General features: G+C 44.2%; 36 protein-coding genes and 1 other annotated feature. Of the genes, 9 read left to right on the forward strand and 27 right to left on the reverse strand.

The window, feature by feature from the left end; genetic code table 11:
- From Q8865_03175 to Q8865_03290, 24 genes are all read right to left on the reverse strand, one after another.
- Window positions 1-2,344: cadherin-like beta sandwich domain-containing protein (locus tag Q8865_03175; protein MDP4152432.1), on the reverse strand; the 2,344-nt coding region annotated here is incomplete at its 3' end.
- A gap of 159 nt (window positions 2,345-2,503) precedes the next feature.
- The gene (rpmE, locus tag Q8865_03180; GenBank protein MDP4152433.1) at window positions 2,504-2,707 is read right to left on the reverse strand and encodes a 50S ribosomal protein L31; all 204 of its coding nucleotides are present in this window, start codon (window positions 2,705-2,707) and stop codon (window positions 2,504-2,506) included.
- Between the two features lie 82 nt (window positions 2,708-2,789).
- Window positions 2,790-3,566, reverse strand: coding sequence for an ABC-2 family transporter protein (locus tag Q8865_03185; GenBank protein ID MDP4152434.1), 777 nt, complete (start codon window positions 3,564-3,566; stop codon window positions 2,790-2,792).
- A 3-nt stretch (window positions 3,567-3,569) separates the two neighbouring features.
- On the reverse strand, window positions 3,570-4,373 hold the full coding sequence (locus Q8865_03190) for an ABC transporter permease (protein ID MDP4152435.1): 804 nt from the start codon (window positions 4,371-4,373) through the stop codon (window positions 3,570-3,572).
- Entirely contained in the window at window positions 4,370-5,344 is a 975-nt protein-coding gene (locus tag Q8865_03195; protein MDP4152436.1) for an ABC transporter ATP-binding protein, read from the reverse strand. The genes Q8865_03190 and Q8865_03195 overlap by 4 nt, the downstream gene beginning before the upstream one ends.
- A 9-nt stretch (window positions 5,345-5,353) precedes the next feature.
- Window positions 5,354-8,950 (reverse strand): helicase-exonuclease AddAB subunit AddA, encoded by a 3,597-nt coding sequence (gene addA, locus Q8865_03200; GenBank protein MDP4152437.1) that lies wholly within the window; start codon window positions 8,948-8,950, stop codon window positions 5,354-5,356.
- Window positions 8,940-12,329: a PD-(D/E)XK nuclease family protein gene (locus Q8865_03205; protein ID MDP4152438.1), complete on the reverse strand. Its 3,390-nt coding sequence runs from the start codon at window positions 12,327-12,329 to the stop codon at window positions 8,940-8,942. Before Q8865_03205 ends, addA begins: the two co-directional genes overlap by 11 nt.
- 98 nt (window positions 12,330-12,427) lie before the next feature.
- Window positions 12,428-12,739, reverse strand: coding sequence for a hypothetical protein (locus Q8865_03210; protein MDP4152439.1), 312 nt, complete (start codon window positions 12,737-12,739; stop codon window positions 12,428-12,430).
- Window positions 12,740-12,744: 5 nt separating this feature from the next.
- Window positions 12,745-13,041, reverse strand: a complete 297-nt coding sequence (locus Q8865_03215) for a DUF2089 family protein (protein ID MDP4152440.1) — start codon at window positions 13,039-13,041, stop codon at window positions 12,745-12,747.
- A 146-nt stretch (window positions 13,042-13,187) separates the two neighbouring features.
- Window positions 13,188-13,550, reverse strand: a complete 363-nt coding sequence (locus tag Q8865_03220) for a sulfite exporter TauE/SafE family protein (GenBank protein MDP4152441.1) — start codon at window positions 13,548-13,550, stop codon at window positions 13,188-13,190.
- 38 nt (window positions 13,551-13,588) lie between these two features.
- Window positions 13,589-14,578, reverse strand: a complete 990-nt coding sequence (locus Q8865_03225) for a CehA/McbA family metallohydrolase (protein ID MDP4152442.1) — start codon at window positions 14,576-14,578, stop codon at window positions 13,589-13,591.
- 1 nt (window position 14,579) lies between these two features.
- Window positions 14,580-15,146 carry a glycerol-3-phosphate responsive antiterminator gene (locus Q8865_03230; protein ID MDP4152443.1) on the reverse strand — a complete coding sequence of 189 codons (567 nt, stop codon included), beginning with the start codon at window positions 15,144-15,146 and terminating at the stop codon, window positions 14,580-14,582.
- Window positions 15,147-15,150: 4 nt separating this feature from the next.
- Window positions 15,151-15,525, reverse strand: a complete 375-nt coding sequence (locus Q8865_03235) for a DUF1667 domain-containing protein (GenBank protein MDP4152444.1) — start codon at window positions 15,523-15,525, stop codon at window positions 15,151-15,153.
- Between the two features lie 2 nt (window positions 15,526-15,527).
- The gene (locus Q8865_03240; GenBank protein MDP4152445.1) at window positions 15,528-16,796 is read right to left on the reverse strand and encodes an FAD-dependent oxidoreductase; all 1,269 of its coding nucleotides are present in this window, start codon (window positions 16,794-16,796) and stop codon (window positions 15,528-15,530) included.
- Window positions 16,797-16,807: 11 nt separating this feature from the next.
- The gene (locus Q8865_03245; GenBank protein ID MDP4152446.1) at window positions 16,808-18,244 is read right to left on the reverse strand and encodes an NAD(P)/FAD-dependent oxidoreductase; all 1,437 of its coding nucleotides are present in this window, start codon (window positions 18,242-18,244) and stop codon (window positions 16,808-16,810) included.
- A gap of 300 nt (window positions 18,245-18,544) precedes the next feature.
- Window positions 18,545-19,435, reverse strand: coding sequence for a sugar phosphate isomerase/epimerase (locus Q8865_03250; GenBank protein ID MDP4152447.1), 891 nt, complete (start codon window positions 19,433-19,435; stop codon window positions 18,545-18,547).
- A gap of 74 nt (window positions 19,436-19,509) precedes the next feature.
- A complete protein-coding gene (locus Q8865_03255; protein MDP4152448.1) occupies window positions 19,510-20,904 on the reverse strand; it encodes an ABC transporter substrate-binding protein in 1,395 nt (464 codons plus the stop codon).
- 58 nt (window positions 20,905-20,962) lie between these two features.
- On the reverse strand, window positions 20,963-21,835 hold the full coding sequence (locus Q8865_03260; protein MDP4152449.1) for a carbohydrate ABC transporter permease: 873 nt from the start codon (window positions 21,833-21,835) through the stop codon (window positions 20,963-20,965).
- Entirely contained in the window at window positions 21,832-22,791 is a 960-nt protein-coding gene (locus tag Q8865_03265; protein ID MDP4152450.1) for a sugar ABC transporter permease, read from the reverse strand. The genes Q8865_03260 and Q8865_03265 overlap by 4 nt, the downstream gene beginning before the upstream one ends.
- Window positions 22,792-22,846: 55 nt before the next feature.
- Window positions 22,847-23,653 carry an HAD-IIA family hydrolase gene (locus tag Q8865_03270; GenBank protein ID MDP4152451.1) on the reverse strand — a complete coding sequence of 269 codons (807 nt, stop codon included), beginning with the start codon at window positions 23,651-23,653 and terminating at the stop codon, window positions 22,847-22,849.
- Between the two features lie 11 nt (window positions 23,654-23,664).
- The gene (locus tag Q8865_03275; GenBank protein MDP4152452.1) at window positions 23,665-24,939 is read right to left on the reverse strand and encodes a sn-glycerol-1-phosphate dehydrogenase; all 1,275 of its coding nucleotides are present in this window, start codon (window positions 24,937-24,939) and stop codon (window positions 23,665-23,667) included.
- A 473-nt stretch (window positions 24,940-25,412) separates the two neighbouring features.
- Window positions 25,413-27,080 (reverse strand): trypsin-like peptidase domain-containing protein, encoded by a 1,668-nt coding sequence (locus Q8865_03280; protein ID MDP4152453.1) that lies wholly within the window; start codon window positions 27,078-27,080, stop codon window positions 25,413-25,415.
- 1 nt (window position 27,081) lies between these two features.
- A complete protein-coding gene (locus Q8865_03285) occupies window positions 27,082-28,524 on the reverse strand; it encodes an ATP-binding protein (protein ID MDP4152454.1) in 1,443 nt (480 codons plus the stop codon).
- A 2-nt stretch (window positions 28,525-28,526) separates the two neighbouring features.
- Window positions 28,527-29,219 carry a response regulator transcription factor gene (locus tag Q8865_03290; protein MDP4152455.1) on the reverse strand — a complete coding sequence of 231 codons (693 nt, stop codon included), beginning with the start codon at window positions 29,217-29,219 and terminating at the stop codon, window positions 28,527-28,529.
- Between the two features lie 170 nt (window positions 29,220-29,389).
- Here Q8865_03290 and ychF point away from each other — a divergent pair, with 170 nt between their 5' ends.
- The 9 genes from ychF to Q8865_03335 all read left to right on the forward strand — a co-directional run bounded on the left by ychF (window position 29,390) and on the right by Q8865_03335 (window position 38,686).
- On the forward strand, window positions 29,390-30,484 hold the full coding sequence (gene ychF / locus Q8865_03295; protein ID MDP4152456.1) for a redox-regulated ATPase YchF: 1,095 nt from the start codon (window positions 29,390-29,392) through the stop codon (window positions 30,482-30,484).
- A gap of 10 nt (window positions 30,485-30,494) precedes the next feature.
- Window positions 30,495-31,220 (forward strand): heparan-alpha-glucosaminide N-acetyltransferase, encoded by a 726-nt coding sequence (locus Q8865_03300; protein ID MDP4152457.1) that lies wholly within the window; start codon window positions 30,495-30,497, stop codon window positions 31,218-31,220.
- A gap of 13 nt (window positions 31,221-31,233) precedes the next feature.
- Window positions 31,234-31,962, forward strand: coding sequence for a glycosyltransferase family 2 protein (locus tag Q8865_03305; protein MDP4152458.1), 729 nt, complete (start codon window positions 31,234-31,236; stop codon window positions 31,960-31,962).
- Complete coding sequence (locus Q8865_03310) at window positions 31,959-33,590, forward strand: glucosyltransferase domain-containing protein (GenBank protein ID MDP4152459.1); 1,632 nt, start codon at window positions 31,959-31,961, stop codon at window positions 33,588-33,590. The genes Q8865_03305 and Q8865_03310 overlap by 4 nt, the downstream gene beginning before the upstream one ends.
- 7 nt (window positions 33,591-33,597) lie before the next feature.
- Window positions 33,598-35,061, forward strand: a complete 1,464-nt coding sequence (locus Q8865_03315) for a nicotinate phosphoribosyltransferase (GenBank protein ID MDP4152460.1) — start codon at window positions 33,598-33,600, stop codon at window positions 35,059-35,061.
- Between the two features lie 40 nt (window positions 35,062-35,101).
- Window positions 35,102-35,836: a DUF554 domain-containing protein gene (locus tag Q8865_03320; protein MDP4152461.1), complete on the forward strand. Its 735-nt coding sequence runs from the start codon at window positions 35,102-35,104 to the stop codon at window positions 35,834-35,836.
- Window positions 35,833-36,330: an SLOG family protein gene (locus tag Q8865_03325; protein MDP4152462.1), complete on the forward strand. Its 498-nt coding sequence runs from the start codon at window positions 35,833-35,835 to the stop codon at window positions 36,328-36,330. Before Q8865_03320 ends, Q8865_03325 begins: the two co-directional genes overlap by 4 nt.
- A 55-nt stretch (window positions 36,331-36,385) precedes the next feature.
- Window positions 36,386-36,630, forward strand: a binding site (T-box leader).
- Window positions 36,631-36,695: 65 nt separating this feature from the next.
- Window positions 36,696-38,357: a 2-isopropylmalate synthase gene (gene leuA, locus Q8865_03330; protein ID MDP4152463.1), complete on the forward strand. Its 1,662-nt coding sequence runs from the start codon at window positions 36,696-36,698 to the stop codon at window positions 38,355-38,357.
- A 74-nt stretch (window positions 38,358-38,431) separates the two neighbouring features.
- Window positions 38,432-38,686, forward strand: coding sequence for a sporulation transcriptional regulator SpoIIID (locus tag Q8865_03335; GenBank protein ID MDP4152464.1), 255 nt, complete (start codon window positions 38,432-38,434; stop codon window positions 38,684-38,686).
- 116 nt (window positions 38,687-38,802) lie between these two features.
- Here Q8865_03335 and Q8865_03340 read toward each other — a convergent pair whose 3' ends face one another.
- The 3 genes from Q8865_03340 to Q8865_03350 form a co-directional block, all read right to left on the reverse strand.
- A complete protein-coding gene (locus tag Q8865_03340; GenBank protein MDP4152465.1) occupies window positions 38,803-39,846 on the reverse strand; it encodes a DUF4179 domain-containing protein in 1,044 nt (347 codons plus the stop codon).
- On the reverse strand, window positions 39,839-40,330 hold the full coding sequence (locus Q8865_03345) for a sigma-70 family RNA polymerase sigma factor (protein ID MDP4152466.1): 492 nt from the start codon (window positions 40,328-40,330) through the stop codon (window positions 39,839-39,841). The genes Q8865_03340 and Q8865_03345 overlap by 8 nt, the downstream gene beginning before the upstream one ends.
- Window positions 40,331-40,508: 178 nt before the next feature.
- Window positions 40,509-41,391: EAL domain-containing protein (locus Q8865_03350; protein MDP4152467.1), on the reverse strand; the 883-nt coding region annotated here is incomplete at its 5' end.

Below are 41,391 nucleotides of genomic sequence, written 5' to 3' on the forward strand. Positions count from 1 at the left end.
CCGGTGAAAGCGTTCCCGAACTCAGCACAAGCGCTGATAGCTCATTATTTGAAGATGCCGCCCTTGTCACTTTAACAGTATATGTTTTCGTCGAGTTGTTTTCAGCGGTTACTACGATTGTAACAGTATTGTCCCCGACTGAAAGCAAAATAGCTCCGGACTGATTGCCGCTTAAAACTGCCGTATTATTTACAGTGATACTTTTATATTTTGAGTCTGCCGCGACAGGGGTAACGTTTAAGCTTGTCTCACTGTTTGAGACTGAGGCAGTGTAAGATGTCGTATCAGATAAAAAGGCGGGCGATAGCATTCCTGCACTAAGCGTCAGACCTGACAAATTCGCATTGGAAGAAAGCTCAGGAACCTGTGAATCCTGACGCGTGACCGTAACAATATAAGTTTTAACGGTGTCATCTTCAGCTGTTACAACTATCGTTACAGTGTTAGAGCCGACATTTAGCGAAACAGGCAGCGATGTATTTCCGCTGAGCACTGAATAGCTATTTATTGTTATTCCTTTATATTTCGGGTCAGCCGCAATCGGAGTGAACGCAACAGATGAAACGCCGTTTTCAACTGTTACGCTGTATGCTGTGGCATCAGCTGAAAATCCGGGTGAAAGTATTCCTGCACTCAATGCCAAGCCAGACAGATTAGCGTTGCTGGACTTTACCGGAGGAGCAGCCTGTCTTGTTACTGTTATAGTATAAGTTTTCGCCGTTCCGTCCTCTGCTTTTACGAGCACCGCGAGAGTGTTTGCGCCCTCTGCCAAAGCGATAGCAGATGATGCTGTCCCGGATTTCAAACCAGAACCGTTTACCGTCATCCCAGAAATTTTAGTATCATTTGGCACAGCTGTAACAGTGACGGAGTCAACACTGTTTTCTACTGCTGCCGTATATGTATAAACCGTCTTTGAAAAATCAGGAGATAGAGTGCCCGCACTTAAAACAAGTGACTTCAGCGTGGCATCTGAAGATTCAACGCTTCCTCCACCGCCTCCGCCGCCTCCGAAGCCGCCACCTCCGCCTCCGCCGGAGCTGCCTGAATCTGAAGATGGCTCTTTTATTGTTTTGCCCTCGGACCCGCCTGTGTATGTATCGTCTCCTACCTTTACGCTCTTATTAGGATCAAGTGAAAGCGAATCAGGATATTTTTCAAACGATGTGTTTTCACCCTTTACGGTCGCACTGGTGATTTTTCCGTTTCCCGCGATCTTCACGCCGTCTGACATTACCGCCAGAGAATCAACCGTGCCGTTTATTGTAAGATTCGTTTCAGAGCCGTCTGTTACAAGACTTTCAACCGAACCTTTTACGGTCACCTTACTTCCGGGGTCAGTCAGTTCAACATTGCTGATGTTTCCGTCGATTATTACGTTGTTTCCTATTCTGACCGGAGTGTCGAATGTGCACTTAGAAAAATATACCCGAACATCGCTCGACTGTTTTGAGGCATATAATCCAGTTGCGGTCACATCGTTAAGATTGACCGTGCTAGTACCGCCTCCCTTGATGATAACATCACTCGATAATTTAGTGCCTTGCAGCGTAACCTCACCGTCACCGACGCCTTCTGTTATGTAAACGCTGCCGTCGACAAACATGCCCCCAAGTTCTACACTAGGCGTATTTATAACTACATTCCCCTTGATGTTGTTATTAAAAGTGCCTTTTTCGGTAACGATCATAGCAATGATATTATTTATGATAGTGATTGCCTCAGCTCTTGTAAGTCCGCTGTCACCGTGAAAATTTCCGTCATCCTTGCCGCCGATATAGCCGTTTACCGCAAGCGCCCTAACGCTGTCAGCCGACCAGCCCGGCATCAACCCGTCATCTGAAAAACTGGACTTATAGTCACCGCTTACTGACAGCATGAAAGCGCGAGCACATAACACAGCCGCCTCATATCGGGTAATACTTTTGTCAGGCTGCGCATACCCGTTATCACCATATAATATTCCCGCTTTGCTCAGTTTCAAGATAACATCATGATACCAGCTGCCACTGCTGACATCAGCATAATTCTCATTGCCGATTGTCTGATACTTCATGATTGCATCAAGTATCTTTGCAAACTGCGCGCGGGTCAGCAAATCATCAGGTTTGAACGTGCCATCCGGAAATCCGCCAAGCACGCCAAGGCTACTCCATTTTTCTATCTGTTTTTCAGCCCAATGCCCCTTGGTATCACTAAAGCACTTGTCAACGCTTCCGACTACTCCGCTCGTATCATAAAATGAATCGACCGGAAGATGCGCAAATGCGTCGATCGGCATTAAAGACAGCAATAAAAAAAACGTCAGTAAATACGCTGTCGCCCTTTTGATTATTATATTCATGATTACTCTCCTCAAAACTTTTGCATTTGGTTTAAATATACAATATTAATATACTTAATTCAACAGCTTTAAGGATAATCTATAAATCCATTATCCGATTTGTGAAATATAAACAAAAAAGCAACTGCCTTTTAAGCAGTTGCTTTCAACCTGATATGATTATTTATCAAGACCGAATCTCTTCTTGAATCTTTCAACACGACCGCCGGAATCAATAAGTTTCTGTTTACCGGTATAAAAAGGATGGCACTTTGAGCAAATATCAACCTTAAGATCCTGTTTTGTGGATGAAGTTTCGATCACCTCGCCGCACGCACATTTGATTGTTGTCGGCTTATAGTTCGGATGGATTCCTTCTTTCATTCACATTCACCTCTTTTCGAACATTTCACATAGCAAATGATATATTAACATAGTTTATCAAAAAAATCAACATTTTTTTATTTTATGAGCCTGATGATTTGTAATGCCGCACCCCTAAACGCCACAATGCATAGCAGGGAATGGCAAATGGCAGGGCACAGAAAGGAAGCAGGATGTATAAAATATTCGTGCTGCGCCCCGTAAGATATAAAAAAGGGTAATACTGCACCAGTGCAAGAGGCACAGCGTATGTCAGAAATTTAAGCACTCCGCGTCCATATACAGAAATCGGATATGCGCCGAATTCCCGTCCGCCGTCGGTGAAAATATTCATGAATTCCAGCCCCTCGATCGTGAAAAAACAAAGTCCTGCATATAAAAGGAAAAGTGAAGCAAACAGGACAGCGGCGCCTGCAATCATCAAAACGACAGTAAGTATCTTATCCCACGTCCAGTCGACTCCAGATGCGAAAACGGCATATACCAGTACTATTATTGCCTGAAAAAGCCTGCCGAGTCTTGAAAATTCTATTCGTGATGCCAGCACCTGCATTATTTCGTTTCGCGGCCGTAAAAGCACCCTGTCGAATTCGCCCTTTGAAACCATCGAGCCGAAGGTGTCAAATCCTCTTGCGAAACACTCCGAAATCGTAAAACCCATCAAAACCGTCGAATAGCAGAGCATCACCTCCGAAAAAGAGAAGCCGTTCACGCTATGGAACCTTGAGAACATGAAATATATCCCCAAAAAAGCCGAAAATGCGACAAGGAACTGCCCTAAAGCCATCATAAAAAACGATGCTTTATACTGCATCGCAGACCGAAGCTGTATTGCAAAATATTTAAAATAAAGTTTCATATCCTATCCCCCCTGCACTACGACACGAGTCAAAGCCTTTTTCATCAAAAGCCAGCCGCCGATTGTCATAGCCGCCGCCCAGAATATTTGAAGTGAAAGGCTTATCACAGCGTCACTGCCCGAAATGTTTCCGCAGTAGATCCTGAGCGGCACGTTCTGCATCGACGCAAAGGGCAAAGCCTCGAACACCTGGCGTATGCCGTCCGGCAAAAAAGGCAGCGGGACTATTCCGCCCGACAGCAGTTCGACGGCGGAGGTTGCAAGTATCCTTATGCCCTGTGGTGACATTGTGTAAAAGGTCGAAATATAAATAAGCATGCAGAATGCGACCGCCACAAGAAGCCCCAGTAACAAGGACGGTATAAATAAAATTGCAGCTGTTACGCCTGACGGAAGCGAGAGCCCGTAGGGCGCGGGCAGCAGAGATGAAACGACAAGGACTGGGACACAGCGCAGAAAAGCTCTAGACATGCGAGCGGCCATGTTTCTGGCAAACCACATGCCGTAAAGATCCGCCGGGCGGCAGAGCTCATAGGCGACGCCCCCGTCGGTTATCAGCGTAAAAATATCCGTCTCCATGAGCCATGTCATAAAGAGGGTCAAAAACGCCTGCTGAAGCCAGATATAGCTTGAAAGCTGTTTGAATCCCATCGGGAATGCGTCTGGGTTCGACTTGTAAAACGCATGAAAGAGCAGGATATTCATAAAGCCCCAGGCAAACTGGGTCGCGACCCCCGCCCATGCGGCGGCACGGTATTGAAGACCGCTTATGAACCTCATCTTAAAAAAGGAATAGTACTTTTTCATATATGATACTCCCGGTAGAGGTTAAGCACCATCTCCTCCGCCGTCGCACCCGAAACGGAAATGTCGCTGACCGATAAACCCTCCGAGAGTTTTGAGATCGCCTCAGACATAGTAAGAAATCCGCTGTCCACCTCGACGGTTATCCGTCCCCTCTCCTCGCCGATGAGGGTAAGACCATGCGAAAGGCTCGGCTCGCCGCCGGAATACTCAATCGTAAGACGGCTGTTGCCACAAAAGCGCTCTTTGAGGTTTGCAAGCGGCCCATCAAGTAGTATTCGCCCCTTGCCGATAAGCAGTATTCGCTCGGCAAGTGCCTCGATATCCTGCATGTCGTGCGTCGTAAGTATAACAGTCGTTCCTTTTTCCTTTCTGAGAGTTAAGACGAACTCTCTTACCGCAAGCTTTGAAACGGCGTCAAGCCCGATCGTCGGCTCGTCGAGAAAAAGAATACTAGGGCTGTGGAGCAGTGAAGCCGCGATCTCGCACCGCATACGCTGACCCAGTGAAAGCTGGCGCGCGGGCGTTTTCAGCAGGGTTTCGAGATGCAATAGGCTGCACAGCATATCAAGGTTCTTTTCGTATTCTTTTTCGGGCACCTTGTAGATATCTCTTAGAAGCTCGAAGGAATCGATGACGGGTACATCCCACCAAAGCTGTGAACGCTGACCAAAAACGACGCCGATGTTTTTGACATGCTCTATCCGTTCTTTCCACGGCACCCGCCCGTTTATCACGCATGTTCCGCTGTCGGGGTGGAGTATGCCGCTCATTATCTTGATCGTGCTGCTTTTTCCCGCGCCGTTAGGCCCTATGTAGCCGATGATCTCCCCGTCGTCTACCGTGAACGTGATGTCCCGCAGAGCCTCAACAGTCTCCGTCTGCCTGTGAAAAAGCGCTTTTGTAGCAGCTTTAAAGCCCGCTTCACGGCGGGACACCTTAAAGCTTTTGCTGATATTCTCAAGTTTGATCATTTTACCCTCTTAAAGTCTTATCTCCTTTCCGAGATAAAAGGAGTATATGTATTTTTCATCCGCGCCCCTGCCCGTCGTCTCCTTCAAGGCGTAATCATAAAGCTCAAGCTGGACGCGGTATTTATCTATAAATTCCGCCTCTGTTTTTGCAAAATCGGTCTTAAAGTCGACAAGTATCTGCTTTCCATTCTCTTCAAATACGCAGTCTATGACCCCCTGTAGGATGATAGATTCGTCGATCGGCTCGGCAATATCTTCCCCTGTTATCGGTTTAAGCTCCGACACCGGCATTAATATGCTGAACTTCTTTTCACGAAACAGCCTGCCGCTTTTCATAAGTCTTTTGCCAAAACCGCTTTCGGCAAAAGACATTATCACTCCGATATCCACGGCTTCCTTCTGCTCTTCCGTTATATACTGCCCCATGTAGAGCCGCGAGAGCTCTTCTTTGACGCTCTTCGCATCTGAAAATCTGGAATAATCGGCATACTGCATTACCGAATGAAGCGCCGTTCCACGTTCAGCCGCCGTAAGCTTTCTAGCCTCCGTTATAAAGCGGGGGCGCTCAAACGCGATCTCTCTCGGCATCGGCGTGACCGAGCTTTCGACATCTTCTTCCTCAGTCATTTCTATAAGTTTCTTTATTTTCGTAACAGTGAGCTTTGTGGTCGTATGTGCCTCAGCCTCGTAAGGGTATACAAAATCGAGCCTTTGTTTTATTTCGTCCTCAAGAGCATAAGCGTCATATTCCGCTTTTTCAAATGTCTTTGTCTTTACGTTTTCCGGCGTTTCCGGCTTAGTTATCCTTACCGTGAAAAGCGAATCGTCCGTAACAGGCTCATACAAGGCGCCGCCAGCGTCGCAAAGCACCTTGCCGCACGGGTGATGCATAAGAGCGCTTATTATCCAGTGACCGTGACTGCCGCACTTGCGAAGATGGAAGGGCAACACCGCCCCGTTTGCCTCTGGGGAATAGTTAAACAGGTTTGCCCTAGGCGGGGCAGTCATCGTGATTATTAGCCTCTCTTTCGCGCGGGTCATCGCAACATAGAGTGTGCGCAGCTCTTCCGACAGCATCTCCGCCTCGTTTTTGAGCTTTGCGGCACGGCGCGCGAAAGTGTCGAACTCGACCATCCTGTCAAGATCCCGCAGCTTAAAACTCAGCCCCAGCGTCTTGTCTATTATCATAAAATTATTGAGATCCATTTTGTTAAAGCCGTGGGATGTATCTGCAAGAAAGACTATCGGAAACTCAAGCCCCTTTGATTTATGGAAGGTCATTATCCTCACAACGTCGCTGTTTTCGGAGAAAGCCTTGACGGACGGGATATCAGCTTCAGCCTGCTTCACACGCTCGATATAGCTGTTGAAATTGAATATTCCTTTAAACTCCGTTTCCTCAAACCTCTGAGCGTAGTCGTAAAGCAGGCGCAGGTTTGCCCGTTTAAGCTCGCCGTCCGTAAGCGCCCCCACGGCGTTCAGAAAGCCCGTGTCCTCGTAAATATAGTAAATCAGCCTGTCGACGCCCATGCTGCCGGCATATATCCGGTACTGCTCAAGCTTGTCGATGAAACTCTGACAGTGGCCGTCTCCGTTTTCCGCCGCTTTCACCACAGTGTCGTAAAAGGGTGCATCCATGTCGCACAGCCGAATCCTTGCAAGCTCGTCTGGCGTGAAACAGAATATCGGCGAGCGCATGACCGAGATAAGGTGCGTATCCTGAAGCGGATTATCTATCACCTGCAAAAGGGACAGCATGACCGAAACCTCGCTTCTTCTGAAAAAGACGCTTGCCGTGTCGCTGTAGGTCGGTATGCCGTGCTCGCCCAGTACCCTTTCGAGAACAGCACACCGACTGCTCAAACTGCGCATAAGAATCACGATATCACGGTAGCCTGCGGGTCTTAGCTCTCCGGTATTTTTATCATACACCTTTGTTCCGCTTTGAATAAGGCGCTGAATCCTCGCCGTGATATGGGCGCACTCTTTTTCAAACCGCTCGTCCGAGCTTGAGTCGCCGCCCTCTTCTTCGCAGTCGAGTATATCCACTTCCACGGGCATGTCGTCTTTGCAGTCGTAATAAGCCGCGCCAAAGCGCAGGCTTTCGACAGCGTCATAATCGACCTCGCCGAGGGTGCGGCTCATCGTCGTTTTGAATATGAAGTTTGCCGCGTCTATTATGCACTTCCGGCTTCTGAAATTCGCCGCAAGGGACAGTTTTGCCCTGTCGTTATCCGTGCCGTCCATATCGGGATAGAGGTCTTTTTTCTGCATGAATATCTCCGGACACGCCTGTCTGAAACGGTATATGCTCTGTTTGACGTCTCCCACCATGAAAAGGTTGCCCTCGCCTCGGGATACGGCTCTAAAAATAACGTCCTGTATCTCGTTTGTATCCTGATACTCATCGACGAATATCTCCTCGAACTTTTTTGACATTTCTTTCGCGATATCCGTCTTTTCATAGCCGTTTTCGGTCTTTACCGCTAGAAGCCTTAAAGCGAAATGCTCCATATCGCTGAAATCGAGAAGCCCCTTTTCAAGCTTTGCCTTTGAAAACCTCGCCTTGAAATCGGACAGTATGCCGAATATGACTTTTGCGGCGGCATGCATGTCTGAAAAGTCATTTTTTATCTCTTCAGCTTTAAAGGAGAACAGCTCTGTTACTTCTTTTATGATTTTCTTATATATTTCTCTTCCGTTTTTCACGTATTCTTTTGCGTTTTCGTCTATGCCCTTCTTTCGCGGTAAGCTGTCAAACCCGAAAGCCGTGAATGCGGCGGCGGCTTTGTCATAGCTTAAGCCACTTTGCAGGGCATTATAGAGGTCGGAAAGCTTTTCGCTGTCGCAGCTAAGCAGGTCTTTATAGATTGCACCCGCGTCGGGAAGCGTCGCTGTCAAATGCCCACACAGGCTTAATGCGTATGAGAGCGCCTGTTTTGCATAATCCATAACCGCTTTTCCATGAGGAGTCGAAAGCGGCTCGCAAAGGGCATATCGTTCAAGATCAATGCAATAGCCTTCAAGCGCATCGAGCGGCTCTGGCAATGATTCTATCGCTTTTCTTACTTTCCAGAGCGTATCGACAAAACCGTTGTCATGTTTTGTTCCGCTGAACAGATCCACCGCTTTTGCGAAATCGCTGTCCTCGCCGTTTTTCTGATACCACTCCTCCAGCACATCCTCCATGATCTCGTTTGAAATAAGACCTATCTCGTTTTCATCGCCCACTCTGTATTTGGGCGGCAGGTTCAAACGCTGGAAATTTTTCTTGATTACATCTATGCAAAAGCCGTGCACTGTGTCGATATGCGCTCTGCCTATACGTATCAGCTGATTTTGAAGGTGCCTGTCCGACGGTCTTTGCGCAATTTTTTCATATATCGCGGTGCTTATCTTCTCACGCATTTCCGATGCCGCCGCATTCGTGAAGGTCACTATAAGGAAATCGTCTATATTTGCGGGATCTTTTTCATCGGTGACACGCCGTATGATTCTCTCTACAAGGACGGCGGTCTTTCCGCTTCCAGCCGCCGCAGAAACGAGCAGGGTCCTTCCCCTGTCGCTTATCGCTTTGCTTTGCTCGTCAGTCCATTTAACGCCCATCGCCGCACCCCTCAACAATCTGCCAGAATTCGTCTGCCGTCATCTGCGGAAGCGCCCGCTCTTTCGACTTGTCGAACTCGAACCTGCACACATCCGCCATCTCGCAGAAATCACAGCTGTTAAGCGCTCCGCATCGATATGGATCGACGGCAATCTTCCCCTTTCTGATCTCGGATATGAGTTCTTTAAGCTTACTTCCCGTAAAATCGCGCAGCGCCCCGAGCCGTTGGAGCGTCGCAATGTTTGCCTCTTTTTTTGATATCATATCAAATGCGCCCGTTCTGTCCATCGCGCTTAAAATTTCATCATCGTTTATTAGAATGCCTGTGCCCCTGTTTTGCTTTTTGCGCTCCTTGTCAAGCTTATCCTCGTCGATATCACGGCTGTCTGCCTTCACCGTCTCAAGCACAACGGGCGAATATACTATCCCGGCAGGCACTATCTCTTTGCCGTAACGCTCTTTCCCGTTCTGCCACAGTGCAAAAAGGTAAAGTATCATTTGAAGCCCTATGCCGCAGTACAGCTCGTTGTATTTGAGCGTTTTCCTGCCCGTTTTGTAATCCACGATCTTGACATACAGCTTCCCGTCTTTTTCATAGCCGTCGACACGGTCGATCTTGCCGCAGACCGCTATCCCCTCGTTTCTGTCGATTACAAGTGGTGAAACAGAGCCGTCCCTCCCGACCTTAAGCTCAAAATCGATAGGTTTAAAGTCACTGTTGTCAAGCTCGTATATAAGATTTGCGGCATAGCTGTACAGAATCTTTGAAAGGCGGCGGAATAGGTGGGTAAATCTTGCCGACCGCTCGTTGAAATCGGGCAGAGCCTCCTTTATATACTGTTCAATAAGAGCATCTATGCTCTCCCTAATCGGAAAGTCCTTCCCGGAGGATATATACTGCTTTACGAGGTTTTCTATCACGTAATGCATGAAGGTGCCTGTTTCAAGCGCGTCGAATTCGTTCTCCGAACGGGGTTTCAAATTCAGTCCGTACTGGCAGAAATAGCTGAATTTGCATTTTGCGAATTTTTCTAGGCTCGTCGGCGAATCGGTGCGCTTTTCATATAGTTTTTTTGCGGTGTCGCCGCTAATCGGCTTAAGAGCGCCCCTCATATTTTCGGCTGATGAAAGTATCTCTTCCCTGCGGTTTTGATAATATGGGTCGCCGTCAAAAAAGCTGTCAAGCAAAGTGCGCATGCCGTCCTCCGGCGGCAGCGTCAGGTAAAAGTCGAAAGCGGCTTTTTTGCCCTCTAGCCTATCAAACCGTGAAATCTCGCCGGTAAGCTCCGCCTCGTCGAGATAAGTTATCGTAAGATCGCTGAATATGTGTTTAAGGGTCGTAATGAAATATGATGGCTTTTTGCCCTTTCCGCGCGTGTCGCTTTTGGGAAAGGTTATCGTAAGAGCGCCGCTTGCGGCAGTGAAGGCTGTATAGGCGTAATACCTCTCTGCAAAAAGCTGTTTTTCTGTGGTGGGTGCAAGTGTTATGCCGAGCTTTTCAAGCTCTTCCTTCTCATCGTCCGTAAAAAGCCCGCCGTCAAAGCCGCCTTTAGGAAAGTCGCCCTCGCACATGCCAATAAGAAAAGCATGCTTCACGCCTCCCACCATGCTCCTGTCCGATGTTGCAAGCGTCACCTGGTCGAGGGAAGTCGGTATCACGCCGATCTCGGTATTTGAGAGCATCAGTTTCAGTATCTCGGCATACCGCTGGGGACGTATCGGCTCGGTCACCGCAAGCGCCATCTGGTCAAGCGCGGAGATAAAAGCCCGCCAAAGCTGTTCATATTCAGACACCATATCGTCACGGTGCTGACTGTGAAGCTTTTTAGCGATCTCTTTTATCTTCTGCGGCACATGCTGGCTTTCGCACAGATCGTATATCGCCGCGGAGATCGTTTTGGCGTCTGTTGAGGCTAATTCTTCCTTAAGCTTTTTAAGAGGCGCTACCGCCTTCCTTTTTAGTTCGTTTATCTTTTCAAGGCGGCTTTGAGCGTCGTCGTCAAGGGCTCTGTTGAACCCATCTGGGTGGAATGTCCAATCTCTCCCGTCAGTCCACCTGCTCCCCTTTATCTTCCAGGCATAGACATAGTTTTCAAGCTCGTCTACCTCCCGATTTGAAAGCTCAGTCAGCCCCGACTTGAGATACGTAAAAACATTATTGTATGTAAAACCGTTCAAAACGCAGGAAAGGGCGGCAAACACCATCATAAGCACCGGATTTGTAAGCATGTCCCTTTTTGTATCTATGAAAACGGGGATGTCATACTTTGAGAAAACGGATTCTATAATGCCGTTATAGCCTTCAAGGCTTCTTCCGATCACCGCGAAATCCCGAAAGCGCATGCCGTCAAGCCGCACCATTTTAAGTATCCTGCGTGCTATGAAATCCACTTCCGCATAGGGGTCTGCGGCGCAGAAAACGGAAACGTCGCAAGCCTTCTTTTTAGCTCCCGTTCCCGAATAATCGAAAAGATTTTGTTCTATCAGCCTTATATCCTCCGAGAAAGCGTCAGCCTTTGCAGAGAGGTATTCTGGCTTTTGAAGGGGCACCCCCGCATTTTTCGCAGATTTTAATACGCGGCGCACCATCCTGTTTATATCGCCGAAAAGCTCGCCATCACCGCACTTTTCGATATCGTCGCTGCAGACTGAAAAAACCGATTCTTTCGCCTGCGTTATAAGCTGTTCTGTCACCGCCATACGCTGAGGGGTAAGCGTCGTAAAACCGTCAAAATATATATGATATCCCGAAAAAAGCCGCTTTTCTGAAAGGATACTGGCAATCTCCATCAGATCGTCCTGTGAGTCTGCAAATCGGCTTTCGAGCTTTGCGCAGTAAGTCTCGTAAATCATCGCGAGATCTGCTGTTTTATTTTTAAGCGTCTCATTCCCGATTGAATCGGTAAGCCCATAAAGCGAGCGCGCGTCTACATTGTATGACTTGAATTCCCCCGCAAGCTGCAAAAGCTTGTCCACAAGCTCTGGATATGCGGCGGTATTGCGGTAGGTTTGAAGGTTTTTGCTCACTTCATCAAGCGCCTGCGCCATAAAGATATACCGTCCCTCAGGCGTTATGTAACGCTTGGCAAGCCCCCCCGTAATCGAAAAAAGATACTGAGGCAGCCGTTTGAAATTCAGTACAGTTACTTTATCGGCAAGCCTGTTTCCAAGCTTTTCGAGCACTTCACGCTCTTTTGAGGCTGTGAACTGTTCAGGCACAAGAAGCAGCAGCCTGTCCTCTCCCGCCGCCGCAAGCTTATAAATTTCATTTAATATGTATTCACCTGTTCCGCTTCCGGCTCTCCCCGCAACAATCCTTACCATTTCCTTCACCGCCTTATAATCATTAATTGTATTATAAACAGCGTAGATATTCAAGAAGCGAAACACCAATAAAAATAAGCGTTCAGGTTTAATCCATGAACGCTCGATATATGCCCTTGCTTCTCTATTTTCAGAAATGGCATCTTAATTTTCTATAAATCCTGAATATTCATTTTATCTATTTCGCTGTTTTTCTTGTTTTTCGTCCTGAAGTCATAATACATCAAAAGCATGACTGCTGTAGGCATATTGCATACAATAAGCAAAATCACGGATGCAACGAATGCCCAAAATGAAAAACCGTTCCAGAAAACTTTAATAAAATTTGGGATGCTTATCAAAATTGAAATGATTAAACTGATTGCCGGTAAAACGAGTCCCGCATACTTGTACTTTTTAAGAAATATTTGAATGATAACCATCGCTATAAAAATAAAACCTATTACCAATAAAATTGAGCCCATAACAATTACTCCTTTTTTGTCTTTTTGTATTCAGAAATCAAAATTTTCGCAGTCCCGAAATCAATATTTTCATTGACCGCAAGCCTTTTCACAAGCGAAATATAAGGGTCGTTGTCAGTATCCTCTCCAATCTTTATTTTTTGGATAAGCCTGTCAAGCCGCAGGCGTACTGTCGGATATGTTACTTTATATTCCCCCGCAACTTCTTTAAGGGACCCTGAAGCAAGCAAAAATTTTTTTACAAACGTCAAATCCTCTTCATCTAGATTTGCCATCCATTCTGGCACGATCTCAATCGGCATCCGATCACCTCTTTAACAATATTAAGCATATCATTTAATTTTATTAAAGTCAATATTAAATTTATTTTTAATATTATTGCATGTAAATATTAATTAGAAATAAAAAACTGCCTTTTTAACAGGCAGTTTTTATTCTAAACGCTCTATTATTTACCGAACAGCATTTTGACCGACATCAGCAGCATAAAAACAGCAAAGCCTTTTTTGAGTATTTCATCTGGAATATGCTGCACGATTTTTCCGCCTAGCATAGCTCCTATCAAAACAGTTATGCATATTAATATAGCTGCTTTTAAATCAACATTGCCCTTTTTATAATATTCAAGAAAAGCCAGTATCCCGACAGGAGGAAGGAGAACCGCTAAAGATGTGCCTTGAGCCTTGAGCTGGCTGAAACCGCAGATGTAAATCAGCGCAGGAACAATTATGATGCCGCCGCCGATCCCGAAAAAGCCGCTGAGAATGCCGGCAAGCAAACCAACAGCAATAAAAATTAAAGCATTCGTCATGTTTCCTTCATTGCCTTTCAAGAAAATATATTTATATATTAATCAAAGTAAATCGGATTTGTAAATAAGATTAAGCTTTCTCCCCGGTAAGCTGAAATTCTGTAAAATTTTTTGTTGGCATCGACTAGCAATTCACCTGAAACCTTACCGTTTTCCGCATTGTATGTATTCAATACCCCGTCAGCGGTGATAAGCATGACTTTATCGCCCTGTTTTAAACCGGTAACGCTGAATTTCAGCTTGGTATTCGGCATGGCTATCACTGAATCACCCATAACGCTTCTCCCATACTCAAGCGTCGCACCAGGTCCCCCTGCAGTAAGCGAGACATAGTTATGTCCATCACTCACACTCTCGAGTATGCCGCTTGCCGTTTTTTCTTTAACTAACACGCAGTTGACCGGAGAACGCCCTGTTGTGCCTTCGTGTGTGTCGCTTCCGCCTGTCACAGGTATTTTTCGGCCTTTTGCAAGCTCGCCCTGCCAAAAATCCATCGCTTTTTTATCGTCGTCAGTATAAACTCCGTTCCAGACCTCGATCATATCGTAATTGCCGATAAAACCAAGATCCGGGCTCCAGTAATACTTCGGATCAAATGGATGATTGATTTGAACGAGAGCGCCCATGCTCTTTGCGTCAGCGTAATACACCGGCCATAGTTCATTTGCATTATCTTTTGTAATATATTTCAACAGCGGATGAACAATACCAAGAATGTTAGCATGTCCAGCGCCCTGTTCCATTGTCTGCTCCATCCCCGGGATCAGGATGATGCCGCTTTTTTTGTATTTTGGTATTTCATCGTTCTGAGACACGATATTATGATCGGTAAGTGCAATGAAATCGAAGCCATCTTCCTTTGAATATTTGATGGTATCCGCAATACTGTACACTCCGTCATAACTGAATTTTGTATGAACGTGAAGATCTCCTTTGAGCAGAAAATATCCACTGGTTTTTCCTGCGCACGACGAAAAAAGCGCCAGAGCCGCAAATAATAACCCCAGTATTAATATTTTCCTTTTCATATTATACCGTCCACAGCTCGCTTCTGCCGGTTGAAACTGCAACAGCTCCGGCATTGAGTGCAGAGATAACATCATCTTTAGTTGAAACCATGCCGCCTGCAATGATCGGAACCGATGTATGTTTTGCGAATTCGCTTATAACACGCGGTATGATTCCGGGCATGAGCTCAATCATATCTGGTTTAAGGCTGTCCGCAGTACGGATGCCGGTTTCAAAGGATTGGTTGTCTATCATAAAAATGCGTTGAATAACAAACGTTTTATCACTTAAATGTTTGATCTGGGCAGTTCTTGTCGTTATTATGCCGTCAGGCTGTATATTATTAATAATAAAGTCAACAGCTTTATTGTCACGTCCCAGCCCCTCAAGCAGGTCAATATGCAAAATCGCGTTTTTTCCGCTGTTTTTTATCTTGTTGATAAGTCTTCCAACATTCAATATATCAGCATTCAGCACAAATATATTGGATACAGGCGACAAAAGCGCGGCATCTAAATGTTCCTCATTGCGTACAGCGGCAATTATGGGATTTTGACCGAAACTATCTCTGATTCTCTTCTTTTCCATTTTTTTAATCCCCCAATGTTAAATTTGATGTGGCAATTACATTGACTCCGGTCCCTAAAATGTCCTTTAAAACGACCTCTCCCACTCTAACAGGCGCTTTCAATGTAATTTTATTTATCTCTCTCATGGCGTCAAATAGAATCGCCTTAGGAATGGGCTGTTCCGTTCTCACCGGAATTACCCTTGCTCCTCCGTCCGTTAGCACTTTTACAGTAGTGGTAAGCGTTCTGACCGGAGTCAGCACTTCGCTTCCCGCATACTTTTCACCGCGGCGACAGCTGTTGCCGGTAATACTCTCAACTTTACCGTCTTCAAGAACAACTGTGATCTCACAGCCGACCGGGCATATGATGCACGGCAGTTTTCTGATCTCTCTCATATTCAGCCCTCCACAGCTTCTACCCTGAATGTAATGTCATTGTTCAGTTTGCGCAGTTTATCATACGGAAGATCCACATGTTCCATTTCACCTGGCGCGACAACCGGCTTTTTGGCAAGATAAAGCGTATTATCACCTGATTCGATAACTACCCGTACATTACGGTAAATATTGTCGACCCTAAAGTAAAAACGCTGTTTCTTGTCGCCTTCAGGAAGTGGAAGTTCAAGGCGTTGGGGAACAATATAGCGAACACGTCCGCCAGCCTTTGTATGGATCACCTGTTTAGACTGAAGCTTGATGCCATCAATGAATGCTGCAGCGTTAGCGCCTGCTGTTGCTGCCTCAGCTGTGACATTATCTACAAGGTCATGCACATGAAGGATATTTCCCGCGGCAAAAACCCCGGGAACAGAGGTCTCAAGAAACTCGTTCACCACAGCGCCTCCGGTTACAGCGTCAAGCGTGATACCGGCAGACTTGGCAAGCTCATTTTCAGGAATCAGACCCACTGACAATAGTAGTGTATCACATTCAACGTATTCTTCGCTACCCCTAATCACATTTCTTTTTCCATCAACTTTTGCGATCGTAACGCCGGTCAGCCTATCTTTGCCGTGAACCTCCACAACTGTTGTGGAAAGCTTAAGCGGTATGTCAAAATCATCGAGGCACTGAACGATATTCCGTTTAAGCCCGCCTGAATAAGGCATTACCTCGCAAACCATTTTTACCTTTGCGCCCTCCAGCGTCATACGGCGTGCCATGATAAGCCCTATGTCCCCCGACCCAAGGATTACGACTGTTTTGCCGGGCATATATCCTTCTATATTTACGAATTTTTGAGCCGCTCCCGCTGTGAATATGCCTGAAGGTCTTTCACCGGGTATATTGAGCGCGCCGCGTGTTCTTTCTCGGCATCCCATTGCAAGAACAATAGCTTTCGCCTGGATTTTATACTGCCCCTTTTCGGGATTTACAACAGTGACTTTCTTGTCTGAAGTCATGTCTATTGCCATAGTGTCTGTGCGTATATCTATTTTTCTTTCTCTCGCCTTTTCAATAAAACGCCAGGCGTATTCGGGGCCGGACAGTTCTTCGTTAAACACATGAAGACCGAATCCGTTATGAATACACTGTTTCAGTATGCCGCCGGCATCTGTTTCACGGTCTATAACGATCATGCTGCGGATACCGCTGTCATATGCGGAAATCGCGGCTGCAAGCCCTGCCGGTCCGCCGCCCAGAACCAGTAAATCAGTTTTTTCCACAACTATCCCCCCTATTTGGATCGACCCGTGAGAATCCACGAATCTTTACCTTTTTTTGTGATCTTATCCTGCGTTACACCCAGTTCACGTGCAAGTATGTCGACGACCGAAGGTCCGCAGAAACCGCCCTGACAGCGTCCCATGCCTGCTCTAGTGCGCCTTTTAACGCCGTCCAGCGTTCTTGCTCCCACATTTCTGTGAATCACATCAACGATTTCCGCCTCGCTGACCTTCTCACAGCGGCATATTATTTTTGCATAAAGCGGATTTTCAGCACATGCTGCTTTAAGCTTTGCCTCGTTCATGTTAACAAACCGTTTGACAGGACGGCGAATAGGATTGAACTCGGAATTTTTAGACAGTTTAAGTCCCTGTGCCCTCAGGATTTTAACGGCATATTCAGCAATTGCAGGTGCCGCGGAAAGACCTGGCGATTCTATTCCCGCAACATTTATGAAATGTGAATGGACATGTGAAGCCTCGATTATGAAATCCCCTTTTGGAACCAGAGTTGCCCGAAGCCCGGCAAAGGATGTGATCACATCCCGAAAATTCAGATCAGGCAAAATACGCTTTGTCTGTTCCAGGACATGTCCTATCCCCTCAGAAGTCGTCGCCTTGCTTTCTTTATCGTCAACATCCTCAGCGGTAGGTCCCACCAGAAGGTTGTGTTCAACAGTGGGTGTTACAAGAATGCCCTTGCTGAGAGCGTTCGGAAGCTGGAAGATCGTGTGTTTTACAAGTGTTCCTGCCGATTTGTCCATGAGCATGTATTCGCCCCGTCTGGCACGGATATGAAACGAATTATCACCGATCATTGACGCTATGCTGTCAGCATATACTCCTGCGGCATTTACAATATATCTGCACTCAATAGTTCCTTTTTCAGTTGATATACTGAATATACCCTTTGAATAATCGATAGCTTCAACAGCTGTTCCAAGCATGACCGTAGTGCCGTTGTCCGCCGCATTTTCGCTTGCCGCAATCGCAAGCTCATAAGGACCTACTATAGCAGAAGTTTTTGCATAAAGCGCAGCATACACTTCTTTTGAAAGATTTGGTTCTAAGGCTCTTGCTTCCAAACCTGATATTATTGATAACCGTTCGATGCCGTTTTCTATTCCTCTTTCATACAGCGCCTTGAGCTTTGGGTAAAGCTCTTCCTCAAGACACAGAACAAGCGCCCCGTTGTTTTTATATTCTACGTCAAGCTCTTTTGCAACCTGTTCCATCATCATGCTGCCCTCGCGATTGAGTATCGCTTTCAGCGTGTGAGGTTCAGCGTCGAACCCGGCATGGACAATTGCAGAATTTGCAGCTGTAGTGCCCATCGCAACGTCGTCTTCCTTCTCGATCAAGCAGATAGATACGTTGTACCTTGACAGTGCTCTTGCAGTCAAAGCGCCGACTACCCCTGCACCTATGATTGCAACATCATATACCATACAAAACCTCCTAATAATTTTTCTGTCGCATCTAGTTGCGTCATTATTGAAGTTTCACAGGATTACTTAAAATAGCATTAACCCTGTATTGTCTGGTTTGAGCATTTCCATTATTATTTTCTCTAAAGTCTATAAACAAATGCAAAAAGAGCCGTGACAAAAAGCAGCACAAACGTGATGATTTTTGCTACGGCTCTAATTCTCTCGCCATATATTAAGTTCACTATTATTATATACACAATTTTAAAATGTGTCAACCCATATTCGCAAATTCCAGTATTAACAATTCATCCCACTAAATTATTTATCGGCAAGCGACAGACAATACATGCCGATATCATAAGAAAACTTAGCGGCTTCATCCTTCAATACGTCAGGCATCCTGTCGTTAAGCCCGTGGATCTCATATGTAAAGTCTCCCTCATAACCAATCTGTTTTAAAACCGGCATGATCTTTTCCCAGTTTACTGTTCCGAAAAAGGGCGGCAAGTGAGCGTCGTGATTTGCCCTGTTGTCATCAACATGTGTAGCTTTCAGGCGTTTTCCTATACTCAGCAGTGAAGCGCACTGGTCGTTATACATAAGGTTGCCGTGACCGAAATCCCAGCATATCTGAACGTCTTTATCGTTAAACGAATCCACAAGATCTATCAGTTCTTCCGTTGTCGCGGTATATCTGCGCTTCATTTTTTGAGGTGAAAATTCAGCCATGTTCTCTATGGCAATGCCCACATTATGCTTCTTTGCAAATTCAATAACAGATGAATAAAATTCATGATTCGTCTTTTTGCTCTGTGCATTATCGTGCTGATTATTGACTACATCGGTAATAGCATGCAAGATCGCCCATTTTACACCCAGTATACTGCTTGCAATTATCGAACGCTCTGTCAGCGTCATAAACTGCTCCATTGTAACTATTTCTCTTCCGTTAGGATAAAAGCAATAGATGGGCAGGTGCGATTGGGTAAACTCCATTCCAAGGCTGTCGCTCTCCTCACGCAGGCGCAGGATATAATCTTTCCAGTTTTCCTCATTCAAAACATTATAGATTTCGAGAACCGGGCAGAAATTAGCGTCCATGACTCTGAAACCGGCTTTGTGGCAGCGGTGCAAGCATTCGATATACGGTGTATATTCTTCGCTAAATCTTTTCATTCCGAAAAGATTGGTTGATGTTGATAAACGCATTTTTTATGACCCTCTCACTCAAAAATTTTCAAAAGCAGAGCCGGACAGAAAGATTCCATCCGGCTCTAATCTGATTATTTCTCAGGATTTGATTTTGCGTAATCCGAAAGTAAGGTATTGCACTTTTCGGTTATATTTTTAATTGTTGTGTCTATATCCTGTTTGCCCTCAGAAAGGCTTACGATATTATCTATTTCAGCTGCTTTAAAATCATCATAGGACGGAACCCAAGGCTCCTGCATATATTCATAGCCCTTAGAATCACTCAAAATATTCAGAGGAATCTGTGATTTAGGATCAGAAGAAAGGAAATCTTTAAGTGCCTGATTATTATAAGCATCATTGTTAAGGGGATAATATCCCGTCTTAATGAACCAGTTAGCGCAAACATCAGGAGTGGTCAGGTATTTTTCGAACTCCCAAGCGGCATCAAGAGTCTTTTCGTTTCCGCGGTTAAGAAGGAATATTGCAGAGCCGCCGATAGCTGTTCCGGGGTTGCTCTCTGCATTTACGCGTGGAAATTTCGCGATACCTATGTCGATCTTCTTTGAAGGATCAGATGCGTTAGTGACCTGATTCTTCTCAAGAGTTCTAAGCTGAACCATAGATTCTGTATACATTGCAGTGCCCTTTGCCTCAAAGCTTGTGCGTGGGCTTGTATCCATACAGTCAAGGGCACCGGTGTCGATGACCTTTTTCCATTCTGTCAAGAAGGTCTTCATTGTCCCTTCAGTGTCAAATATGACTTTTGTAGGAAGTCCGGCACGGCCGTCTTCTTTTTCAGTCTGGAAAGTCTTTGTCTTCTGCATAGGTATCCAAGAGGATAACTGATAGATGCCCGGCTGTGTGGAAATACCATAGCGTGTGATCTTCGCTCCGTCTTTTTTCATAAGCTTTTTTGCATAATCAGCCAAATCCGCTATAGTAACAGGTGGTTTTTCTGGATCAAGTCCTGCCTCTTTGAACATATCCTTGTTATAGTATAGAACGATAGATGAGTTTGAAAGCGGAAGACCAAGCAGTTTGCCCTTGTAAGTAACTGCCTGAAGAGCATTTTTATTGAGTTTGCTCATATCGATGCTCTTATCTTTTGCTATCATGTCATCAGCCCATACAACGTCTGGCGATTGCTTAATATCAAACGCACCGTTTGAATTCAAATGGATGATATCAGGATAGTCGCTTTTAATTCCAGCCTGAAGCGCAGCCTTCATTTTTGTTGAAGTGTCTGTATAGCTGCCCTGAGCTATAACCTGAACATTGATGTTCTTCTCTTTTCCGACAGTATTGTTGAAATCTGCGGCAATGCTGTTTAAAACATCAAGTGTTGCTCCGGACAAAGCTGTCCACATAGTAACTGTGGTAACCCCGCCGGTTGTAGTGGTCGCGCCTTCATCCTTGCTTCCGCATGCGGTAAACAGTGTTACTATCAGCGCGGTTGCAAGAACAAGTGAAATGATTTTTTTCATAACCAACAGCCTCCATTCAAAGATTTAATTTTTATTATGCTCATTATTGTTAACATAATCAGCCTGTAACAGATCCCGCCGTGATACCGCGAACAAGATTCCTCTGGAAGAACAGGAATATGAATATTGACGGTATTAGAATTATAGCAATACCCGCGAAAACAGGCGCCTTGCTCGGATTTTCAGGGAATGACAGCATAGTTATTCCGACCTGAACCGTTCTCATCATCGGCTTATCTGTGACAAGCAGAGGCCATAGATAAGCGTTCCATAAACCAACAAATGAAGAAATACCGAGTGAGGTGATAACCGGTTTGGATACTGGAACGCATATCTGCGTGTAAAACCTGAAGCTTCCGCACCCGTCGATCATTGAAGCTTCACGCAGCGAACCGCTGATCGTCATGAAGTTTTGGCGGAACATGAAAATATGTGTCGCGGAAACAAAATATACGATCATTATTCCCATATAGGTATTACGCAGATGCATATGTGTAACAGTAAGATAATTTGAAATAAGAAGCGCATCACCAGGTATCATCATAGTTCCAAGCACTGCAAAAAATAAAAATTTCTTGCCTGCATAATCAAAAAACGAGAATGAAAACGCGGCCATCGTTCCGATTATCAGACGTATGAGTGTTCCAATGCCGGCAATGATAAGTGAGTTGAGCATAAAACGCGGAATGTATGAATGGAACAAAACTGTATTGAAGTTTTCAAGGTAGGCGAATGACTGTGGAAGTATGGTCGGCGGATACTGGTCAAAGACAGCGTCGTTTTTAAAGCCGCCCATAAATGCATAAAAAATTGGGAATACGATTATGCATCCGATTGCGAGATTGATTAAAGAAGAGATGTACGAACGAAAACCCTTTTGCTTTGCTTCGGCATAGTAATTTGCTTTTTTCCTAAGTTTTTCAGAACTCATCCGTAAAACACCCCTTTCTTTTCATATGCGAAGTTGAAGAAAACGAAAATAAAGGTGAGTAAGAACGCAAGTATGCTCACCGTTGCGCCGAGAGCATAGTTTGAGCTCTGGAAACCTGAAGAATAGATATAATAAATAAGCGAAGTTGTGGTCTTGTTAGGTCCGCCGCTTGTAAGAATAAGCATCGGAGACGAAACCATAAGTGAACCGATAGTGCAGGTGCAGAATACAAAGAACAGCGTTGGAGATATTATAGGAAGCGTCACATGCCAGACCTTCTGAAAAGCGTTTGCACCTGCAAGATCAGCATTTTCGAGAAGATCATTCGGAACGCCCCTTACGGCAGCAAGCAGCAGCATATAATGGAAACCGACCCCCGCCCATACGGCAAGGAATACAAGAGAAGGCAATGCATATGTCTTGTTTGCAAGCCAGTTGATATCTGTTTTATTTGACATAATACCAAGCATGTTCAGCCAGTAATTCACAAGACCTACTTTCGGATTATACAGCTGTTTAAATATCAGCGCAGCGGCAGACATTGACACAGCCATAGGCATTGCATACATAGTCTCATAAACGCTGGAAAAAAGCCTCTTTCTGTTTGCAAGCAAAGCAAGACAAAGCGGAACAACCACCGCAAATGGCAGCTCCATTGCCGCATACTTCAATGTAACGATTAAAGCGTTTATGAAGTCCTTACTTTTAAAGACATTTAAATAGTTTTCAAAACCGATAAATTCTCTGATGTTTCCCCTGACGTCAACTCGGCTTAACGAATACGCAATTGTTTTTACAAACGGGTAGTATGAAAACATGATTATAAAAACAAATACAGGCAAAAGGAAAAGATACGGCTCGAGAACTTTGTGAAGCGGCTTCGGTTTTTTGCGAGGAATCGGCTTTCCGCTCGGACCGATTATCATTTTCCCACGCCCGCGTACTGCTGTTGTCATTAAAAACCCTCCTTACCTCAAAATATTTATAAAATTATTCTCTCACTCTAAATACTTACAGGATAGGCACCATATCCCCTACCCCGCCGAATACAAAGCTGGCTTTAAACTTGTTCTGCTCATTGTATTCTTTTTCTGAAGTTTCTCCGGATAAAACAAGAATCGAAGAAATCCCGGCATTGGCCCCGATTGCAATATCGGTGTATAATCTGTCTCCTACCATTGCGATCTCTTCTCTTTTTACTCCGTACTTGTCAATAACACTGTCGACCATCCCCTTTGTCGGCTTTCCTATCACAAGCGGAGCAACACCTGTTGCGGCTTTGAACATTTCTATCATTGCGCCGGTGTCCGGCATGAATTTATCACCGGGCAGCGGACAGTTGAAATCCGGATGAGTTGCAACGAAGGGAACCCCTTCCCTTAAATAATCACAGGCAACCCAAATCTTTTCATAAGTGAGTGTCTGGTCAAAACCAAGAACTACGAAATCCGGCTTGCCGCCTCTGCCTTTAACAAGTTTAATACCCTCTTTTTCAAATGACTCTTCAAGGTCAGGCGTTCCAAGCAGATAAACAGAGGGATTTTTCTTTTGCCTTTTTAAATAAATAATAGTTGCATCGCCTGAAGTGAAAACATCCTCCGTTGTAGCCTTTATCCCAAGACGGTTAAGTTTTTCAACATAAGTTTTCTTGTTTCTCGATGAGTTATTTGTCAAAAATATGTATTTTTTCCCTTGCTTTTTAACCTGATTTAAAAACTCCATTGCTCCGGGAAGCAACTCGTCTCCGAGATAGATGGTTCCATCCATATCAAGCATAAAAAATCTAAGAGTTGAAAATTTATTTAAATCGTTTGTCATGGTTAACTTCCTTATCCGTTATATTTATATGAAAAATTAGCAATAAGATCAGACATACGCAGCACCGTAAGCCTGCGTCTTACATATCTGCCGTAAACTATACCTTTCTCAACAAGATCGTCTTCGACATGGGCCTCAAATGGCTCTGTCGCCGCATGAGCTGACTTAAGAATAGCCTTGATTTCATTCGATGACGGCAGATCGAGAAGTATCTTTCTCACTTCAGGCCACACTGCTTTTAGTCTCTCAGTGTCGACCTCATCAAGCGGATCAGGGGTGTTTTCATGTATAATACCAGCTGCAAGCGCGTCACCGAAAGCTTTTTTTATATCAGCGACCTGAAACGGCTTTGATGCTGTAACGATCGTTTCAAGCTGCGCGATCCTGTGGTAGTAGTCGGCAACGATTCCTTCGGCTATTCCGACCTTTTTGCCGTGAAGCTCCTCTTTGATTCCGTCACGTAAGAACATCATCTCCCAGAAATGAGAGATATGGTGTTCCGCGGCAGATGCGGGTCTGGAATTTCCGGCAAGCTGCATAGCAACTCCTGAAATAACCAGTGCTTCCATCAGTGATCCCGCCGCCTCAGGCTCATTTGTTGAAACCTTGTCGGCGAGATCTTTGCATTTATTTACGGCTTTGACAGTAAGATCAGCAATTGCATTACAGTAATATTCGCCTGTTACTAGGTTTGCGATCTTCCAGTCTGCAAGAGAGGTATATTTCCCCATAATATCGGCAAAACCGGCAGCCTTAAGTCTGATAGGCGATCTTCCCAAAATATCACAGTCTGCAAATATGCCTACTGGCGATTTGCCCGGATGCGTGTTTTTAAATCCGTTTTCAGTGATTGCTGAAACAGTTGATGCAAACCCATCCATTGATGGAGCGGTAGCGAATATGGCATAATCAATGCCCTTCTTGAACGCGGTCAGACGGCTCATGTCATTGATCGATCCTGTTCCTACCGCAAGGATAGCCCCGGCGTCAGCAGATTCTACCATAATCTGCTCCTGCGCTTCACTCGTAGCATTATGCATATCATCATAAAGCGTCATAGAGATTTTGAATCCGGCTTTTTCAAGTGAAGGGATCAGCCCGTTAGATGCGGAGAGAGTATTCTCATCAGCCACAACGTGAAGTCTGTCAGGAAAACCGAGTTCTCTTAGCATATTGCCCATGTTATGTACAGCTCCGCTGTAGATCTCCACTTTCTTTAGCGATACGGTGTGTTCCCTTCCACAGGGACATCCCTTTAAATCGGTTAATAGTGCTTGCAGATCCATTTGATTCTTCCTTCCATTTGCATAAAAAATGCGTATTACGCCAAAAAAGAGATTCCCTAATAGACGTCATAGATGGCGAACTACTCACAAAACTCAGAAATCTCTTTGCGGTTAAATTCAATTATATATTCATATGTCAAATAAGGTCAACAAATTGTTATAACTATGTAAAATGAAAATTTACCATAAAACTTGTACAAAAGTTTTTGTATCGATTTGTCATAATGATAATATAAATTCGCACTAAAATCAAGAGTTTATTAATATTTTTTTAATTATATTGTGCACTATGCCCAATTAATCTATTTATATCGCTAATTATATGCCAAATTATTGTGTAAAAATGGCAAGTAACGTTTTATGCAATATTAATAAACGTATTAAAAAATTGTCCAGAATCATCCCAATATGGAAAAAAAATAAGGGACATTATATTGTCCCTTATTCTTTGTGTTTAGCTATGTTACTATGTTCTATTGTGCTTTCGTCGGCTTAGCTTCGCTTAACAAAATATCAACGTTATAGCTTTTTCCTGCTCTATATACTTTAAGCGTAACCTTATCGCCAGCTTTTAATTTATCCTTTTCGGTATTGAGTTCTTCAATAGATTTAATCTCTTTTCCGTTTATAGCGGTAATAATATCACCGTTTCTGATACCTTTTGTATATGCATCAGATGTCGGATCAACCTGCATTACGTAGACTCCGAGAGGCATGTTGAAGTATTGCATCGACTCATCAACGGTCTGACCGCTGATGCCAATAAGAGGTCTGCCTGTAATATAACCGTTTTTGATAAGTTCATCAACTACCGGTTTTGCAAAATTAATCGGGATTGCGAATCCAAGGCCCTCATAAGACGACTGTGTTATTTTAACGGTGTTTATTCCTATAACCTGACCTGCCGGATTAACCAGAGGTCCGCCGCTGTTTCCAGGATTGATAGATGCATCTGTCTGAATAAGTTCAACCACTCGCCCATTTAAAGAAATTTCTCTTTTATCACCGGAAATAACGCCCTCAGTCACAGAGCTGAATAGTTCCATTCCCATAGGATTACCGATTGCCATTGCTGCCTGTCCTACTTCTATCTTATCAGAATCTCCAAATTCAGCTGGCTTTAGGTCTTTCGCGTCGACTTTGATAACCGCAAGGTCTGTCTGAGTATCCTGTCCGATAATTTGAGCTGGATATTCCTTTTTGTTAAAATCAACTACTTTTATATTCTGTGCATTTTCAATAACATGCGCGTTAGTTATTATATATCCTTCTGCAGTCATAACGATGCCTGAACCTGAGCTTTGTGTTCCCACTCCCTGGTCAGTGCTGGTGCAAAGAACTCCAACAACCGATGGACGAACTTTTTTAGCAATGTCAACGCTGTTCAAACTGCTTCCGCTTGAGGAGGTACCTGTCGGAGCATTCTCGTTGATACTAAGCGAAGGACCGTTTGAATTTTTTGCATTCTTGTTTGAATCGCTTGCAGCCGTCCCCGGTGTCTTAGCTGTTGGCAGTTTGTTGCCTCTTACCGAAGCAATTATTGCTGTAACGCTGACAGCAAGCAGGCATAATGCGATAAATATACCTATTGCAATAGAAAATATTGCAAGACCGCTTTTCTTCTTTTTAGGTGGAATATTTGCCTGGTTATATGAATTTGCGGGATTATATGAATAGGTATATCTTGGCATACCCTGAAAGTCGTTCGGCGTTTCCCCGTTCCCGCCGGTTTGAGCATTATTAGTGCCGCCATTTACTGAACTATAATTGTAATTGCTGTTCTGATTTACTCCGTTTACGTTTTCATTATTCTGTTTTTCACCTTCCACCGCATTGTCAGCTGCGTTAAATGGTGCCCCACCGTAGTTCAGGCTGTTGCTTACGGGGGTATTGTAATTCATGTTGATGCCGTTTATCGGTTCGCCATTGTTAGTCACTCTGCTCGCATTGTCGACGTTAGCATCAACATTCTGAGCAGGACTCTCAACCGATTCAGGCGTTTTGGCGCCACCTGTTTTTTCCTCTGAAGGATTATTGCCTGTGCCGTCCGTAACTGTGTAGTCCCCCGTGTCCATCACTTTGTTTTCGTCGGGACGGTCAGCTTCGTTTTCTTTTTCGTTATTATCAAACTCGTTATACATATTAATTTCCTCCTTTTTCATTTTGAGCAGAAAGCGGAAGTGTAAAAACAAATTCGCAGTATTCATTCTCAGTTGAATTGACCGTAATTGTTCCTCCCTGCTTTTCTATTATCGTCTTTGTAATGTAAAGTCCAAGTCCGATACCCTTTGAATCCAGCCCACGCGATTTATCTGATTTGAAAAATCGGTCAAACACAAACGGCAGATCCGCCGCACTTATGCCAATCCCTGTATTGCGTACGGAAATGCGCGCAAGTTTATCGGTTTTATCAATCGAAATGGTAAGCATACCGCTCTGGTATGAAAATTTCACAGCATTATCAATTAGATTATATATTACCCTGTGAGTGGCATCTATATCCGCGTAAACCCGCACTTCTTCTTCAGGCATATTGATTTTAAGCTTCATATCCTTAGAAACGACGCGGTTTTCAAAGTTAATAAGAACCCGTCTTATACTTTCACATATATCGTAATCTTCCAAGTTGAACTTTTCGTTGTCCGATTCAAGTTCTGAGACATCAAGCAAAGTTCTGGTAAGCCGGGCTAGTCGTTTTGTTTCATCCGAAACGATAGTGAGGTAATAGCCATACTGTTCCTGCGGTATCGTTCCGTCAATCATCCCATCGATAAATCCAGAAATACTTGTCATAGGCGTTCTTAAATCATGAGAAACATTTTGCAGGAAGCTTTTGCGCATACCCTCCAGATGGGCAAGCGAGTCTGCCATATGGTTGAACGCGCCGGCAAGCTCTGATATTTCATCGTTACCGGTCACGGAAATTCGAGTGTCAAAGTTTCCTTTTGCATAGCTTTTTGCAGCTCTGCTCATCTCGTTAAGGGGCTTCACAAGCTGTCTTGTAAGCATAAACATGAGTAAAAATGTAAGCATCAGTGCTACAAGCGACGCCACGAAAAAGATTTTCATAAGCGCTGTAATAAGTTCCGAATATCCGCCGGCGGATGTCGAAATAAATATTGCGCCCACGCTTTGCCCCTGTAAATTCTGAATTGGCACGCCCATCGAAAATCTTCTTGAATTATATAAAGAGTCAAGCGTTCCGACTTCGCGATATTGCTCTGAGTTTGTTATCTTATCCATTATGCCCTGTCCTATATGGGCATTGTAACGCAGGATATTGACATCTGTCGAATAAACAGCAGTGCCCGTTGCGTCAACTATTGTGATAACGGCATCTGAAGCCTTTGCCAAAAGGTCGATCGAGGAATAGTAAAGAGGCTGCATGTTTTTAGTAATCTGGTCAGTATATAATGCCTGTGCCAGACCGCTTGTGATCTGTAGATTTGAAGTCATTGTGTTTTGTTTTTCAGCTATTACATAGCGCTGTGTGAACACCAACAATAAACACCCTAAGAAAAGATAACTTGCAAGGATTATTACCATAGATGTTACAACATATTTGGTAAACAAGCGTTTAAACATTTTTACTCGAGCACCTCAAATTTATAGCCGACGCCCCAAACAGTTTTAAGTTCCCATTTTTTAGAGACTCCCTCAAGTTTTTCACGAAGCCTCTTAATATGAACGTCGACAGTCCGTGAATCCCCGAAATAATCAAATCCCCAAACCTCGTCTAACAGCTGGTTACGGGTGTAAACCTTGTTAGGGTTGCTGGCGAGATGATACAAAAGCTCCATTTCCTTTGGCGGCGTGTCGATTGTTTTCCCCGCGACCTTCAGCTCATAATTCGTAAGGTTGATATCAAGATTTTCATATATCACCTCTTTTATCTCATTTTCCTTCTTTTCATTGTTAGTGCGGCGCATAACAGCTTTGATTCGTGCAACAGCTTCCTTTGTATCAAAAGGTTTCGAGATATAATCGTCGGCACCAAGCTCAAGTCCGAGCACTTTGTCGAATGTGTCACCCTTTGCTGATATCATAATAATAGGAACCTGAGAAGTTTTCCTTATTTCCTTGCACACCTGCCATCCGTCAAGCTTTGGCATCATTATGTCAAGCAGCACAAGATCAATTTTATTCTGCTTGAACAGATCCACAGCTTCCTGTCCATCATTGGCTATAATAACAGAGTACCCTTCTTTTACGAGATAGATACGCAAAAGTTCGCATATATTCTTATCATCATCGCAAACAAGGATTTTATAACTCTCCATTTAATTTCGCCCCCTTTATTTATCTTAAAAACTGTTGCCCTGACATTTAAATTGTTTTATAATTTTAAAAGATATCGAGGGTTAACGGTTTTTCTATTTCAATTATTATATATTATTTTTTCGAAATCGTTAACAAAATATAAATTTTTGTAAAACATAAGGAGATATGTATGAAACTTGGAATAGTCGGCCTCCCAAACGTCGGTAAGAGCACACTTTTTAACGCAATAACAAATGCAGGAGCGGAATCTGCTAATTATCCTTTCTGTACAATAGAGCCGAATGTCGGTGTCGTTACAGTTCCGGATGAAAGGCTTGATGTCCTTTCAAAAATGTACAATCCCGCCAAAGTCACTCCGGCTATAATCGAGTTTGTCGATATTGCGGGGCTTGTTAAGGGCGCTTCCAGGGGCGAGGGTCTTGGAAACAAGTTTTTGTCCCATATCCGAGAGGTTGACGCGATCGTTCATGTCGTCCGCTGTTTTGAGGACGGCAATATAACGCACGTTGACGGAAGCATCGACCCGCTACGCGATATGGAAACAATAAATCTTGAGCTTATCTTTGCCGATATCGAAATGCTTGAGCGCAGGATCGACCGCACGAAAAAAGCGCTGAAAGGTGACAAAAAGCTTGAAATAGAGCTCGAGTTATATGAACGCGTTCACGCCGCGCTGATGAATTCCCTTCCGGCGCGCAGCGTTGAATATACCAAAGAAGAAAAGGATATAATGAATCAGGTATCTCTTCTGACATCAAAACCAGTGGTATATGCCGCTAATATGAGTGAAGAGGACTTCAGAAACAACATAGATAATAACAAGCATTATCTCGCGCTAAAAGCGCAGGCTGAAAAAGAGGGAGCTGAGGTGCTTCCCATCTGCGCTCAGATAGAAGAGGAGATAAGTGAACTTGGCGATGAGGATAAGGCGCTTTTTCTCGCCGACTTAAACTTAAAACAGTCGGGTCTTGATCGTATGGTGCGTGTCTGCTATTCTCTGCTGGGGCTTATAAGCTATCTAACAGCTGGTGAAAAAGAAGTGCGCGCGTGGACTGTGGAAAAAGGAATGAAAGCGCCGCAGGCCGCAGGAAAGATACACTCAGATTTTGAGCGTGGATTTATCCGTGCCGAGATCGTAGCTTATAAAGATCTTATCGAATGCGGCTCAATCGCAGCTGCTAAGGAAAAAGGTCTTTATCGAAGCGAAGGCAAAGATTATATTATTGAGGACGGAGATGTAGTACTGTTCAGATTCAACGTCTAAAGGAGGCCGCATGAAAAGCGGAGTTAAACGCATAGAACTTCTGGATATTGCCCGAGGCACAGCCCTTATTTTAATGATGGTTCACCACGGCATGTATGATCTTATCGCATTCTATGGATTTAACTTCCCTATTTTAAATACACTTTTCTTTTTTGTCCTGCAATTCATATTTTCAGGTCTTTTCATCTTTATTTCAGGCTCAACGTCATTTTTTTCACACAGCAATTTCAGGAGAGGGATATATTGTCTTGCTGCTGGTCTCGTTGTAACGGCTGCATCTCTTATCGCAGATCCGTACGAACCGATTTATTTCGGTATTTTGCAGATGATCGGTACATCAATAATTATTTTCGCGCTTCTTGAGAAACTTCGGATTAACATCACTGGTAAATATTCCTTTTTTGTGTGGACAAGCCTGTTCTTTTTGAGTTATTATATATACAGAAATGCTCCTTTTGTTGATAGTCCTTATCTTTTTATCTTCGGGTTAACTACAATAACGTTTACAGCCGCGGATTATTTCCCGCTCTTCCCTTACGTCTTTCTGTTTTTTGCAGGTGCTTCCGCAGGACGAATATTTGTGCGTGGCGAGATGCCCCGCTGGTTTTATTCGTCCAAACCCGTCCCGGTGGTAAGCTTTTTTGGCAAGCATTCGATTTGGGTATATCTTCTGCATCAGCCTGTACTACTTATCTTATTTTCTCTAATTTTCAGACACCCATTCTGGCTTAAGTAAAGGAAGTGACGTCATGCTCTCTCTTGTTATCCCGATGTATAACGAGGAAAAACGTATCGCGGATACTATAGAAAAATGCATAGAAAAGAGCCGCGAGGTAAAAGGCGGCCTTGAAATAATCATAGTAAACGACGGAAGCACCGATCAAAGCCTTTCGGTTGCACAGAAATATTCAGGATTCAACACAACGGTTTTGTCCTATAACAAGAATCAGGGCAAGGGGCAAGCCGTTAAAACAGGCGTTCTTGCCGCCAAAGGCGATTTAATAGCCTATACCGACGCCGACCTTGCTTATGGGCTTGGCATGCTGTCTGATGCCTTAGAACTCTATTATAAATCAAAAGCGGATATCGTCATCGGCAACAGACATATCCACCCGGAATCCCTAAAAAAATACACGCCAATACGCCGGGCTGCTTCACTAACTTTTTCTTTTATGCTCCGCCGCGTTCTTGGTTTAGGTTTTGATGACTCACAGTGCGGTTTCAAACTATTTTCTGCTGAAGCTGCAAAAAAGATATTCAGTGAAGTGACCGTCAAGGGTTACGCATTTGATTTTGAAGTCCTAATGATAGCCGAAAGGATGGGCTATAAGATCGAGGAGATCGCGGCTGTAATACTTAACCACGGTACTTCAAGCGTTCATGTGGTACGTGATTCCTATCGTATCCTGCGCGATGCCGCGTCAGTTCGCCGCTCAGTCGAGCGAAGATTTCCCGCAAAAGGTGGATCTGACATATGACCAGAAAGAACATAAAAAATCCTTACATACCACTGTTTCTGCTCTCTTTTTCGATGGTCGTGCTCCGTTATGTCTATTTCGGATTTACATATTATCCACAGCTTGACGATTATATCCAATACCACAATTACGCCTCTTTCAACAGTTCTTTTTTCGAGCTTGCACATAAATTGGGGCTTTTTGCCGCACGTCCTATTTCCGGAAGTCTTGATTATCTTTTATGGTCTCATTTTTGGGGAAAACTTATTATAGCTGTCACAATCCTGTCCGTATTGTATGCGATAAGCGGACTTATTTTTTATCATATTTTTTATAAAAAACTGCACCTGACAATTGTATTTTTAGTGTTCTACTGCCTGTTCCCGCTCAATATCGAAGGCACTTACTGGGTATCTGCTTCGTCTAGGGTGGTGGGTGGTCTGTTTTTCGCCGCGCTGTCGGCATTTTACTTTGATAGATACTCTGAGAGAATAACAACTAAAAACATACTACTTGTCATGCTGTTTCAGCTGATCTCGTTCGGCTTTTACGAGCAGACTATGCCGCTTACTGCGGTTTTGTTCTTTGTTCTCTCGCTCTATTCTTCCAAAAAGCTCAAAACACTAATAACCGGCGTGTTAGCAACTGTTTTGAACGCCGGGATATATTTCGGTTTTACGATGTTTTTCAAAAACAGCAGCCTGTACGATGGAAAACTCACTTATGCTTTTCCCGTAAACAGGTATTATTTCGAAGATCTGTTCCCACGGCTGCTGGATCAGCTTAGATCGGTTTTTATAAGCGCGCCTGTCGCTTTATACACCACCGGCTTTAAACGCGGAATGGACATTCTAATTAAAAAGCCGAACACACTATTTTTGCTTGGTCTTATCTCGCTCTGCATAATTGTATATATAATGTCAGTACGATCTGGTCATCAAAAAAATCACACTCGTATCCATTCTGTTGCACTTTTGTGCGGAATTTTTATTGCCGCGCTGCCGCTTCTCGTTTTCTTTATCGCCGCAGAGCCTTGGGTATCTCTGCGGGGCGCGGTTATGAGCTTTCCCGGTCTTGCTATAACTGCTTCGGCTTTGGTTTCACTCGTCTCCCCGCTTTTCAAAAAGCATGGCGGCATTTTCACTGCATGTGTTTGCACAGCCCTCTGTTTCATATTTACAGTTGCCGGAGTCAGCGAGGTTTCTGATTACAAAGACACATTCTCAAACGACAACAAAGTAGTTAACGCTATAACTGGCGAGCTTAAAAAGTACGGCGAGGATCAGAATGCCGTAATACTTAACGTCCGCCCTTCTTACCTTAAAGAACAGAATTATTCTTACCATGAACATATACACGGAGTGACCGAAAGCGACTGGGCGCTGACAGGCGCAGTTCAGGCAGCGGCGAATAAGCCTGATGTGCCGTTCATTACGCCAATCGCTCCCAATGCGCCAATATATGAACCATATGATAAATTTGGAGAGTATAACCTCTCATATATACTTACAGATGACTTCAAACTGATACGGCTTGAGAAAAAAATCCAGTCTGACGGAACCGTTTCATTCTATAATAACGGCAGACTTACTGCAAAAATTACGGAAGACAACAACGGCAAACGCGTACTGGTTAAAGTAAAGGACTGATAGGGAAATGAACAACAACACAACACAGAATTACACAATGCTGTGCGATTTTTATGAGCTTACAATGGGAAATGGCTATTTTCAGAGCAACATAGGCAATAAGATCGTATACTTTGACGTATTCTTCAGGGACATCCCAGACGGCGGCGGCTTTGCAATCGCCTGCGGGCTTGAACAGGTCATCGATTACCTTGAAAACCTCAAATTCGATGACGAAGATATCGAATACCTTAAAAGCAAGAATACCTTCAGTGAAGATTTCTTAAATTACCTCAAAAACTTCAATTTCGAATGTGACGTTTATGCAGTGCCTGAGGGCACGCCTATTTTTCCGGGTGAGCCGATACTTACAGTACGTGGTCCTGCCATACAGGCTCAGCTTGTCGAAACCTTCCTGCTTTTGACCCTTAACCATCAAAGCCTTATCGCAACAAAGGCAAGTCGTATTGTTCGCGCCGCAAAAGGCAGAGCTGTCAGCGAATTCGGCTCACGCCGGTCACAGGGGCCTAGCGCCGCAATTCTTGGTGCACGCGCGGCTTATATCGCTGGATGCAGCGGCACGGCGTGCACAATAACCGATCGTCTTTACGGAGTGCCCGCTTCCGGCACGATGGCGCACTCTTGGGTTCAGATGTTTGACAGCGAGCTTGAGGCGTTCAAGGCTTACGCAAGACTTTACCCCTCAAATACGATACTGCTTGTCGACACCTATAACGTCTTAAAGAGCGGCATTCCAAACGCAATTAAAGCATTCAACGAAGTCATCCTGCCACTGGGGCTTCGTCCTAAGGGCATCAGGATAGACTCAGGTGATATAACATATCTTTCACGCCGTGCCCGCAAAATGCTGGACGAGGCAGGATTCAATGATTGTCTTATTTTTGCCTCCAACTCGCTTGACGAATACATCATCCGCGACACGCTGGAACAGGGCGCATATATCGACGCGTTCGGCGTAGGCGAGCGCCTTGTCACATCAAAAAGCGATCCGGTTTTCGGCGGAGTGTACAAGCTTGCCGCAGTCGAAAATGACAAGGGTGAAATCATCCCCAAAATTAAGATCAGCGAAAATGTGACCAAGATCACAAATCCGCATTATAAAAAGCCCTACCGCCTCTTTGAACGGGACACCAACAAGGCAATTGCCGACCTTATCTGTGTTTACGACGAGGTTGTCGACGATACTAAGCCGCTTGAAATATTCGACCCGGACTATACATGGAAGCGTAAGACCTTAATGGACTTTTACGCTGTCCCCCTTCACAAACAGATATTTGAAAAGGGAAAGCTTGTTTACAAACAGCCAAATATTGAGGAGATCAGGAATTACTGTCTTTCCGAAATAGACAAGCTGTGGGATGAAGTGCTGCGTTTTGACAATCCACACCGCTTTTATGTCGACCTGTCCGAAAAGCTCTGGGACATAAAACAGCAGCTTTTAAAGCAGTTTGGCCAGAATACTCAAAAATAATACCGCATACATTATATATTTGCGAGGAAACGGGGAACAAATGCACGGAATAGGTACAATTGTAAACGCGGGGGCTATAATAGCATGCTCGCTTTTGGGGCTTACGGTCAAAAAGGGTCTTCCGGAAAAAATGAAGACCTCGCTTATAGACGCAATGGGGATAGCTGTCGCCTTCATCGGCATTTCCGGAACGCTTTCCGCCAGCTTTCACGCGCAAGCATCCGGGGTGATCTCATCCGGCGGCATACTGCTTCTTATTTTATCACTTGTGATAGGAACAGTGATCGGCGAGCTTTTAAAACTTGACATTTTGTTCGAAAGAGTAGGAAACGCTCTCGGAGCAAGGCTCTCACGGGGAAGCGGAACCAATTTTTCATACGGATTCGTAAACGCCACCATCATCTTCTGCGTCGGGGCAATGGCAATCGTGGGCTCGATACAGGACGGGCTTGCCGGAGATCCAACGACCCTCTATGCAAAATCCGTGCTAGACGGCATAATGTCCTTCATCCTCGCCTCTGCATATGGCGCTGGAGTTATGCTCTCAGCCGTAGCTGTATTTCTTTATCAGGGCGCTATTACGGTATGTGCCGTGTTTTTCAAGCAGTTTGCAACAGATGCGCTCATGTCCCAGACCTCGATGGTAGGCTCAGCTCTGATATTCTGTATCGGTATCAATATGCTCGGAATCAAAAAAATTAACGTTGCGAACATGCTTCCGGCGGCTTTCATTCCAATGATTTATGCTATGATAAGAGGACTTCTTAAAATATGAGCCGAGAAACAGCCTGTGCTTTCACGGGACACCGTCCCGACAAATTCAAATTCGGGTACGACTTTGACAGCCCGTTATGCTATGAGATACGTGATCGAATACATAGTGCAATAGAATATGAAATTTTGAACGGCATAACTCATTTTATAACAGGTATGGCGCTTGGTGTCGACATGTGGGCGGCAGCCGAGGTGCTGACGCTTCGCCGTGAATATCCGCAGATAACGCTCGAAGCCGCCATTCCCTGCCCCTCTCAGGCAGACAAATGGTCAAAACATATGCGTACAGAATATCAAAGCATACTTGAGCGATGCGACAAAAAGACGGTAATAAGCCCCGTTTATATGCCCGGCGTCATGCAGATGCGAAACCGTTATATGGTTGATAACTCATCCGTGCTCATTGCAGTTTACAATGGCACGTCCGGCGGAACTCAGAACACCATAGCCTATGCGCTTTCAAAAGACCTGCGTGTCGTCGAAATTTCATGTTAAAAAAAGATTGACAATGATGTTAAGTTATGTTAAAGTTAGAATACTAATCAAATATTTAAACACTTTGAAGAGGAATAGTAGGCATTCATTGCAGACTTAAGAGAGCTGTTGGTTGGTGTGAAACAGTGTCTAAGCGAGCGCTGAACTCACCTCGGAGTGGCTCACTGAACAAAGTAGGCGCAGTCGGATGCCGTCCGTTATTTCGGCTGGGTATCGGTTTTTATGACCCGTACCTTAAAGTGTGTTCCTTTTGGAACAAACAAGAGTGGTACCGCGGAAGTTACGTCTTTCGTCTCTTATGAGGCGAAGGGCGTTTTTTTATTGCAATTAATTATATTTACATATTGAAAACGGAGGTAATACGTATGAAAAACTACACAAGATACACACAGTATATGCCCATCAGACTTGCCGACCGCACGTGGCCTGATAAGCAGATCGAAAAGGCGCCCATTTGGTGCAGCGTCGATCTCCGTGACGGCAATCAGGCGCTTGAGGTTCCTATGAATCTTGAACAAAAGGTTGATTTTTTCAAATTTCTTGTCAAAATGGGTTTTAAAGAAATTGAAGTCGGCTTTCCCGCCGCTTCTGACACTGAATATATTTTTACCCGTACTCTTATCGAACAAAACCTGATCCCCGACGATGTCACCATACAGGTATTGACGCAGTCGCGTGAGCATATCATCCGCAAAACCTTTGAGGCATTAAACGGCGTAAAACATGCGATCGTCCATCTTTACAACTCAACCTCTACACTTCAGCGTGATGTCGTATTTTGCAAGGATAAACCCGAAATCACAGCCCTTGCGGTATCCGGAGCAAAACTTATTCGTGAGCTTGCAGAAGAATACGGCAGCGAGCGGTTCGTTTTTGAATACTCCCCCGAAAGTTTCACCGGCACTGAGCCGGACTATGCAGCCGAAATATGCAACGCAGTCATAGACGTCTGGAAGCCGACGGCAGATAAAAAAGTCATAATCAACCTGCCCTCAACCGTTGAAATGGGAACACCAAACATCTATGCGGATATGATCGAATATATGTGCCGCAATATCAAAAACCGTGAGAACGTTCTGATCTCGCTCCATGCTCATAACGACCGCGGCTGTGCGGTTGCGGCATCTGAGCTCGGCATTCTCGCCGGCGCTGATCGTGTCGAGGGCACGCTTTTTGGAAACGGCGAGCGCACAGGAAATGCCGACATCATGAATATCGCAATGAATATGTACACTCAGGGAATCGACCCGTGCCTTGACTTCTCCCACATTGACAACGCTGTCGAAATATACGAAAAATCTACCAATATGAGCGTTCACCCACGCCATCCGTATGCAGGTTCGCTTGTTTTCACCGCTTTTTCCGGCTCGCATCAGGATGCGATAAACAAGGGCATGAACAAAATGAAAGAGCATCCCGACCGATGGGAAGTCCCCTATCTTCCGATCGATCCTGTGGACGTTGGCAGGAATTACGACCCGATCATCAGAATAAACAGCCAGTCCGGCAAGGGCGGAGTTGCATATATTCTCGAACACAGCTACGGTCTCCATGTGCCTAAAATCATGCAGCAGCATTTTAGTTCAATCGTCACCCGCGTTTCCGACAGTCAGAACAAAGAGCTGCTTCCGGAAGAGATATATCATCTGTTTGAAAATGAATATATCAATCTTTCAAACCCGATAGGCTTTGAAAGCTACGCTGAGGGTGAAACCGAGGGCGACGACAGTACAGTCAATGCAGTTATAACCGTAAACGGTGAAAAGAAAAACATCAGCGGCTGCGGCAACGGTATTCTGAGCGCATTCTGCAAAGCGCTGATGAACGAGTTCGGCATTACATTTGAGGTCACAAACTACAGCGAACATTCTCTCGAATACGGCTCAAAATCCAGAGCTATTACCTATATGCATATCTCGGGTGCTGACGGTTCTTCTTTTTACGGTGCCGGCGTTTCGGGCAGCATAAGCAAATCTTCCATCAAAGCTGTCGTCAGCGCGGTAAATAAAATGATGCAGACAAAATAATCTTAACACACAGAATATTATAACCCCCTCCCCGCATATATTGTGGTAAGACACGTAAAGAGGAGGGGGTTTGTTTGAAGTTATCGCTTGACAGACGGGCAGTGGAGCTTGGCCTTTATATCGTTGAGCACGGCGCGACGGTGAGGCAGGCGGCGCAGGTTTTTGACGTTTCCAAAAGCACCGTCCACAAGGACGTCACCGACAGGCTGTTTTACATAAACCGCGCATTGTATACGCAGGTTCAAAAGGTCCTTAACGTGAACAAAAATGAACGGCACATACGTGGTGGTATAGCCACAAAAAATAAGTATCTGAAAAAGAAAATATAAAATAGGCAAACCTACAAAAGCAAAAGAGACACCATAAAAAGCAAGCTTAACGCCAAAAAACGCCTCATTCCCAATAAACTTTTTGGGAATGAGGCGTTTGCTTGTGTGTAATAATATTATTCGGCTTGCTCAAGAGGGAATGTAACTCTCCAGTTCCCCCACGTTAACATATCTGAAGTATTGAAATCCCCATAAAGTGTATAGTTTTTGATCTCTTCTCGCGGAATATCGAACACATATTCACAGTAGTCGATTCTGCCCTGCTCTTCATATTTGTTCGCAAAGTATATATTACAATTACAGTTTACAGTATTGCCATTGACATCCTTCAAATAGAAAGAACCATGATTGTCTTTTTTCAAGCGATCGCCAAGTCCCATTTGTATATGAAGCATACCCCCAATATAGCCTATGTCAGTCACGCCAATATCATCCACAGGCGATCCGTAAATTGCTTCTGACGGTTTAAGAACAGTTGCTTTGCCTTTATTCGTATACCTTTCATAATCTTTTCCTCCGCCTCCCATTGCGTTTACATTTTTGGTGTCTTCTGCAGCTGTAACCGACGAAAGATCTATCGGAATCCTGACATCACTGTAATTCTTCTTATGACTTAAAAACTTTTTTACGGAAAAAGTGATTTTATCGCCCGCTATCTTTTTGTTTTTCCATTCAGTAATTGAAATCAAAAAGGTCGCGGTTTTTGTTTTTTCATCGTAATTAACAAACTGACATGAAGCTGAACTGTCAAACGGGCGGTTTATGGAGTAGCTGTCGAATAAATCCGTAGTATCGTCAATGCGGTCCTTTGATAAATCCTGCATTGTTATATAAATTTCGGCTACATTTCCGTGGATATAAGCAGATAACACTTCCATTTTAATACCATTGTCCTCATCAGATTTCTGTACTGGCGCAAAAAGCTGGGCTATTCCAGGCGAAACCGTATAAATAAGTTTATAGATCGGTTCTACCTTTGCCGCAAGCGCCGGGACAGTCAGAGACATGCATATGCAAACTGCTATGACGGCCGCCACCGGTCTATAAAAGAATGAAATCTTTCTTTTGCTGCTAATATGTGCTGATTTCAAAACGCCGCACAACAATTCATCGCCCGGATGAACTTGATCAATCATATGTTTATATTTTTCTTTAAACATCGAAATCCTCCTTTAACATATTTTTAAGCAATGCTCTCGCACGGGTGAGCTGTGTTCTCACCGCAGAATTTTTTCGGTTTAATGCTTGACTGATTTCAGCAAGCGACATATCTTCATAGTAAAACAGGTGTATAACCTCACGGTATTTTTTCGGCAATTGCCGCAATTCATTATTAAGGTTTATGTCGTCTTTTGTTTCAAAAGGAATGGTTTCTGTCAAAGGTTCGGTTTTTCTTTTCCATGCAGAATTCCATAACTTAATAGAACAGTTTATCGTAACCCTGATAAGCCACGCTTTGCGATGCTCTTCATTTTCAAATACTGGCTGCTTTTTAATATACCGCATGAAAACTTCCTGGAATACTTCGTCGGCATCACTTTTCGTTCCTGTGCGAGCGAAAGCAAGACGGTAAACCATATCGGCATAAAACTTTATAACATTATCTGCGCAATCATCCTTAAGTAATGATTGTGATTTCAACATTCAAATCCTCCCTTCACTACAAACACCCCTGAGGTAAGGAAAATGCTACATAAATATTTAAATAATTTATTTATCACAAAGTTTTCAATGTGAAGATCATTAAGCAATAAATAAAAAAAGTGCAGTTTTGACAACTGGGTTTAAGTTATCAACACTACACTATTGTATATTATAATTTTTATTCAGCCAAATCAAGAATATTGCCGTGCGATCTTATAAAAGGAAACACTTCCTCATATGCCATCGGCTTGCCGAATAGGAAGCCCTGACCCATCGTACAATTCATGCGTTTTAATTCTTCAAATTGCATACGAGTTTCAATACCTTCGGCTATGACCTTCATATTGAATGTATCTGCAATCTCAATCATTTTTTTGACTATAATGTTGCTTCGTATATCCTCTATCTCGTCAATAAGCGATTTATCAAATTTAAGGGTATCTACATTCAATTTCATCACCGCAAGCAGGTTTGAATAGCCCTTTCCGAAATCGTCAAGCATAAGTCTTATTCCAAGCTCGCTTAGTGCAGTGATAACATCCTTTGCCCTGGAAAACGATTCAATGAAAGCAGTTTCAGTTAGTTCTACCATCAAAGAATTTGTAAATATCTTATATCGTTTAAGCAGTTTTTCAATTTCAGGTATAAACTCCTGATTCATGAACGAAATCGGTGAAACGTTTACAGATATGCCTGTTCTGATACCCATATCCTGAAAAACCGCAAGCATCTTGCACGCGCCTGCCATCGCGCTCTTATCAACTTCCCAAATGACATTGTTGTCTTCCGCAATTTTTATGAATTCTTCAGGGGCGATATAGTCGTTCCCGTCTACGACCCGGCACAGAGCCTCGAAAGCGACAAGCTCGCCCGTCTGAATGTTAAAATATGGCTGATAGTGCAGTTCAAAACTGTTGTTTTTAATTGTTTTCTTTAAAACATCAAGAACATGTGCTTTCCTATCTATTTCAGCCAGGTTATCCTGTTTAAATTCAAAGTATGTGTTCTTACCGAGTTTTTTTGCTGTATAAAGTGCAGTAGTCACAAGGTCAAGCACGCCC

The sequence above is a fragment of the Bacillota bacterium genome, from assembly GCA_030705925.1.
Lineage (GTDB): Bacteria > Bacillota > Clostridia > Oscillospirales > Feifaniaceae > JAUZPM01.

Excerpts from the sequence above, each read along its gene's own strand:
- rpmE (MDP4152433.1), bottom strand. The coding sequence starts at position 2,707 with ATGAAAGAAGGAATCCATCCGAACTATAAGCCGACAACAATCAAATGT.
- Q8865_03185 (MDP4152434.1), bottom strand. The coding sequence starts at position 3,566 with ATGAAACTTTATTTTAAATATTTTGCAATACAGCTTCGGTCTGCGATG.
- Q8865_03190 (MDP4152435.1), bottom strand. The coding sequence starts at position 4,373 with ATGAAAAAGTACTATTCCTTTTTTAAGATGAGGTTCATAAGCGGTCTT.
- Q8865_03195 (MDP4152436.1), bottom strand. The coding sequence starts at position 5,344 with ATGATCAAACTTGAGAATATCAGCAAAAGCTTTAAGGTGTCCCGCCGT.
- addA (MDP4152437.1), bottom strand. The coding sequence starts at position 8,950 with ATGGGCGTTAAATGGACTGACGAGCAAAGCAAAGCGATAAGCGACAGG.
- Q8865_03210 (MDP4152439.1), bottom strand. The coding sequence starts at position 12,739 with ATGGGCTCAATTTTATTGGTAATAGGTTTTATTTTTATAGCGATGGTT.
- Q8865_03215 (MDP4152440.1), bottom strand. The coding sequence starts at position 13,041 with ATGCCGATTGAGATCGTGCCAGAATGGATGGCAAATCTAGATGAAGAG.
- Q8865_03220 (MDP4152441.1), bottom strand. The coding sequence starts at position 13,550 with ATGACGAATGCTTTAATTTTTATTGCTGTTGGTTTGCTTGCCGGCATT.
- Q8865_03225 (MDP4152442.1), bottom strand. The coding sequence starts at position 14,578 with ATGAAAAGGAAAATATTAATACTGGGGTTATTATTTGCGGCTCTGGCG.
- Q8865_03230 (MDP4152443.1), bottom strand. The coding sequence starts at position 15,146 with ATGGAAAAGAAGAGAATCAGAGATAGTTTCGGTCAAAATCCCATAATT.
- Q8865_03235 (MDP4152444.1), bottom strand. The coding sequence starts at position 15,525 with ATGAGAGAGATCAGAAAACTGCCGTGCATCATATGCCCGGTCGGCTGT.
- Q8865_03245 (MDP4152446.1), bottom strand. The coding sequence starts at position 18,244 with ATGGTATATGATGTTGCAATCATAGGTGCAGGGGTAGTCGGCGCTTTG.
- Q8865_03250 (MDP4152447.1), bottom strand. The coding sequence starts at position 19,435 with ATGCGTTTATCAACATCAACCAATCTTTTCGGAATGAAAAGATTTAGC.
- Q8865_03255 (MDP4152448.1), bottom strand. The coding sequence starts at position 20,904 with ATGAAAAAAATCATTTCACTTGTTCTTGCAACCGCGCTGATAGTAACA.
- Q8865_03260 (MDP4152449.1), bottom strand. The coding sequence starts at position 21,835 with ATGAGTTCTGAAAAACTTAGGAAAAAAGCAAATTACTATGCCGAAGCA.
- Q8865_03265 (MDP4152450.1), bottom strand. The coding sequence starts at position 22,791 with ATGACAACAGCAGTACGCGGGCGTGGGAAAATGATAATCGGTCCGAGC.
- Q8865_03270 (MDP4152451.1), bottom strand. The coding sequence starts at position 23,653 with ATGACAAACGATTTAAATAAATTTTCAACTCTTAGATTTTTTATGCTT.
- Q8865_03275 (MDP4152452.1), bottom strand. The coding sequence starts at position 24,939 with ATGGATCTGCAAGCACTATTAACCGATTTAAAGGGATGTCCCTGTGGA.
- Q8865_03280 (MDP4152453.1), bottom strand. The coding sequence starts at position 27,080 with ATGTATAACGAGTTTGATAATAACGAAAAAGAAAACGAAGCTGACCGT.
- Q8865_03285 (MDP4152454.1), bottom strand. The coding sequence starts at position 28,524 with ATGTTTAAACGCTTGTTTACCAAATATGTTGTAACATCTATGGTAATA.
- Q8865_03290 (MDP4152455.1), bottom strand. The coding sequence starts at position 29,219 with ATGGAGAGTTATAAAATCCTTGTTTGCGATGATGATAAGAATATATGC.
- ychF (MDP4152456.1), top strand. The coding sequence starts at position 29,390 with ATGAAACTTGGAATAGTCGGCCTCCCAAACGTCGGTAAGAGCACACTT.
- Q8865_03300 (MDP4152457.1), top strand. The coding sequence starts at position 30,495 with ATGAAAAGCGGAGTTAAACGCATAGAACTTCTGGATATTGCCCGAGGC.
- Q8865_03305 (MDP4152458.1), top strand. The coding sequence starts at position 31,234 with ATGCTCTCTCTTGTTATCCCGATGTATAACGAGGAAAAACGTATCGCG.
- Q8865_03310 (MDP4152459.1), top strand. The coding sequence starts at position 31,959 with ATGACCAGAAAGAACATAAAAAATCCTTACATACCACTGTTTCTGCTC.
- Q8865_03315 (MDP4152460.1), top strand. The coding sequence starts at position 33,598 with ATGAACAACAACACAACACAGAATTACACAATGCTGTGCGATTTTTAT.
- Q8865_03320 (MDP4152461.1), top strand. The coding sequence starts at position 35,102 with ATGCACGGAATAGGTACAATTGTAAACGCGGGGGCTATAATAGCATGC.
- Q8865_03325 (MDP4152462.1), top strand. The coding sequence starts at position 35,833 with ATGAGCCGAGAAACAGCCTGTGCTTTCACGGGACACCGTCCCGACAAA.
- leuA (MDP4152463.1), top strand. The coding sequence starts at position 36,696 with ATGAAAAACTACACAAGATACACACAGTATATGCCCATCAGACTTGCC.
- Q8865_03340 (MDP4152465.1), bottom strand. The coding sequence starts at position 39,846 with ATGTTTAAAGAAAAATATAAACATATGATTGATCAAGTTCATCCGGGC.
- Q8865_03345 (MDP4152466.1), bottom strand. The coding sequence starts at position 40,330 with ATGTTGAAATCACAATCATTACTTAAGGATGATTGCGCAGATAATGTT.